We start from the raw sequence: 57,671 nt of genomic DNA, 5'->3' as shown, positions 1-57,671 counted from the left end.
TGGTATTGATTTCTTTATTAATGTATACCATGGTTTTAACGCTTTCCCGCTCTGGTATTCTTGCGTTGGGCATTATCGCTCTCGGGATTTGGATCAAAAGCAGCCGAAAGTTGTTATTATTGGTATTAGGGGGGCTGGTAGTAATCTTTGTCTTCATGAATCTTAGTGAAATTCAAAAGGACCGTTATTTATCGATAGTTAGTGATGATGCACGACAGTCTGCAAGTGCTACAGGACGCATTCAGGGGTGGTTTGATGATTTTGAAGTTGCAATGAACCGCCCAATTATAGGGCATGGTTTGGGCACTTCAATGGAGGCGAATTGGAATGTCCGTGGTGTCAACCAGGTCTCGCATATTCTATGGGCGGAAATTTGGCAAGAGATCGGGCTAATCGGTTTATTATTTTTTGTTTTATATCTAATGGCTATGATAAAAAATTTTATAGGTGCGGGGAGATTGGCTCGAAGATATCTATCAAAAGATGACTTTGTGTTTAGATGTGTGGAGGCAATGCAAGTCTGGCTGTTAATGAATTTTTTATTTAGCTTTGCAAGTTATGGATTAAAAAGTTATGAATGGTATTTTTTTGGGGGCCTGTCTGTTACTGTTTTATCGTTAGTTAAATTGAAACTTGATGAGAGTGAACAATTAACCAACGCCGAACGCAGCCAGTTTGAAAGATTTCCATTGGCTCGTAAGTTAAGTGAGCGCAACCGGTAGAATAACACTTTAAGTATTCTGTGATTCAACTTAGCTTCAAATAATTTTCTTTGATTAGGGTACATCCCAGGTTGCTGTGTTCGTTATCTGAAATCACTTGTTTTTTTAAGTTATGTGATCAATGACACGGCTTGTGTACTAAGATAGTTTAAAAAAGTAGTCGACCAAATTAATCGAGGTGTAAATGAAGGAAATAATCAGGGAACGCATGTTTAGAAATAATAACAGTCGGAAAGTTTATATGAACTTAGTGGCTCTAAAAGCCAGGTTCGTCAATAACAGATATAGTAAAGCTAGAAGATTTCGGAAGAAATTCATAGAGCATAATAAATATATTCCGAATTTCGAAAACCCGAAAACCTACAATGAAAAAATAAATTATCGAAAACGCTATCCTCTCAACCCTCTTTTTTCCAGGTGTGCTTGTAAAATAGAGGCCAAGGAATATGTTGCTGAATTGATTTCAAAGGATGTCGTCATTGAAAATTTATTTGTGGGGATGTCGATCACTCCTGAAAAATTGAATGAGATTGTAAGGGAGCATGGTAATTGCGTTTTGAAGGCAAATCATAACTCTGGTCGGATTTATATGTTGTCGGATAGAGATGAGTTAAGTCGTTTTTCTGAGGTTTGTTATGAAGTAAGTAAACAGCTACAGGTAGATTTTGGGAAACTTGCCGATGAAGCTTGGTACAGCGATATATCGCCAAGATTGTTAGTTGAAAAGAAACTAACACCTTCTGATGAGGATGGAAGTTTAAGAGATTATAAGTTCCATGTTTTTAAACAGAACGATGGATCGATGAAAGTTTTGTTACATATCGACTTCGGACGGGGAGTTAACCATAGTAGGTCATATTTCGATGAGGATTTAAATTGGCTCCCATTTGCCGTCGAGTTTCCTTCTTTGATTACTAAAATCCAAAAACCTAAAAATTACGACTTTATGTTACAAATTGCAAAAAAACTAGCTGATCCTTTTAGTTATGTTCGGGTGGATCTTTATAATATCGATGGGGAAATATTTTTTGGGGAAATGACGTTCGCGCCAGGTAGCGGAATCTCCAGGTTCAGTACATATATTTACGATTATTGGATGGGTGGTTTGTGGCAGAGAGATCCAAGGTATTAAAATTTGACACGTCTTAGGAATATCAAAAGCGAATTGTTCACAAAAATCAGCGAAATATGTAAAAAGGTTTTCCTAGGGTTCGAATGATAGGGCGTAGACTTTTATAAGTATAGGATCACATAATCTTTTATAGGGTGCGTGAAGTTGTAGTGGGCTGTATTGAGTTGTTAAATGTTAATCAATTTATCCCAGCAGCGTTTTACGAAGTGTTCCATTTTGCTTTTGGAGGTATAAACTGGGCGAAATTTGTATCTTATCAGACTTAGTTTCGGTAACCTGAACCTCATGTCTGCCGAAATAACAGATTTACACGGATTGCAAATACCACACGGCTTGCCCTTGATCGGTCGATGACAAAACCAAGTTTTGTATACGGTTTTCTCGAATCCTAATCGTTTGTACTCCGTTAACATCTCTGTTTTTGTCATATTGAACAGAGGGTTTGGATAATGAAAATTACCAAGTACTTTATATAAATCTGGGTCTGATTTTTCCTCGCTTAGTATGTAGTAAGAAATTGCTCCATCATTAACTAGCGTCATATGGCCGAGTTGTCTTATGCAAGCGAGCACCACACTTGTATCTGATTTTTCGATACCCAGCTCCAGTCCTTCTATGTTTTTCTCTTTAGCAAATCTGGCCAACCAGTCGTATTGTGACCCTAAAGGCGCTGTATTCTGTAATCGATGGTACGCTTGAGTAATTTCATCATCCACCTTGACCTCTGAGCTGATGTAGGTCTTCAAAGGTTTTAAAGTGCATTTGGTTCCCGGGCTTGTTTTAATATCCCTAGTTATGTCAGCAATAGCCCTTAATTCATTTGGTTCGCTTTTCCTGTTGTCTGACAAGTAAAATGGTTGAATCGTGACGTTCAGCTTCGAAAGTTGGACAATTCTAAATGTAGAATCATATCCACCCGTCCATAACACGTTTATAGTTGGCTGTTTAGTGCTCATTTAATTCTCCTATGGCGGAGGTTTCATCTTACAGGATGGTTATTATAAAGCTTTATTCGGTCATGATTTTCATGTTTGATTTCAGATCGATGTGATAAGATCAATGGCTCAGCGTTGACCTTCAATTTGGTTTGCCACTTTAATGTTAAAAGTGTCAAGCTGGCCGACGGCGACTTAATAAACTCGGCCAATTAAATAATAACATATATTTTTTTGGCACGATCGTTTCTAGTAGGGTTCTTTCTTGTTGGCCCACCAGGAAAGGAACACTTATTAAGGAGAAAATGGTATATAAAACAACGCAAAGTATAAATGCAAGTGCGGATTGAACTTCCTGGATCATCACCGTATAAGCCGAGCTCAGCATGGCCCATCCCATAAAAGAAAGTAAAAGAGGGCGTAACCAAGGTTTTATTATATCGTTGAAGGGTAAACTCAACTCTCGACTAATCAGGAAAGGGATGACGATTAGGCGCGTTGGCGTGTACGAAAACAACACGGCGAGAGAAGCACCGACGATCCCTAAGTTGGTCGATGTCGCGAAATAGAGCAATAGTATAGTGAGGATTCCGGTTTCCGCCACGCTGACCAAAGACATAATACGTGGTTTTTGCATTGCTAAAAACGCGCTGTTGATAGGTAATGTGATGAATAGAAACATTTTACCTAACAATAATATAGCGCCCACTTTGTACGCTATTAGATAACTGAAGTCGCTACCCATCCATAGTCTTATTAGAGGGGTACCTAAAGCGAAAAAACCAGCAACAGCGAAACACGCGAGAATAACATTGAGCTTTGTGAATATCATTAACTTGTTAGTGAATCCAGTCATATTTCTTTGGGTAAAGTCCTTCGTAAGTATTGGGGTGTACATACTCACTGCGCGATATAGCAGGCCGAATGTGTACTCGGCCAAGCGCTGACCAACATAAAAAACGGTTAGTAATTGGGGGTTGAAAAAATACCTATTGACCAGACTGGTGCGCGCTCTTGGAGGAGACGAGAGATATCGATAAGAAATGCCCAAGCGCTGAAGCTGTACAGGGCTTTGAGTTGAGAACGGCTAAAAGAACTCAGTTTGATTTTGACTTGGGGTTCCATGTGTGAGGATATAACACGGAATACAATATCTGAGACAAAGGATGAGACCAATCCAATTATTGCAACTGCTATTATTCCTTTCCCAGTAAGTATTGCAATTACGGTTGCAATTGTAGATGCAAGCACAAAAAAGAGTCTCGTTGCCGCCATAAGATCAAATCTTATATGGTACGAAATTATTCCGGCGAAAGACTTAAACGGGAAGCCAATTGCTATCCGTAGCCCAGTTATGATTATCAGGAGCTGAATCAGTCGGTCATTTTCACTATTAGAGGTCACATTGGGCGTTAGTAACGCCAAGGCGCACGTAGCAACTATTATCAAGACTCCTAATCCGCAATATAGAATAAATGCAGTAGAGCAAACCTGTTGCGCTTCAATTTTATCCTTTCGGGTGAGGGCTGCCGCTATAAAACGCGTAACTGCAGAAGCGAATCCTAAGTCGAATAAATAGAATGATGCAGTAATACTTCCAACTAAAACCCATATTCCATAAATATCTTCACCCAAATGGTTGAGCAGAAAGGGTAACATGAAAAAACCGATTGCAATGCTAACAATCGTGTTTAAAGTACGAAAGGCGGAGCCTCTTATCAACCTTTTCAGCAGTGTCATGGGCTTGCATGACCTGCATTGTTACGTGTCGGGTATTGATAGACCGACCTGCTGTAGTTTTCGTTGCTCCAGTGTCGAACGATTTGGGGAACAGAACCTTCCAAAACGGCGTCAAAGACTGCTAGTGCAGCTTGCCGAGAGAATATGCCTGAAATAACTCCCGGCCAATGGTCTACATCCTCTCGGTTGATCACTTGTACAATTCTTACCGGTATTGTGTCGCTTCCAAGTGCGCTGAGTACAGCAGCGCGATGAATTCCGCCAGATACTCGCCAGCACCACTGGTTGTTTTCGGTACGAAGCATAATACCTAGAATATCGCCATCACGACCATCGTGGCGACGATATCCATGTGTTTTGATTGATCTTATTAATCTATAGATTCTGTGGGCTTCTATTTCGAGTTTTTTATTATCGACCGGACCCCAAAAATGCCAACCGTGTTCTATTGAAAGATCAAGTCCAACGTTTTTACTTTCTTCTTTGGCCCAGCTTTCGCGGGCTCTCCGGCACTCATCTGGCGTCCGCGTTGCCCATGGCATGGAGGTCGCTAGTGGTGATTCGTGATGAAGAACTGTTACTAGGTCTTTACTTAAGCCAATCCATTCGGCGGCGGTAGTTGGTTGTACCATGGCATAATATCGCTTGAGAATATTATAGACCTCGTCCACACCTCCGTTATCCTGAGCGCCTGCCCGCGCGGCCAATACAAAAGGGTGCTTCGCGGGGGCGGAAAGAGGCATGCTTTGCGGTCCCCTGCCTCGGGAAACAGGGACATCCACTAAAACGGGCTTTGGTGTGCTGTGGTACAGAAGTAGTGCAGGGTGGTTGCCAAGCGACCGCACGTCAATCGGCGCTGGGTCCTCGCAAGGTACTAGCTGGTACCCCATTCGCGCCAGTGTTTTTTTCAGGAGTATTTTCGTCCACCCGGGAGGGTTTAACAAGATGCGCCGCATGGTAACGCTCCATACTGACATAAGGTCGGAAATGGGAAACTACACGCATTATCGGTGCCTCGCGCGCGTGAGGGTCGAACCAAGGTGTTCAGCGCATTGAAGCCAGCGATGATCCGGCCAGCACTAAAAACAAAATACAGCGTTTCTGATACTGATTTAGCGAGCGCCATCCGTGCCCTCGACAGATTACTTGTATGAGTGAAAGTATAGTATAGCGCCATACTAGCACTGAAAAACCGATTCGACGGCAAAAAACAGGTTGGTTGACCGTATTTTTTTCGTTTGCAATTAATGTGAGTAGAGGTTCGCGAAGATTTCCAAAAACCAAACGGTTTCATGATATTGGTGTATGTTGATTAGATAATTCTGCAGTTATCAGACGTTGAATATGCGGTGGCAGATTATCGAAGGGTTAAGCCAATTATGCCAGGGACGAGCAATCAATGACCATTTTCCAAACCAATGCATGGCAGCAAGCCTGGTGGGCTTACTGGGGCGATACTCAGGGGTTCAGGCGAATCAGTAACCGATCGGGCCTTGCAGGGTTGTATGTCGACCGTTATCGGTTTCGCGGGATTTTGCCCATCCATTGCCTGCAGTTTGTGGGCACCAATTACCGCCGGCTCGCCACCCCGCGTACCGAATACAACCGGCTGACCTCCGGGGCAGCCGGTGCCGAGTGCCTGGCAGAGGTGCGGCGGCGTCTGGGCGCTGGCCGGTGGTCCGAGGCCGTGTTTCGTGACGTGCCGGCGAGTGCCCCGGATCTGCAGGCGTTGCAGGATTACGCAGCTCAGACCCGGTGTATGTTGCGGACCGTTGCGGAAGACACCAGTTACTTTGTAGATACGACGCAGTCGTTTGAAGCCTATCTCAAGAACCTGGGCAGTGGCACCCGTTTGCGTCTGTATAACCGGCGTTCGGTGTTACAGACCCAGGGTGAGATTACCTTTGCAAATGCGTGGCCGGATAAGGTGGATGGCTTTTTTGAGGCACTGAACGGTTTTCATGAATCCCGTTGGGGCGGCCCCTGTTTTGGCACCACCAGTCTGGCGTTTCATCGCACGTTCCTTGACACCATCGGCGAGGAGGGCGGTGAGCCCCGGTTGTCGGTCTTATATTGCAACGACCAAATCGTGTCGGTACTTTATAACGTGCTCTATCGCGGTTGTATTTATAATCTACAGGCAGGCTTTGTCGAGAATTTTCATCGCAAACTGGCGTTGGGCAGTCTGCACCTTGGCTACGACATTGAAGGGGCATTTGCGGACAAAGATATTCACAAATTCGACTTTCTTGCAGGGAGCGGCAAGAATGAAAATTACAAGTCGCGGATCGCCACCGGCCATGAGAAGCTTGTCTCGGTTATGCTGGTCAGACATCCTGTCTTGAAGTTGTTATACGCGCTTAAAGACTGACGGACGCCAATCAGGTAAGTGATCATAATGAACATGGAGCGTTTCATCACCAGAACAACGTTGCGGTTATTCGTCCCTCTTGGCTTGCTGGCTGTGTTGATGGTGGCCGTCTGGCCCACCCTGGACGGGCTGGTGCAGCGATGGTTGAAGTTTGACGAAGCCTATTCCCACGGGCTGTTGATACTGGCGGTGTGCCTTTACCTGACGGTGTCCAAGTGGCGCCAGTTGCGCCCCGCGTTGGGGTTCAATGCAGGTTGGGTGCTGGCCTTCCTGGCCGCCGCAGTGCTGTATTTTACCGGGACGGTATTGCTGATCGAGGCCTTTCAGCAAGTCGCCCTCGTGCCCTTGCTCCTTGCCGGGCTGCTGGTAATCTGGGGCTGGCGCCAGACCTTGCCGTTTTTCATACCGATCGGTTTGTTGGTGTTTGCCCTGCCATTTTGGGACTATCTGTCCTGGCCACTTCAGATCATCACCGTCACCATCAACCAGTTCTGGTTGTCTTTCCTGAACATCGAGTTTTTCGTTGAGGGCGTGTTTGTCTATTTCCCGGGGGTAGGTGCGTTTGAGATCGCCCACGGATGTTCAGGGTTGAGGTACTTTTTAGTGGGGTTAACCCTGGCGGTGCTCTATGGGGAGCTGAACCTGCACCGTCTGCGCAACCGTATCATTCTGGCCCTTGTAGCGGTTGCTCTGGCGTTGTTTGCGAACTGGATCCGCGTATTTGTCATTATTTATGTGGGTTACGAGTCCAACATGACTTCATCCCTGATTCCCGAGCATGACTATTTTGGCTGGTGGGTTTTCGCGGCCACGTTGGTGCCCTTGTTTTTCTTCGCCCGCTGGCTGGAGAACAAAGACCGGCCAGTGTCCGCACCACCGTCTGTTCACGAAACTTCCTCCACCGCTGCTGCGGTGGGCGCCATGGTGACCTTGACCGTGGGTACGGTGCTGGCTGCTGCTTCGTGGAGCAGCTATGCAAACTCATCCATGAGCGTGGCGGTAAAGAATCGGCCCCATGATATTGCGGTCGTGGATACAGCGGAATGGCTCCCTTTGTTCCGCAAACATCTGGCCGGCTGGCAGCCGGGCATCCGCAAGCCTGACCGGGCATTGGCGGAGTCCTTTGCGTTGAGAGCCTCCATTGACGCGGACGGGGAGCGTCCGCCAGAGGAATTATTTGTCGGTCTGTACAGCTATGACTTTCAGCGGCCGGGGGGAGAAGTGGTGCAGTATGGCAACCGGTTGTACGACTCACGGGAGTTGTTGCTGCAGCAAACGATCATTCTGCCCACCGGGGACGGGGATACTCTGGCGGGATTGACCCTTAAGCAACGGGGCGGCGACGAGAACCTGTACCTCGTGTACGGCTATTACGTGGAAGGACGTTGGGAAACCAACGAATTGCAGGCGAAGTTCGCTCAATTGCACGGCATTTTCAATGCCCGCTCGGACGCCTCTGTACTGGTTGTTGGCTTGCGCTGTGAGGACTGTAACGGTCAGGCTGCGCTGGCGACTTATGCGCCGGCCATTAAAAAGTCGGTGGAAATTTATCTGGACCGACTTTATGCACACCCTGAACCCTTATTGGCTCACTGAATTCTTTTCGATACAACGTCCGACGGAGGACTGGCACGGCCTTCTCGATCGAACACCGTCACGGTGAAGTACCAGATCCCCGGTGACAGGTTGCGCACGACGTAGGAGGTTTCAGTGCCGCTTACTGTGACGGTGTTGTTCATGCTACGCCGGTCCTGGCCGTAGTGAATCTTGTAATGCTCTATCTCTCTCACCGAGATGGCCGTGCCGTCCAGCCGGTGTTCCGGTCTTGCCCACGACAGTGACGCTGAGCCCGTATTGGCCGGGTTCTCCGAACCGTCCGGAGGTGCCGGCCTGCTCTCTGGGTCTGACGGGATGTCAGGAGCGCTGGTGGCATCATTGCTGTTGGTGCCCGCCAGATACTCTTCCAGGCTGGAATAACCATCCCCGTCCATATCCCGGGCAGCATCCGAACGGTCGAGTGGATTGAGGTCCACGGCAACTTCGACACCGTCAGGTATGCGGTCGCCATCGGTGTCCGGGTTGTTTTCATGGGTACCGATGAAAAACTCGTCGGCCGCCGACAGCAGGTCCCCGTCGGGATCTGTGCGGGCATCGTATAGATCCGCGGGGTCGAGTCCGTGGAGCGTTTCCCAGGTGTCGTACAGGCCGTCCCGGTCCTGATCGAGGGGTGGATACGAAGCGTCAAACGGAAAATCTTCGCTGCCATCCACAAAGCCGATGCGATAGCCCTGAGCGTAGGCTGCCCGGTCGAGATCCTGACGAGAGTATGTGGCGTTAAACGGGAAGCCTTCGCTGCCGTCCACAAAGCCGGCGTTGTAGCCGATGGGATATGCTTCAGGGGTGAGTTCACTGGTGGAATCGCCTGACACCGCCGGTGACCAGCTTGCTATCGCGCTGCGTCCTACCACCGTTCGTGCATAACCGGCACCTTCCCAGGCAACGCTGAAGTGGCTCATGCCGGTGCTTTCTTTATGACGCACCTCAAAGTAATAGCGGTTGTTGGCGTCGAGGCTCTGGTAAGGCGAGGTTTGGGAGCTGTACTTGTCGTATTGATAGGGCTCGGTGAAGCCTGGGGCAGTGGCAATCAGTGTGACGTCTGCCGGTTGAGCCGAGGGGCTGAGCCAAAGTTCCACCTGGTCGTCACCACTCACGTAGAAACGGTAGCGACCGGTGGCGGGCGGCTGTATGAACCCCCGTGCCAGGGCCCCGTAATGGTCGAGTTGAGTGTCGCGCGTCTCCAGAGATGTCAGGACCACAATGCGACTGGGGTTGTCGGGGAATCTCGCGCTGCGGGTCAGGTTACTGACGGAAGAGCCCGCAATGTTGTCAAAAAAACGCAACTCGACCGTGCCGGGCTCACTGACGGTCGGCACCACCGCCGAGGGGGGTAGGGTGTTCGGATCGAATGCTCCAAAACTTTGGCAGCCGCTGATGATGATAAGCGCGCCGGAGAGGCTGAACGTTTTACCCAATAATCCAAGCTTCATAAAACTCCATTGTCTTGCGCTGGTGTGGTGAGAGTCCACCAGCGCAGCGAGGGCAAGTGGAGCGCAAACCAGCTCGGTGTCAAGATGGAAAAGCGGAGCAAGAATAGCATGGGGCGAGTTGGTCGCCGCAACCTTACCCTTGGAACTTTTCGGAGTAAGGCTGCGGTGTTTTAAGCATGGATGAAAGCTTGTTACAGTTTTTCAAGTACCTGACGTGCCTCAGCTTCCTGGCCGTTGGCTTTATAGGCTTCAGCCAGGTGGTTGGCAATGTCCTTCGCGTCCGGTTGCAGTTGCAGGGCTTGCTCGAGTATCTCCACACTTTTCTGAACATGGCCCGAGGCAAGCAGTATCCAGCCATAGGTATCGGTGACCGCAGCGGATTTCGGGCTCAGTTGATAAGCTCTTTCTGCCAGCTTCAGGGCCCGGTCGTCTTTGTTCTCGTGGCGCAGCCAGGCCAGATTGTTCAACGCCACAACGTTGTTGGGTGCTGCCTCAATGATGCGCTCGTAGACGTCGGATGCTTTTTCCGGCTGATTGTTGCTTTGATAAAGAAGGGCCAGTGGCAAGGCCACTTCAGGGCGTTCCGGGAAGCGGGTGGCTGCGTCCTCGAGTACCGATATGGCTTTGTCGGATTGATCGGAATTTTGCAGGGCCCGGGAGTAGGCCAGTACCGTGGCTACCGAATCCTGCTTGCCCAGCGCCTGCCGGAAGAGCTCGGCGGCGTCTTCGTGTCTGCCCTGGCTGGTGCGATAACTCGCTTCAGTAATATAGGGGCGAGCGGATGCAGGGTGCATTTGTTTGGCTTCCTGAATGATTTCCCGGGCGGCGTGTTCGTCATTCTTGTGGAAACTGATCAGTGCGGATTGCAGGGCAATATCTTCATTCTCTGGAAACAATACCCGGCCACGGTTTAACAGCGCCGCGGCCTTGTCCAGTTCACCGGCTTTCAGGAAATTCTCAGCAACCCCTTTGTATAACGACTCGACAACCGGGGCCGCTTGAGCCGGCGCACTCTCACTGCGGCGCTCAAGCAGATCAGCGCTGAGCTGATCGGCCTGAGGGGTGTCACCGGCTTCCAGAGCCGCTTCCAGTAACACCAGTTTTGGCCCAATCGCATCGGGCTGTTTGGCCAGCACTTCGCGCATGAACACCAGCGATTCTTCGCGCTCCTGAGACGTTGCGAGATTTTGCAGGGCTTGTCGGTTATTGGGTTCGAGGGTCACGGCTTGCCGGAACAGTTTTAACGCCTCTTCCTGGTTGCCCTGGCTGCGGGCGAGGGCGCCCAGCGCAATCTTGGGGCCGGCGCTGTCGGGCGATTGGGTGGCAGCCTGGTTAAAGTATTGCCGCGCCTCATCCAGGTTGCCGGTTTGCGCGGCAAGTTGGCCGCGAATCAGCAGGGCAGAGGCGTTGTCAGGTTGTTCTTTTATCCAGGCATTGGCGGTCTCCGCCGCGGCAGCGGTATTGCCCGCCGCCATATGGGAGCGAATGATCAGCAATCGGGCCTGATTGGCCGTCGGATTTGCGTTCATCACTTGTTCGGCTAAGGCGATGGCCCGGTCATGATCGCCCTGGCGTGCGAAGTAATTTGCGTACCGTAACCGTAGGCTCTGGTTGTCCGGGTTGAGCTCTAACGCACGCTCAATAAAGGTTTCGCCCACGTGGGTATCCCCACTGGCGAGGGCGGCGATGCCCGTAAGCGCAAGAATTTCCGGATCGGATTGCTTTTCATCCAGGTTTTCCAGTAGCTCACGAGCACCTTCGGGGTCTTGCATCTGTATTTTGGTTGCCGCCAGCAGTTTGCTGGCTTGCAGCGCATCGCTGCCCTGGTTAACCACGTAAGAAAGGAGCCGCTCGGCCTCTTCGACGCGGCCCTGGCGGAAACGAACCAGACCAAGCAGCAGGGCGCTTTTTTCATGGCTCGGTGCTTGTCTCAACACACCTTCGAGATAATGCCCTGCGGCGTCCATATCCCCTTTATTGAAGGCCTCCTGGGCCGCTTCGAGATTGCTTTTGATGTTGCCAGGTGCGGATTTGGCGAGGATCTCTTCGTAGACGAAGGCTTCACCGGATTTGTTCTGAGCCCGCAATACGTTAATCAGGGCCGAGATGGTTTCATATTTCTGGAAGGTCATTACGTCATACTGACCGATATCTTCCAGCGCCCGGATATAGGCGCTTTCTGCGGTCGCCCAGTCTTGAGTCGCCTGGGCGAACTGCGCTTTCCACAGCCACAGGGCCGGGGTTTGGCCGTCCAGTTCTTCTGCTTTCTTGATGTACTCCCGGGTAAGTGCCAGATCGTTGTCCGCGAAGGCGGTTCGGGACAAACCGATCAGCGGCAGAACCGCATCCGGAGCCAGCCCATGGGCCTGTTCAAACGCCTTGCGGGCGTCAGCAATCCGGTTGGTCTCCAGCAAAACCCGGCCTTTCAGCAATTCCGCGTCGAGGGCCTGAGTGGAAGAGGGTTCGTCCAGATCGGTCAGGGTCGCCAGGACCCGGTCATACTCCCGTTGAATGCGCAGGGCTTCGGCACGCAGGAGAACAATCCGGTTCAGGGAATCTCTGCTGGGGTCTGCCGATTCCAGCAGTGTTGCGAGTTCATCGAGTTGATGCTCGGCGTTAATCCCGTCTCCCGCAGTGATGAGGTTTTCTACGAGGATGAAATAAGGCGCGGGTTCACCGGCCTGCAATTCGATGGCACTCCGGGCCTCTACCGTGCTGGCTCGGAGTTCGCCCTGACGCTGGAAAAAACGTGACTGATCCAGATGGCTCAGGTACTGCACATCTTCCTGATTCTGGGTGCTTTCTTCGCCGCAGCCGACCGTAGCCATCGTAATCGCAATGGATAACAGACTGGCACGGGCTAAAGGGAACCGTTTGGTGAAGGCTTTTCTTGTTTTCATGTCGTACCTATTCCTGCTCATGGGTCGGGCTTCCTGCCAGACGCTGTCGGTGCAGTTCAGGCTTCTGCAGACGCGTCTATCTTGTATTTGTCCGTCAGGTTGTAGAGCGTGGGGCGGGTAATCCCCAGTCTTCGGGCGGTCTGCGCCATGTTGAAATCGCTCGCTTGAAGTGCCTGGATAATGGCGTGTTTTTCTGCATTTTCCCGCACTTGCCGAAGGTTCAGATGATTGTCGGTCGCGTCACCGTCGCAGGCCAGCTCCAGGTCGGCTGCGGTGACCCGCTTGCCGTCGGCCATGATGGTCGCGCGCTTTATTTTATTGATCATTTCGCGGACGTTACCGGGCCAGTTGTAACGGTTGATGGCTCGTACGGCGTCTTCGGAAAATGCCAGCTGGTGGCGATCCAGCTGTTTGCCGAGAGTTTTCAGCAGGGATTGGGCAATGACCAGGCAATCGCCGTCCCGCTCCCGCAACGGTGGCACGTCCAGGGTGATTTCGCTGATCCGGTAGTAAAGATCTTCGCGGAAGTCGCCGCGCTCAATCAGTTGGTGCACGTCCCGATGGGTTGCGCACACCACGCGCACATCCACTGGGACAGGTTCGACGCTGCCCACGCGATCGATCACCCGCTCCTGTAAAAAACGCAGCAACTTGGCCTGCAAGGCCATGGGCATATCGCCGATTTCGTCCAGAAACAGCGTGCCGCCATTCGCGCTTTCGATCTTGCCTTTTTTGCTTTGCGTCGCTCCGGTGAACGCCCCTTTCTCATACCCGAAGAGTTCGCTTTCCAGCAGGTTTTCGGGGATTGCGGCGCAGTTGATGGCAGCAAAGGTTCGGTCAGCACGGGGGCTCAGATCATGCAATGCTCTGGCGAGCAATTCTTTACCGGTGCCGGTCTCACCGGCGATCAAGGTGGTGACGTCGGTGGGTGCGACTTTTTCCAGAGTGCGGCAAATACCGAGCATCTGGGGACTGGCTGCAATGATGCCTTTGATGGTGGTGCCGTTGCGGTGACGGGAGAGCTCCCGGTTTTCACGTTCCAGTTCCGCCAGGCGGAAGCCCCGGTTAACCACGAAGGTGAGGATGTCGGCATCCAGTGGCTTCTGGTAAAAGTCGCTGGCCCCCATACCAATTGCTTTGACGGCGTTTTCTTTGTCTTCACGCCCGGTGACCACGATGACCTTGGTGCTGGGGGCCAGTCGGAGAATGTCTTCAAGCAGGGCGAACCCTTCACTGGAGCCACCCGGGTCGGGCGGGAGTCCCAGATCAAGGGTTACCACGTCGGGTTCCAACCGGCGCAAAGCGGTAAGCGCGCTGTCCCTGTCGCTCGCCACCGACACTTCCAGCTCGTCGCTGAAACACCAGCGAATCTGGCTCTGGAGTCCCGGGTCATCTTCAACGATGAGAAGTCGTTTAGCTGCAATCACTACAAATCCTTTTTATCGTGAAGCCTACATGGATAATCTTTAACCGAAAACGGGGATATTGCAATCCCGTAAGCGGGCCACGACGCGGTGGGGGCCGCGTATCTGCTCAGTTCTGGCTGTTGGAATAAGCAACGTTTGCCGGTTCGGTGGCGGGCGTCTGCCGGGTCGCCAGGGGCAACCTCACGGAGAAACAAGACCCCACTTCCGGCTTGCTGGTGACATCGATATTCCCTCCCAGCCGGCGCACGTACTCTCGGGCCTGATACGCACCGATCCCCATGCCGGTGAGCCCCTTGGTGCTCTGGAAAGGTTGAAATAGTGACTGCTTGATAAACTCTTCGGTCATTCCGGAACCCGTGTCCTGTATGAAGAGTACAACATACCCGGCCGACATTTTCATGCTCAGACTGACCTCACCATCGGGCGGGGTGGCGTCCTGGGCATTCTGCACCAAGTGACCCAGCACACTTTTCAGTTGGTCCGGGTCGGCCCGGATGAGGATGGGCTCAGCCGTTTCGATCAGGCGGGGGGCGGGCTTTTTCCACGCGTAATGCTCCACCAGATTGCGGGCAATGACATTGATGTCCACTGTTTCGGTGTTCGGGGGGTCGTCCACCGGATTGCGGATGTGATCGATCAGATTCGACATTTTGCGTACCGCATGATCGGTGGTCTCGATCATGTCATCGATAAACGCAGGGTTGTGGCGGTGTTTGGCTGCGTTTCGGGTGAGCAGTGAGAGCTGGGCGATCAGCGTCTTCAGGTCATGCACCATGAAGGCGCTGGCCCGACTGACGGCTTCAAACTGCATGGCCCGGGAAAGCATGGATTGCGAATCGGCGTGCGCCAGCAGATTGCAGATTTGGCGGGCCACCACCCGGATAAGGTCAAAGTTTTCCCAATTGAGTTCCACCTTGGCATAGGGGTTGCCGATGAGCGCCAGGCCGTACAGGGAGTTATCAAGGTAAAGCGGGATGATGAGCCAACCGTCCGGGGTGTGGAGAATGGCATCGGGAATTTCCATCAGGTTGTACCGGGTCGGATCGCGCCGGTATTCGTGCAGATCAACAACCCATTCCCGTTCGAGAAAAAATTGAATCAGTTCAGACTGACAATCTATGCCGGTGTGCTTGGGGAGCGAGAGGTTGATGGCGGACTGCAACTGGTAATGACCGGTTTCATCTTTGACCCAGAGAGCGCCGGCATTGCCCTCAACGAGGCCGGACAGAATGCTGATCACCCGCTCGGGCAATGGGGGGGCGTCGCCCAGATCGGCAAGTTCGCGGGTAAGCTTGAGCCACTCTTCCCGGTAGTCGTACTTGTAGTCAAAAAAATGCCGGCTGATGAACACCATCAAACGGGAACGCACCCGTCTGGAGGTGATCAGGGTGATAAAAAACGCCATGGAGATGGTAATGAGCAGGACCTGCAGGGCTTCCCCCCACTCGCCCCCCATAACGCGCACGTAATAGCTGCCTGCAGCAAGAAACAGCAGGTAAATGCCGGCGAATATGAGGGTACCTGCGTGGAAAATGGCGTTGCGTGACAGCTGGAAATGCACCGGCTGTTTACGGGTGTTGATCATGTTCACCGCAAACAGCGGGACAATCAGGGCATTCACAAACCCGCGCGCGCCCCAGAACGCATCGGACACCTGACCAAAAAGCAGGGCATCGGTGTACATGAAAAAGTCATACGCCATCAGCGTGGCAATACCGATGCACAGATAGCGCAGGCTGGAACGATTGAAGTTGATGGAGTTACGCCAGATTTGCTCGACCAGCGACAGTCCCAGCAGTGCCAGCGCAATTTGCCCCGCCACTTTGACTTTGCCGTTCAGCACCGAAAACTCGAATGCGTATTCCAGCAGGGCAAAGGAGAGCAGGCAGATAGCCACTGTGGCGGCGATGATTTTAAGCACAGGTGGTGTGCGGTCCGAGGAATGGACCGTACGCTCGCCGTCGATCAGGAGGACCAGGAGCACGCCAATCCAGGCCGCATCCCGCAGCAGTTCCAGTAAATAGCGCGGGAAAAATCCCGGCTGCCCCCAGACGACCTGGGTCACCACCGAGCCCGCCCAGACCAAAGAAATGACCGTGGCCAGCAAAATGGCGCGGTCAACCTTGCGTCGCAGGTATTTGCTGACGATCAGCACGGCCAGGAGCAAAAATGACAGCACCGCCGTGATATGGCTGATAACACCTAAGCTGGTAATCATGACGTACCACATCCTGTGATAGCACCAACAGCGGGTTGGGGCAGGCTGCCGGTGAAATTAAACCGGGATCTCGCTGCTCTGAGCATAGCGGAAAACCGCCCCCGGCGTCGCCAATTCGTCCCCCGTCATGGCGCAGTGACGCTGTAATGCGCCGGAAAACCGGTAATTGTCTGATGTTTAAAGTGGAAGTTGCTGTTTATCGAGGAATAGGGATTGAAGCCGGCGCCGTCTCTTGCTAACATGCGCGCCGCATCTGGACGAGCGTGTCCGGATTGTTATGGTGGCTCCGCTGGTGCCTCCGCAACGATAAACCGTGAACCCGGTCAGGCCCGGAAGGGAGCAGCCGCAGCGGTGGACTCGTGTGCCGGAGTGTTGCTAGTGGGGCCACCCCCATCTCTTCCCCTGCTCGCACCGGGCAATCGTATTTCACACCCGTAAATGGGTTTTCAGCCGCTTGCTTCTGTCGCCCCCGATCCGAGCCGGGCCGCCATGGGTTGCTTCTTATAACGCCCTGAGCATGCTAAGGTTAGCCTCATTTATAATCGCAGTTGATGGAACATGAGCTACCAGGTATTAGCCCGCAAATGGCGGCCGCAAACATTCGAGGATATGGTCGGGCAGGAGCACGTACTCAAGGCGCTGATACACGCCCTTGAGAGCCAGCGCCTGCATCACGCCTATCTGTTTACCGGTACCCGGGGCGTGGGAAAGACCACCATTGGGCGATTGCTGGCACGGTGCCTCAATTGTGAAACCGGAATCACTCCGACTCCCTGCGGTGAGTGTTCGAGTTGTCTTGAAATTCAGGAAGGCCGCTTTGCTGATCTGATTGAAATTGATGCGGCATCCCGGACCGGTGTGGACGACATGCGGGAGTTGACGGATAACGTCCAGTACACACCGACCCGGGGGCGCTTCAAGGTGTATCTGATTGATGAGGTGCACATGCTCACCAATCAATCGTTCAATGCATTTCTGAAAACCCTTGAAGAGCCACCAGAGCACGTCAAATTCTTGCTGGCAACCACCGATCCGCAAAAGCTCCCGGTGACCGTGTTATCCCGTTGTCTGCAGTTCAATCTGAAGCGGATGACGCCGGAGCATATTGCCAATCATTTGAACCATGTGCTCACCCAGGAGCAGGTGCCCTTTGAGGAAGCCGCGTTGTGGCTGCTGGCCCGCGCTGCCGATGGCAGTATGCGCGACGCGCTCAGTCTGACCGATCAGGCCATCTCCTACAGCAACCGGCAACTGGCGGCCAGCGATGTCAGCAGCATGCTGGGCACCCTCGATCAGAGCGACATCGCCAGGCTGGTAGAGGCGCTGGTGACCAACGATGGTCCCGGTATGCTGGCGGAGGTTCGGCGGATCGCCGATTTCGCACCGGACTACAGCGTGATCCTGGCGGATCTGCTGTCTTTGTTCCACCGCGTGACCATGGAGCAGGTGGTTCCCGGTAGTGTTGATAACGCCCTGGGCGACGCCGAACAGATTCAGTCCCTGGCACGGCAGCTGAGTGCGGAAGACGCCCAGCTGTTTTATCAGGCGGCGCTGATCGGGCGCAAAGATCTGGCCATCACTCCGGACGCCCGCATGGGCTTTGAAATGGCGCTGTTGAGAATGCTCGCATTCCGTCCCGGAGCGGCCCGCCGACAACCACCGAGCCTGGCCTCCAGCACCGCGGCGGCGAGCGAGCCTGCGGAGGACCCCGACCGTGCCCGGCCGCCAAGCGAGGAGGCCGCGCCGGTAACGGCGCCGACCACGGCACCGGTTCCACTCGCCCCGAGCGGGTCGGAAGCGGCTGCGGTTGCGGCGCCCCGGCTGGATGGCGACCGCCCCGGCGGTTCCGGACCAGACGCACCGGTTCAATCCGAACCGGTCGTGCCTGCGTATGTAGAGGAGCAGATCGCCGCCCCCCAAGACCAGCCTCCCTGGGAAGACGAAGCAGCGGAGCCGGTGGCCGCCCCGCAGGCCGAGCCGGTGCCAGCGGTCGCCGCCTTGCCGGACCAGCCCGGGGGCACCGGTGATGGTTTTGACTGGCCACGGGAGTTCCGCAGCCTCGGCATTGTCGGTATGCCCGGCAACCTTGCCAGTCATGGCGCCATGCACCGTGAGGGGGATGCCTGGGTGCTGACGCTGGAAGACGGCCACGCCCGGTTATTGAATGACCGTCACCAGAGCCGAATCCTTGACGCACTGAAGCAGCGCTTCGGTGGTGCCACCACACTCCGGATCGAAGTGGGTGACACCCAGGGGCTGACCCCCGCGGTTTGGGAAGAACAGCAGCGCCAGGCTCGCCAGGCGTCGGCCGAAGAAGCCATTCGCAACGACCCGCTCGTCAATGAGATCGTCGAACGATTCGACGCGCGGGTTGTCGAAGAAAGTATCAGGCCGGTGGTCACCAAGGGGTAGGGAGCAATAGCGCCCGCGGCGCCTCCTTGGGTTAAAATGCATCCGGTATCAGCAAACAGTGTTCACAACAGATTGATTGAGAGGTTAGCCAGATGATGAATGGCATGGGTGATCTGATGAAAAAAGCGCAACAGATGCAGGAAGACATGCAAAAGGCGCAGGAAGAAATTGCCAAAGCAGAGGTGATTGGAGAGTCAGGCGCGGGCATGGTGAAGATCACCATGAACGGTCGTCATGACGTGCGCAAGGTCGAGATTGAACCGTCGCTGATGAGCGAAGACAAGGAAATTCTGGAAGATTTGCTGGCGGCAGCGGTCAACGACGCAGTGCGTCGGGTTGAAGCGCATCAGAAAGAGAAAATGTCCGGAATGATGTCCGGTATGGGCATGCCTCCCGGGTTCAAAATGCCGTTCTGAGGCCCGCTAACCCAACGGTCATTGTCGAGTAAGGGGTGAGGATGTCGTTCAGTCCGTTAGTGGATGAGCTGGTTGATGCATTGCGCTGTCTGCCCGGGGTCGGGCAAAAAACCGCGCAGCGGATGGCGTTCCATTTGCTGGAAAAAGGCCGCACCGGAGGCACCCGACTGGCGGATGCCTTGGGCAGCGCAATGATAGGCGTGCAACGTTGTGAACGGTGCCAGAACTTTGCTGACGCCAGTGAGTGCGGCATCTGCCAGGACAGGGCGCGCAATACCGGCACCATCTGCGTGGTTGAGAGTCCTTCGGATTTGCTGGCGATCGAGCAGGCGGGGGATTACCGTGGCGGGTATTTTGTATTGATGGGGCACTTATCCCCCATCGATGGCGTTGGCCCGGCGGATATCGGTATAGAGCGTCTGATAGAGCGCATCGACGCCGAGCACACCAGGGAATTGATTTTGGCCACCAATCCCACCGTGGAGGGCGAAGCGACCGCGCATTACATCGCTGACCGGCTGGATGGCCGGAACGTATTGATCACCCGCCTGGCGCATGGCATTCCCGTAGGGGGTGAGCTGGGCTACGTTGACGGGTTTACCCTTACCCATGCATTCCGCGGGCGCAAGCCTTTGCTGGATTAATCTTCCAACCGAGTTTTTTATGTCGTTACCCACCACCGAAAGCCGCGCCGATTACTGGATCATCGAGCCGGCCGCGCTCGACCAATGGCTGGAATCTGCTCCAGGACTGCCGCTGGCGCTGGATACAGAGTTTGAGCGTGTGTCTACCTTTTACCCCATCCCCGGGCTGGTCCAGCTGGGCTTGGGTGACCGTTATTGTCTTGTCGATCCGGCCGTGGCGGAAGCCTCGCCCGTATTTGTCCGGATGCTGCAGGCCCCGGAAGTACCTAAAATACTCTATGCCATGAGTGAAGATCTGGAGTTGTTCCGTCATTGGCTCAATATCGAACCCCGGGGGTTGCTGGATCTCCAGGTGGGGGCGGCTCTGGCGGGCGCCGGTTTCTCGGTCGGTTACGCCCGGCTGGTTGAAACCCTGTTCGGGGAGTCGCTCGATAAATCCGCTACCCGGTCCGACTGGGTTGCCAGGCCGTTGACTGCAGAGCAGGAACGCTACGCGCTGGATGACATCCGTTTTTTGCAGCCGCTGTACGAGTGGGTATTCAATAACCTGGAGGTGCGCGGGTTAACCGACGCGCTGGCCCAGGAAACCGAGCGCTTTGCTGAAGACCTCAAGCGGGATGACCCGTCGGGCTATTACCTGCGCGTACGGGGGGGCTGGACGTTGAGCGCGCCGGAGCAGTGGGTGCTGCAAGGCATTACCGAGTGGCGGGAGCAGGAATGCCGTATGCTGGACAAGCCAAGAAACCGGGTGTTGTCGGATGCGCTCATTTTGGCAATTATCAGTGCTGCGCCCCAAACCACGGCCGAGTTGCACAACGTGCAAGGCTTGCCCCGCGTTGTCGTCAAGCGCTACGGCGAGGTGTTGCTGGAATGGCTGAACACCATGCCGGCGACTGTACCGGCCGATTTTGAACTGATCCGCTGTCCGTTGACCCGGGACGAACAGGCGCTCTACAAACAGGTCAAACGGCAATTTGTGGCAGTGGCGGAGCGCCGTGATATCCCGGTGGAACTGCTGGCGCCCCGGCGTCGCCTGGAGGCGGTGGTGCAGAGCCGGGACCTGAACGGGGTATTCACCGAAGGCTGGCGGGCGCCGTTGATTGAGCCCATTCGTCAACCTGTGGAGGCGTTACTGACATCATGACCGAGAAAACTTTTGTATCCGTATTCCGAAGCAGGAAGAAGGCGGACACCTACATCTACGTGCGCCGTGGGCAGGTATGGGAGGAGTTGCCGGAGGCCCTGCGGGCCATCTTTGGCCAGCCGGTGCACGCCATGGATCTGGTGCTCACGCCGGAAAGAAAGCTGGCTCGCACCACTGCCAAAGCCGTGTTGGAGGCCATTGCCGATCAGGGCTTTTATATGCAGATGCCGGAAGAGCACGACAGCTACGTGATCAATTTCAAACAACCCCCGGTCAAGCGTGCGGAATGATTGCAGCCATCCCTTTCTGGCAGCGTAAGCGCCTGGACGAAATGACCCGGCAGGAGTGGGAATCACTCTGTGATGGTTGTGGTAAATGCTGTCTGGTCAAACTGGAAGATGAGGATACCAGCGAGGTGTATTACACCGAGCTGGCCTGTCGCTACATGGATCAGGACAGCTGCACTTGCACCGTATACGACACCCGGCTGGCAAAGGTCCCGGAGTGCACGGTCCTCACTCCGGACACCATCGCTGATTTTCACTGGCTGCCATTTACCTGTGCATATCGGACCCTCGCCGAAAGCCGGCCACTGGCCGACTGGCACCCGCTTCGTTCGGGTGACCCGAACACGGTTCATGAAGCCGGTGTTTCGGTCGCCAACCGGGTAGTGTCCGAGGCAGAGGTACCCCCTGACGATTGGCAAGAACACATCATTCACTGGATAGTGTAATCATGATCGCTGACGCACAAACGGCCTACGGTATTTTCTGGGCCATCTACATTGTCGGTTTTTTGCTGTTTTTTATTATGATGACCCGACTGTTCCGGCTGGTGCCGGTCTACGGTCTGAAAACCCTGCTGCAGGCCGCCCTGGTGGTGATCGTAATCACCCCGGTAACGTCACCGGCGGTGGCGGACTGGTGGGTGCCGGCCTGGCTCTATGGTGGCTATGAGATGCTGCTCGGGGGCACGGAAGAGGCGGCCCGGGCACTGTTCAACCTTGGCGTTGCCAGCCTGGTCATGTTGTTGGTGTGGATTCTGGATCTGGTAAGGTATCGCCTCAGGTCGAAATAAACGGGTGCGCTGCCCGGTGTCTCAACGATTGGTCGGTAAGGCCGGTGAGCGGGGCAATGGCTATGGATTTACGATGAATTTGGAACAGGAACAGACATCATGAAGTTTACCGGTACTGAGAAGTATGTAGCGACCAGCGATCTGCAGATGGCCGTCAACGCGGCAATTACGCTGCAGCGCCCCCTGTTGATCAAGGGCGAGCCGGGTACCGGAAAGACCCTGTTGGCGGAGGAAATGGCCGCTGCGTTGGGGATGAAGTTGATTTCCTGGCACATCAAATCCACCACCAAGGCGCAGCAGGGGTTGTACGAATACGACGCGGTCTCACGCTTGCGGGATTCCCAGTTGGGGGATGAAAAAGTCAAAGACATCCGCAATTACATTGTAAAAGGCAAGCTGTGGGAAGCCTTCGAGTCGGACGAACGGGTGGTGCTGCTGATCGATGAGGTCGACAAGGCCGATATCGAATTTCCCAACGACTTGCTGCAGGAACTCGACCGGATGGAGTTCTTTGTGTACGAAACCCAGCAGTTCATCCAGGCCAGGCATCGTCCGATCGTGGTGATCACCAGTAATAACGAGAAAGAATTGCCCGACGCCTTTCTGCGTCGCTGTTTTTTCCATTACATCAACTTCCCGGATCACGCCACCATGCAGAGCATCGTCGATGTGCATTTCCCCAATCTGCAGCAGGAAGTGGTCCGCGATGCGATGGAAGTGTTTTTCGATATCCGCAAGGTGCCCGGCCTGAAGAAAAAGCCTTCCACTTCGGAGCTGATTGACTGGCTGAAACTGCTCATGGCGGACGAGCTCAGCGCCAGGATGTTGCACGACAAAGACAGCAGTACCGCCTTGCCACCGTTGTACGGGGCGCTGGTAAAGAATGAACAGGACGTTCATCTGTTGCAGAAATTAGCGTTTATGGCGCGTCGCCGAGGTTAACATGCTGATTGATTTCTTCCTTGAGGTGCGCCGGGCGAAGGTGCCCGCAAGCTTGCGGGAGTTTCTTGATTTATTGGACGCACTCAAAAACCGGCTCGCGTTTGCCGACATGGAGGAGTTTTATTACCTGGCCCGGCTGTGTCTGGTCAAAGATGAACGCCATTTTGACAAGTTTGACCGGGCGTTTGACGTCTACTTCAAGGGCATCGAAGACCTCGATGCGCTGATGAAGGAGCTCATTCCCGACGACTGGCTGCGCGCTGAACTGGAAAAACATCTGACCGACGAAGAGAAGGCGAACATCGATTCTCTGGGTGGGCTGGAAGAGCTGATCGAAACCTTCAAGAAGCGCATGGAAGAGCAGCAAAAACGGCATCAGGGGGGCAACAAGTGGATCGGCACCGGCGGTACCTCGCCCTTCGGGGCTTACGGTTATAACCCCGAAGGTTTCCGCATCGGCCAGAAGGAAGGTCGCCACGGGCGGGCGGTAAAAGTTTGGGAAAAGCGGGAATTCCGCGACCTGGACGACAGCGTCACCCTGGGCATCCGCAACATGAAAATGGCCATGCGTCGGTTGCGCAAGTTCGCCCGGCAAGGGGCCGCGGACCAGCTGGATCTGGACGACACCATCCGTTCGACCGCGCGCAATGCCGGTTATCTGGATCTGAAGATGGTGCCCGAGCGGCACAACGCCGTGAAAGTGCTCATCTTTTTTGATGTTGGCGGATCGATGGATCCTCATATTCAGGTCTGTGAAGAGCTGTTTTCCGCGGCACGCCTCGAATTCAAGCACATGGAGTACTTCTACTTTCATAACTTTGTGTATGAAAGCGTCTGGAAGAACAACCTCCGGCGGATGAACGAAACCACCGATGTGTGGGACATCCTGCACAAATATACACCGGATTATAAGGTGATATTTGTCGGCGATGCCTCCATGGCACCCTACGAAATATCCCATCCCGGCGGTTCTATCGAACACTGGAACGAAGAGTCCGGCGCCACCTGGTTTGGCCGCATCACCGATCATTTCCGCAAGGTAGTGTGGCTGAATCCCATGCCTGAGAGCTTCTGGAACCCGGGGGGCTCCCTGGCCATGACCCGTCAGTTGGTGGGGGGGCATATGTACCCGCTGACCCTGGACGGCCTGGAGTCCGCCATGGGCTATTTGAGCAAATAAAAGCCCGGCGCTACCTCCTTGATCTTAAAACTGCTATTCTCTCGTCTCGATTCGAGACTGATACTTTAGTCTGGTTGTTTTCTGGCCTGAATAGATGTTCGGGTTGGCGCGCGGCGTTACCCGCCAAGTGCTGAAACTGGCTAATGCATCAATAAAATCAATAGCTCAGGCAGGTTAGACTGTGCACCGGTTGTCATGAGCTATAGGACGCTGTCGAAAATTATAAAAGCATAAGCGACACACAGGAGATGCTAGTGATGGATTTTGAGCAGTTCTATCAGGACAGATACCCGGCCAACGTTCCACGTACTATCGATCTGGATAGATTCAGGAGCATGGTTGACGTATTCGAGCAGTCGTGCGAGCAATTCGCAGATCTGCCGGCGTTCAGCGCTGTTGGCGTAACCCTGACTTACCGCGAACTGGATGCTCAGAGCCGGAATTTCGCTGCTTGGTTGCAAAACCGGACCAATCTGAAACCTGGTGACCGAATTGCTGTGCAAATGCCCAACCTGACTCAATATCCGGTGGTGGTGTTTGGCGCCATGCGGGCAGGGCTGGTTGTTGTTAACACCAACCCCCTGTACACCCCCCATGAAATGGAGCACCAGTTCAACGATTCCGGTGCCAGGGCGTTGGTGGTGCTGGCCAATATGGCCGATAACGCTGAACATGTGCTGCCCCGGACCAGCATCGAATACGTCATCGTCACCGAAGTCGCCGATATGCACCCCCCGCTGAAGCGGACCCTGATGAACGCGGCGGTAAAGTATCTTAAAAAAATGGTGCCCAAGTTCGAGTTGCCCCAGGCGCACAAACTGCCTGCAGTGTTGAATGCCGGCAGCAAGGAAACTTTCACCCCGTACGAGTGCAACAAAGACGATATTGCCGTGCTGCAATACACCGGCGGCACCACCGGTGTCGCCAAAGGGGCCATGCTGACGCACGCCAATCTGGTGGCCAACCTGTTGCAGACGCTGGCCATGCTGGAAGGCAATGCGGCCGAAGGCGAAGAAGTGGTTATTGCGCCGCTGCCGCTGTACCACATCTACTCGTTTACCCTGAACTGCGGTGCCATGCTGGCGAAGGGCAGCCATAACGTGCTGATTCCCAACCCGAGGGACATTCCCGGCTTCGTTAAGGAGCTGAAAAAGCATCGGTTCACGGTTTTCATGGGGTTGAATACCTTGTTCGTGGCCCTGTGCAACAATGACGAGTTCAAACAGCTGGATTTCAGCACATTGAAAATGACCACCTCCGGTGGCATGGCGCTGGCGGGGGATACCGCCAGAATGTGGCAGCAGATAACAGGGGTGGCCGTCTGCGAAGGTTATGGTATGACCGAAACCTCGCCAGTGGTTACTTTCAACCCGTTGAGCGCCATCCAGTTGGGTACCATCGGATTGCCCCTCAGTAACACGGTGGTGAAGACCCTGGATGAGGATGGCAACGAAACGCCCCGGGGGGAGCCCGGTGAGTTATGCGTCAAGGGCCCGCAAGTGATGCGCGGGTACTGGCAGCGACCGGAGGATACCCAAAAGACGTTCACCGAAGACGGATTCCTGCGCACCGGTGACATCGCCATCATACAGGACGATGGCTATATCCGGATTGTGGATCGGAAGAAGGATATGATCATCGTGTCCGGGTTTAACGTCTATCCAAATGAGATCGAAGATGTGGTGATGGGTCACCCGGAGGTGATTGAGTGCGCCGCCGTCGGCGTGCCGGATGCAAAGAGCGGTGAAGCGGTGAAGGTGTTTCTGGTATCCTCTTCACCTGAGCTGACCGCGGGGGAACTCAAAGAATTCTGCCGCGAGCGGCTGACGGCGTATAAGGTACCCAAGCAGTTTGAATTCCGGAGCGAGCTGCCGAAGACAAACGTTGGCAAGATACTGCGCCGTGAACTGCGGGATGAAAGCACCGTGTAATCACCTCGGCGACCACCCGCCCGGCGGGCCGGATCCTGATATAAACCCTGCTCGCGCAGGGTTTTTTATTGAATACCTAGTTGCAAGTGTGGACTGTACAAGACCTTTATGACTCAGCGGCCTGTAAACCCCAAATCAAATACCCCCACCGACCCGATGCTCCAGTCTGTGCTGGCGCAGTTGCCCGATTGCAATCAGCGCGAGGCGGCCCGCATTCGTGCCCTGGTGGCCCGCAACCGGGGTCGGCTCAACGCCGCAGAGCAGGCCAGAGTGCAGGCCTGGCTGGAACGGGGGCAGGCCATAGTGGCGCGCCGGATGGGGCGCCACCAGCCGGCTTCATTTCCTGCCGAATTGCCGGTATCCGAGCGGGTCGAAGACATCAGTGAAGCCTTGGCGGCGCATCAGGTGGTGATCGTTGCCGGGGAGACCGGCTCCGGTAAAACCACCCAGATACCCAAAATCTGTCTGAACCTCGGGCGGGGTCGGCGCGGCCTGATCGGACACACCCAGCCCCGCCGGATTGCCGCCCGCAGCGTCGCAACCCGGATAGCCGAAGAGCTGGGGTCGGCACCCGGAGACCTGGTCGGGTACCAGATACGCTTTACCGACACCACCTCGGAAGACTCCCGCATCAAGGTGATGACCGACGGCATCCTGCTCGCGGAAATACAAAACGACCGGCTGTTGAACCGCTATGACACCCTGATCATCGATGAGGCCCATGAGCGCAGTCTGAATATCGACTTCATTCTCGGTTACCTCCGGCAGCTGTTGCCCAAGCGGCCAGACCTCAAGGTCATCATTACCTCCGCGACCATCGAAGTGGAGCGTTTCAGCCGCTTTTTCAACAACGCCCCGGTAATCGAGGTCAGTGGGCGTACTTACCCGGTCGAGGTGCGTTACCACCCGCTGACCGGCGACGAAGACGACCGCGACCAGGGGTGGGCCGAGGGCGTGCTTGGCGCGCTCGCAGAAATTGAGCAGCATGAGCGCAGGCACCGGCAGCCGCCGGGGGATGTACTGGTGTTTCTGCCCGGTGAGCGGGAAATCCGTCACCTCAGCAATCAGTTACGCCATGCAGAACTGCGGCACACCGAGATCCTGCCGCTGTACTCCCGCCTGAGCAGCCAGGAACAGAACCGCGTATTTCAGGCCCATCGGGGGCGCCGTATTGTGCTGGCCACCAACGTGGCGGAAACCTCGCTCACCGTACCCGGCATTCGTTACGTGGTGGACACCGGAGTGGCCCGGCTGAGCCGCTACAGCGTGCGCTCGAAAATCCAGCGGTTGCCCATAGAGCCCGTTTCCCAGGCCAGTGCCAATCAGCGCGCGGGGCGTTGTGGGCGGGTGGCACCCGGAATCTGCTTCCGGTTGTACGACGAGGACGACTTCCTCAACCGTCCGGAATACACAGACCCTGAAATCCTGCGCACCAATCTGGCGTCGGTTATATTGCAGATGATGTCCTCAGGTCTGGGCGACATCCGGCAGTTTCCGTTTCTGGAAGCACCGGATCGTCGCATGATTAACGACGGCTACAAATTGCTGGAGGAATTAAACGCGGTAGACGCCAAACGGCGCATTACGGCGACTGGTCGGCAGATGGCGAAACTGCCTGTGGACCCGCGGCTGGCACGAATGCTGGTGACCGCGGGCGACAATGGCAGTCTTCACGAAGCGCTGATCATCATCGCCGGGCTGAGTGTGCAGGATCCAAGAGACCGACCCCAGGACAAACAGCAGGCGGCCGATCAGGCCCATGCGCGTTTTGTTGACAAAGAGTCTGACTTCCTGAGTCTGCTCAATCTGTGGGTTTTTTACGAAGAGCAACGTCAGCAACTGTCACAGAACCAGCTCAAGCGGGAGTGTAAACGTCATTTTCTTTCCTGGATGCGTATGCGGGAATGGCGGGACATTCACCGGCAGTTAACTCTGGCCTGCCGGGAGTTGAAACTGCCGTTCAATACAGAGCCGGCCGATTACCGTGCGTTGCACAGCGCCATACTTGCAGGCTTGTTGGGGCAGGTGGCCACCAAACACGAACAGCGCGAGTACCTGGCGACCCGCAATCGCAAGGTGCTGATTTTTCCCGGTTCCCGAGTGGCAAAAACTGCGCCCAAATGGATAGTCGCAGCCGAGATAGTGGAGACCAGCCGGGTGTACGCCCGCATGGTCGCCAAAATAGAGCCGGACTGGCTCGAACCGCTGGCCGGCCATATCGTCAAGCGCCACTATTCAGAGCCCCACTGGGAACGTCGGCGGGCGCAGGTGATGGGTTTCGAACGGGTCAGTCTGTATGGATTGGACATCATTTCGCGACGGCGCATTGCTTACAGCCAGGTGGATCCGGCGGAATGTCGTTCCCTGTTTATCATGCGTGCCATGGTGGAAGGGGATTATCAGACCCGTGCGCCATTTTTCAAAAACAATCAGCAGTTGCTTGAAGATGTTGAAGGTCTAGAGCGTAAAACCCGGCGGCGGGATCTGCTGGTGGACGATCACACGCTGGCCTCGTTTTACGACGCCCGGCTGCCCGACGACATTGTCAGCGGTCGCCATTTCGAACGTTGGTGGAAGTCGCTGCCGCCGGAAGAGCTCAAATCCCTTGAGCTGACCGAGGCCGATGTATTGCAGCGTCCGCTGGATGACAGCGCCGAGGCGCTTTATCCCGACCATCTGGAGTGGGAGGGCGCGCGCTACCCGCTCAGTTATCAGTTTGAGCCCACCGGGGAGGACGACGGGGTCTCGCTGAAGGTCCCGCTGATGGCTCTGACCCAGTTGCCGAACCAGCGGCTGGAATGGTTGGTGCCCGGTCTGGTGCGCGAAAAGTGCATCGCTCTGGTCCGGGGATTGCCCAAATCGCTGCGCCGCCACTTCGTTCCCGTACCTGATTTTGTCGATTCTGCGCTGGAAAAAATGACCCCCACCAACGCACCGCTAACCGAAGTGCTGGGTGAGCAGCTGCGGCGCATGACCGGCGTTACCATTGCTCCCGATGCCTGGTCTGACGAGGCCTTGCCCAGGCACTTGCGCATGAACCTCAAGGTGGTCGATGAGGCCGGCAAGGTGATTGCGGAGGGCCGGGAGACGGAATCGCTGCAGGAACGTCTCAAAGCCCAGGCGGAGGCGGCGCTGTCGGCCGCAGCGCCGGGTCCGGACAATAAGGACGCGGACATTCAGGCGACCGACTGGCAGTTTGGTGCGCTGCCACCTTCGATGCTGACCGACAGGTCCGGCATGTCGGTGACGGTGTTCCCTGCACTGGAAGATCTGGGAAAGCAGGTCCGGGTTACCCGGTATCTGGATCCACTCAAAGCCGAGGTGACGACCCGCAGGGCCGTGGCGCGACTGATTCTCAACCGTCTGGGGAATGCCCTCGACGGGATCGACAAGCGGCTGGCGCACTTTCAGGCTTCGGCTTTGTTGTACGCGCCGGTCGGTCGGGCGTCGGCGTTGCTGGATGACTTCCTGCTCGCCACCGCCATGGCCCATTTCGTGCCCGGAGATCTGCCGCGATCCGCCGCCGGGTTCGATGCGGTGTATGAGGCGGGACGAGGTGACTTTCATCCGGCCCTCGAGGCCGCCGACGCCCACTTGCACGCCGCGCTGAAAGGCTATCACGGGGTCATGAAACAGCTGAAAGGCAGGATCAACCTGGCCCTCGCAAACAGCATGGCGGATCTCAAGTTTCAGCTGGAGCACCTTGTTTATCCAGGCTTTCTGGTCGCCACCCCAGCGGAGTGGCTGGTCCATTTCGGACGCTACTTTGACGCGGCTGAAGTGCGGCTGGAGAAAATGTCCCGTGAACAGGGCCGGGAACGGGAGTTCCTGCATCTCATTGAGCCCCTGTGGGCCCGCTACGCCAAAAAGTACGCGCAGCACCAGACGCAGGGCGTACGCGATCCGGCACTGATTCAATACCGGTGGCTGCTGGAGGAGTTCCGGGTGTCATTTTTTGCCCAGCAACTGGGTACGGCCGTACCTGTGTCGGTTAAACGTCTGGATCGGCAGTGGGCTGAGGTGAGCAGCTGATGCCCGACCAGCGACAGTTATAGCGGGTAATAATAAAACCGTGTGCTAGTATTCCACCGGGGATATGTATTCGGTTCATACTGCCAGTCAACACCAGTGCGAGAGGTTACGTGTGATGAAAGCCGTTATTAGCGGAACAGGGTTGTACACACCACCAGCGACGATCGATAACGACGAATTGGTAGAGGCGTTCAACGCCTATGTGACACTTCATAACGAGCGGTATGCCGAGGCGATCGACCGGGGTGAGCGCGACGCATTGCAACCATCTTCATCGGCGTTTATCGAAAAAGCCTCCGGGATTAAACGGCGGCACGTCATTGACCGGGAAGGAATCCTGGATCCGGAGCGAATGGCACCTTTTATCCCTGAACGCAGCAACGACGAGCCTTCCGTGCAGTGTGACATGGCGGTGGCGGCGTGTACGGAGGCACTGGAGCGGGCAGGTAAGAGCGTCGCGGATGTGGACGCGGTCATCGTGGCCTGTTCCAACATGCAGCGGCCTTACCCGGCCATTTCCGTGGAGGTGCAGCAGGCGCTGGGGGTGGAGGGGTTTGCCTACGACATGAACGTGGCTTGCAGTTCGGCCACTTTTGGTTTGCAGGCGGCGGTCAACGCCGTGGAAAACGGAGCTGCCCGCGGGGTGTTGGTGGTGAGTCCGGAAATCTGCTCCGGTCACCTGAATTACCGGGATCGGGACAGTCACTTTATATTTGGTGACGCCTGCACCGCCATCCTGGTCGAACGTGACAGCAGCGTTGCCGGGGGTAAGGGCTTTGAAATTTTGGGTACCCGGCTCAAGACGCAGTTTTCCAACAACATCCGTAATAACTTCGGCTTTCTGAACCGTGCCGACGAGCGCGGGGTGGGCGCCGCCGACAAGCTGTTTGTGCAGCAGGGCCGCAAAGTGTTCAAGGAAGTGTCGCCCCTCGTCGCCCAGACCATACAGGAGCATCTGGACGGGTTGTCGTTGCAACCGGATGATCTGCGCAGAATGTGGCTGCACCAGGCCAATCTGAGCATGAATCAGCTGATCGCGCGCAGGGTGCTGGGGCGTGAGGCCACCACCGACGAAGCCCCGGTTATTCTGGATGAGTACGCCAACACCAGCTCCGCCGGCTCGATCATCGCCTTTCACCTGCACCAGCAGGACCTGTGCAGTGGCGATGTCGGGGTCATCTGTTCGTTCGGGGCAGGGTACTCGATCGGCAGCGTTGTGGTGCGCCGCCGCTGAGTCTCAGGGGTTATTCGGTTGCCAGATTGCGCAGCACGTCTGGCAACCGGGTCGATCTCATGGTGGTACGGTCTACCCACACGATCTTGGCCGCTCCTTCGCAGTATGTGTCACCGGTGTCCGCGTCGGTGATCACGTAAAAAGTCTCCAGGCTGGAATTTCCTGCTTTCCCCAGATAGGTGTGCACGCAAACGGTCGCCGGGTGCTTCAACTCTTTCAGAAACGTCGCCGACGCGTTGATGATCACCGGCCCGGTGTGGGCGTCTGCTTCGCTGAGTTCAACGCTGTTCAGCCAGCTAATCCTCGCTTCCTCGAAAAAACGAAAGTAAACTGTGTTGTTGGTGTGGCCGTATGCGTCCATGTCCCCCCAGCGTACGGGCATGTTCAGGGTACTTACGAGACGTCCGTTGATAGACATTGCTACTCCTCTGGAACCTGTGGGTTATGCGGGCAGTGCGCGGATAATGCACCGGTATTCTCAACAAATTCGTTTGAATTGCAAAACCTCAGGCAAAATCATGATCAGCTATTCTTATCGGCGCACAGTTTCCTGGTTGCTCCTGTGCATGGTGTCCGTGTTCGCCAGTGTGGCTGGCGCCCAGCCCGGGCCGGTTGAGACCTCGGGCTATACCGCACCGACCATCCACGAGGCCGATCCCTATGAAAACTGGAACCGTAAAGTGTTCGGTTTCAATGAATTCGTGGATCGCTGGTTTTTGCGGCCCGTGGCGCGGACGTACCGGACCCTGACGCCTAATTTAATTGACCGGGCGATCACCAATTTTTTCGATAATCTGACCGAAGTGCGCAATTTTTCCAACAGCCTGCTTCAGCTCAAGGGGGAGTCCGCGGTGGTTGCCGCAGGTCGCTTCACCTACAACACGGTGTTCGGGCTGGGTGGGCTGATCGACGTGGCCACTGCCTTTGACCTGCCCGAACGACCGGAAGATTTTGGCCAGACGCTGGGCTACTGGGGCGTTGGTTCCGGGCCCTATCTGGTGTTGCCGTTATGGGGACCGTCCAATCCACGGGATCTCAGTGGGTTGCTGGCGGATTTCGCGGTTGTTCCATCCTTGTGGGATTACGCGGAAAGCCCCGACAAATACTACCTGAGAGCCGTTCAGGTCATTGATAAACGAGCCGGGTTGATTCCCGCGGAACGGCTAGTATCCGGTGATCGCTATACGTTCTTCAGGAGTGCGTACCTGCAGCGCCGCGAGTTTCTGATCAACGACGGGCGCCCGGCACACGACCCGTTTGCGGACGATGACGAGGATCTGATGCTGGACGACTTCTGATTCCGGGCGCTCGTGGATTCTGTGAAGGTGACAGTGTCAGGATACGGACGGTATGATGCTGTCTTGGGCGACTCCCTGCAGCACGTGACTGGACTTCCATGTATTACGATTTCTTTGGTTTTCGTGAACCGCCGTTCTCGATTGCACCAGACCCCCGCTACCTGTACCTGAGCGAGCGCCACAAAGAAGCGCTTGCCCACCTGATGTACGGGGTCCGGGGACAGGGCGGCTTTATCGTGATCACCGGTGAGGTGGGCACGGGGAAAACCACCATCAGTCGCTGTTTTATTGACAGCGTCCCCGACAACGTTGACATTGCGATCGTCCTGAACCCCAGGCTTTCGGTGCGGGAACTGCTGTCCAGCATCTGCGACGAGTTGCGGATTGCCCATCCGCCGGGTGCGCGGATCAAACCCCTGGTGGATTTGATCAACGCCGACTTGCTGGAGGCCTACGCCGCGGGCCGGCACAAAGTGCTGTTGATCGATGAGGCGCAGAATCTGTCAGCCGAGGTGCTCGAACAGCTCAGATTGCTGACCAATCTCGAGACCGCCGAGAAAAAGTTGTTGCAGATCATTCTGCTGGGTCAGCCTGAATTACAGGACATGCTGGCGCGTCCCGAGCTCAGACAGCTGAACCAGCGGGTAACCGCCCGCTACCATCTGGGCGCGCTTGCACGGCATGAAGTGCCGCACTATCTTCGGTACCGGTTGAGCGTTGCCGGCCAACGTGCGGAGTTGTTCAGTCCGGCAGCGATCAGGGTGCTGTTTGCCCGCACCGGGGGCATTCCGCGACTCATTAACCTGATCAGTGACCGCGCCTTGCTGGGCGCCTACGCCGAAGGTGAGCACCAGATCAGCGGGCGACACATCAAGCACGCCGCCCGGGAAATATTGGGTACGATCCCCGGGCGTCGATCGGACGCCCCGTCGGGCAGTGTGCGACGATTAACCACCACGGTACTGGCGGTGACCGTCATCACTCTGGCGGGATGGGGGGTGAAAGAACGTTACCAGCCGGTGGCCGCATGGGGCGACGATGCAACCGCCGCCCAGACCGGACAGGTGGAGCGCGACCGTGAGCCCGCCGCCAACCCTATAACTGCAGCGGTCGACGCGCCATTGCCGGAATTTACCCTCGCGGAGTTGACCGGTTCGCGGGCCCGCGCGTTTGCGGGTCTGTATTCTGCGTGGGGTGAGGCGGGCTACAATCCGCAATCCGGTGCGGAGGCTTGCCGCACCGCTGCGGAGGTCGGGCTGGCCTGTCTGGCACGGCAGGGAACCCGGCGCAGTCTGGAGATGATCAACCGTCCGGCGGTGCTCACGCTGCGCCCCGATGCTGGTGAGGCGGTGTATGTTACGGTTTTGCAACTGGCCGGAGATACCGCGGTGGTGGCGACTGAGCGCGGGCCGGTACCGGTGAGCTTTGCCCGGCTGGAACAGCATTGGTTTGGTGAGTTTGTCGTCTTCTGGCGTCTGCCGCCCTACAGGCGCAGCGACCTGCCGGATGCGGGTAAACCCGGCGAGGAGTTATGGTTGAGTACCAGGTTGATGCAGTTGGCGGATTTGTACGGTCGCGACGACCACGACCGGGCCCGCCTCAAGGCAATGGGCTATCTGGATCAGGTGCGATGGTATCAGGGGCTCAAGGGGCTGGAGGTGGACGGTATCGCCGGTGGCATGACGCTGGTACAGATCAACTCGGACCTGGATCCTGAGGTGCCGAAGTTGCTGACAGTGACGGGGCAGAACTGATATGTCCTATATTCTGGAAGCGCTCCGCAAATCGGAGCGGGAACGCCATCAGGGCCGGGTGCCGGACTTCCACCAGCAGGTGCAGATGATTCATCAACCCCGGCGTAAATCCGTGCCAGCGGTGGTTTGGCTGGCGCTGGCGCTGGTGTTCAATGGGGTGGTTATGGCAGTGGTGTTCCGGCCAGCCCCCGTGGCTGATGGTGCGGTTTCAGCGCCGGAGCGCATGGCCACCGTCGTGGCGCCGGCCCCGCAGACCCAGGCTGCGCCCGCGCCGGAGACGGTGGCACCGGCGCGGCCAACAAAAAACATTGAGGATTCACCGGCCGCTGTCGCACCGCCACCACGCAGCGAGCGGCCCACGGTGATCGTACCCTCGGCCCGCGCCCGCGCGTCCGCCGCTCAAGGTGGTGAACCGCCGGCCAGCCCACAACGGGTACCCCACCTGGTGGAGTTGCCCCTGTCGTTTCAACGCAGCGTGCCGGATCTTGTCTTCAACAGCCACGTCTATGCGTCTGACCCGCTGGCCCGGCGGGTGATGATCAACGATCACTATTTACGGGCAGGTGACGCCTTTTCCGGCATTCGCGTTGACCGGATTACCGAAGAAGGCGTTGAACTCAGCAAGAATGGCAAACGCTTTCGGGTGGGTGTGGTTCGTGATTGGATAGCTCCGCGTTAATGGCCCTCAACGATCAGGTTAAACAGGAAATACAGCAGGCTTACCGTACCGTACTCGAAGGCAAGGGCATTCGGGCGCGCTATGGCCAACGGCTGATGATTGCGGAAATTGCCCGCTATTTGGGGGCGATTACCGAAAACGATGGGGTGCGTACCTCCCCGCACGGCGTGTGCGTGGTGGAGGCAGGCACCGGTACTGGCAAAACCCTGGGCTATCTGATCGCCGCTATTCCCATCGCCCGAGCCTTGGGGAAAACCCTGGTGATCTCCACCGCTACCGTGGCTCTGCAGGATCAGATCGTGAATAAAGATCTGCCGGATTTGCACCACCACAGCAAGCTGAAGTTCAACTGGACCCTCGCCAAGGGGCGGGGACGTTACCTGTGCATGTCGCGGCTCGAAGCGCGCCTGCACGAAGAGGGCGTCGGTGACAGTGACACTATGCCCCTGTTTCTGCTGGACGAGGAGCAGGACGAAGAGCCGGGCAGCCGGGCTTTTTTTGAGGACATGCTGGCCCGCTACGGTTCGCGGGAGTGGGATGGCGACCGGGATCACTGGCCCACCCAAATTCCGGATGAAACCTGGAAACAGGTCACCACGGACCATCGCCAGTGCACCAACCGCCACTGCAGCTACTTTGACAGCTGCGCGTTTTTCGAGGCCCGCCGCGGACTGGAAGATGCGGAGGTGGTGGTGGCCAACCACGATCTGGTGCTGGCCGATCTGGCGCTGGGGGGCGGTGCCATTTTGCCAGAGCCGGAAAACGCCATCTTCATCTTCGATGAAGCCCACCACCTTCCTGGTAAAGCGCTGAACCATTTTGCCGCTTCGGTGCCCCTGGGCAGTACCCGGCAGTGGTTGAAACAAATGAGTCAGGCACTGGTCAAGATGCCCCCCTTCCTGACCCCGGGAAGCGTGGCCGCCAAAACCGTCGACAAGGTCAGTGACTCGTCGCGGCAGGTGGATGTGGTGTTGGCTCAGGTGTACGAGCACATCAGAACCAACACCGAATGGGATCTCACCGACGAACGTCGCCCCGCGCAATGGCGTTACCCCGATGCGGTATTGCCGGACAGTCTGCTGCCTTTGGTCGCGGAAGCGCAACTGGCGACGGCCGGTTTGGCCCGGCAACTGGGGGTGCTGGCGGACGAGCTGCAAAAAGCTTTTGACGACCGCAAGGAACATGATGTCGACCGCACTACGGCGGAGTCCTGGTTCCCGGTGATCGGTGCTTTTCACAGTCGCGCGGAAGACCAGTGCCGGTTGTGGGCGGCCTGGTCGGAAAAGCCAGCGGAGGGCGAGCACAAGCGGTCGGGGCCGCCCCCTGCCCGGTGGGTGGTGCTGCAGCGTTGGGAGCACGTGGAAGACATAACCCTGTACAGCAGTCCGGTCCTGGCCGACAACCTGCTCTATTCCCGGCTGTGGTCGCGGGCCTACGGGGCTGTCTTGACCAGTGCAACCTTGACTGCGCTGGGGCGTTTCGATCGACTGCAGACCCGGGCCGGATTGCCGGACAAAAGTAAATTTCTGGTGGTGCCCAGCTCGTTTCGGTACGCCGAAATGGCGACCGTGGAAGTGCCGGCGATGACGGTGATGCCGACCGAGGACGCGTTTACCGACGCGCTCGCCAAAAAACTCCCGGATTTATGGGCGGGCGAACGCGCCACGCTGGTGTTGTTTACCTCGCGGCGGCAGATGCAGGCGGTACGCGATCAGCTGGCGCCCGACTATCCGGGACTGATCATCACCCAGGACGACATGGCGAAGGGGGAAGTGTTGCGCGCCCATTGTGAGCGTGTCGACGCCAGACACAGCAGTGTGTTGTTCGGGGTCGCCAGTTTCGCTGAGGGGATAGATCTGCCGGGCAGCTATCTGAGTCACGTGGTCATTACCCGTCTGCCGTTTTCAGTGCCGGATGATCCCATTGAAGCCAGTCTGGCGGAATGGGTGACGGAGCGCGGCGGCAATCCGTTTATGGAAATCACCGTTCCGGATGCGTCGGTGAAACTGGTGCAGGCGGTAGGGCGCTTGCTGCGGACCGAATCGGATCGGGGCCGGGTGACCATTCTGGACCGCAGGATAGTGGCCCGCCGTTACGGGCAGCTGTTGCTGGATGCGTTACCACCGTTTCGCCGGATGATCGAATATTGAACCAGTGCCCCGCCGGTCATGGCTGAACCGGAATAAAACAGGCTACGCTTTTACTCAGTTGGTCTAAGCTGACTGGGTAAACCGTGCAAATTTAATATATGCAAAAAAGAATGAAAAAAATGTTCTTTATGCGTATTCTTTGTTTTTTGCACAGTGTACGGGCCAGCCGTTGGTGATGACGAACCTGGTACGCGTCAAGGGGAGTGACCGAGTCGATGAAATTACAGCAATTGCGGTATATCTGGGAAGTGTCCCACCATGATCTGAACGTCTCTGCAACGGCACAGAGCCTGTTTACCTCCCAGCCGGGTATATCCAAACAAATACGCTTGCTGGAAGACGAACTGGGTCTGGAGATTTTCGCCCGCAGTGGTAAACACCTGACCCGAGTGACTCCGGGCGGTGAGATCATACTCCGGGAAGCGGGTGAGATTCTGCGCCGGGTAGAAGGCATCAAAAAGATCGCCCAGGAGTTCAGCAACCAGCGTAAAGGCGATTTGAGTATCGCCACTACCCATACCCAGGCCCGCTACGCATTGCCCAAAGTCATCCAGGGCTTCATCGAGGCCTTCCCGGAGGTGTCTCTGCACATGCATCAGGGCACACCGGTACAGATTTCTGAGATGGCGGCCAATGGCGCCGTCGATTTCGCCATTGCTACCGAAGGTATGGAGCTTTTTTCCGATTTGATCATGATGCCCTGCTATCGCTGGAATCGCAGCATCATTGTGCCCAGGGACCATCCACTGGCCACTAAGCAGAACCTGACCCTGACGGAGCTGGCCGAATACCCACTGGTCACCTACGTGTTTGGATTTACCGGACGCTCCAAGCTGGACGAGGCGTTCCAGGCCCAGGGGCTCACCCCCAAGGTGGTGTTCACCGCCGCGGATGCCGATGTCATCAAAACCTACGTCCGTCTGGGGCTGGGGGTTGGCATCATCGCCAGCATGGCGTTTGATGAACAGGTGGACAAGGATCTGGTTGCCCTGGACGGGCGGGACTTGTTCAGTTCCAGTATTACCCGTATCGGGTTTCGCAAAGGGACCTTTCTACGGGGTTACATGTACGACTTCATTCAGCGGTTCGCCCCTCATCTGGACAAGGAGCAAGTGGATAAGGCGGTTGCGCATCAGGGCAGCCGCAAATCCATACTCAACCTGTTTGATGACATCGAGCTGCCCACTTACTAGTAAGTGCCACACTTGCGCGGTCAGTTGCGGGCGATCAAGTTGCCAGCGTGCAGCCCGCATTCCTTCTGGGTGTCTTGCTCCCACCACCAGCGTCCTTCCCGTTCGTGCTGGCCCGGCAGTACCGGACGGGTGCAGGGTTGGCAGCCAATGCTGATAAAGCCCCGTTCGTGCAAGGTGTTATAGGGCACTTCGGACACACGGATGTAGTCCCATACCTCTTTTGAGGTCCAGTTGGCCAGCGGGTTGAACTTGACCAGCGTATGGCTGTCGGTGGAAAACGCCGTGTCTTTTTGCACCACCGGCACGTCATTACGCGTGCCCGGGCTCTGATCTTTGCGCTGGCCGGTAATCCAGGCGTCCACCGTGGCCAGTTTGCGGCGCAGCGGGTTGACCTTGCGAATGCCACAGCACTCGCCGTGGCCGTCCTCATAAAAACTGAACAGGCCCTTGCGGTTGACCAGTTGCTGCACCTCTTTTGCATCCGGAAACAGCACCTCAATATCCAGGTTGTAGTGCTTGCGGACCCGCTCGATAAATTCATAGGTTTCCGGGTGCAGGCGCCCGGTATCCAGGGTGAACACCCGCAGGTTGTCCGTCAGCTTGTGGCAGAGTTCGATCAGCGCCACATCTTCAGCGCCACTGAAGGAGACTGCGATATTGTCGAAGTGTTGGAAAGCGCTCTTCAGGATCGTGCGGGGGCTTTGGTCTGCAAGTTCCAGCTGCAGCTGGTTAATGTCCGTCATATTGGCTCGTGTTCTGTGCTAAGAAGCTGTAAGTATTAGGCAAAGTTACCATTGTCCGGTCCCGGTCTGAAGGATCGAGGCGCTATATCGATATAGCGGTGCAATCCCTGCCGGTTTTTTCTATCATAGTGCCCGCGGTGACTCACCGCTTGATCTATCCCCCTCGTTAACTTAGGAGAATGCTGTGGAACTTGCTTGCCTTGATCTGGAAGGAGTACTGATCCCGGAAATCTGGATCGCGTTTGCAGAAAAAACCGGTATTGAAGAACTCAAGGCAACCACCCGGGATATTCCTGACTATGACGTGCTCATGCAGCAGCGTCTGCGCATTCTTGACGAACATGGCTTCGGTCTGCCGCAAATCCAGGAGGTGATCAGCGAGCTGGACCCGCTGGACGGGGCACGGGAATTTCTGGATTGGTTGCGGGAGCGCTTCCAGGTGGTGATCCTGTCAGACACTTTTTATGAGTTCGCCATGCCACTGATGGCTAAACTGGGTTACCCGGCCCTGTTGTGCCATAAGCTGGAAGTGAACGACCAAGGCCGGATCACCGACTACCTGCTGCGTCAGCGGGACCCCAAGCGCCAATCCGTACGGGCTTTTCAGTTGCTGAATTACCGTGTAATTGCGGCGGGTGATTCGTATAACGACACCACCATGCTCACTCAGGCGGAGGCCGGTATCCTGTTTCACGCACCGCAAAACGTCATCGACGAGTTCCCCCAATTCCCCGCCGTGCATACCTTTGCCGACCTGAAGCAGAAATTTCTTGAAAGTTCGGTAATTCACTCCGCCTGAATGGGCCGGGAGGTTATGGAGCAGGGCGATCAGGCCTGCTCCAGGGCCTCCATGATCGCCCGCACTTTGGTTATGGACTCGTCGTACTCCGCTTCCGGCTCACTGTCCGCGACAATACCGCCACCTCCCCAGCAAGTCAGGCGACCCTCTGAGGCCAGGACCGAGCGGATCGCGATGCTGCTGTCCAGGTGACCGTCTGCGGTCAGATAAAAGACCGAGCCACAGTAGGGACCGCGGCTGGTTGTCTCCAGTTCGGCAATGACTTCCATAGCCCGAATCTTGGGCGCGCCGGTTATCGAGCCTCCGGGGAAAGTACCGATTAACAAGGCCATCGGGCTCACGTCGGGGCGTAGCTTCCCCGTCACGGTGCTCACCAGATGGTGCACATTGGCGAAGCTTTCCAGTTTGAACAGTTCCGGTACCCGGATCGAACCGGTGACGCAAAACCGCCCCAAGTCGTTGCGCAACAAGTCGACAATCATCAGGTTTTCGGCCTGATCCTTGCGACTGTCGCAAAGTTCCCGGGCCAGTCGCTGATCTTCTGCCGGTGTTGTGCCCCGCGCCCGGGTGCCTTTGATCGGGCGGGTTTCCACCTCGCCCTGGTGGGTTTGCAGGAAGCGCTCCGGGGAAAATGACAGGACGGCCCCCCGGTCGAGCTGAAAGAACGCCGAAAAGGGAGCCTGCAAGCGCCGGCAGACGCTGCGGTAGGCCTGCCAGAGGGGGCCTTCGTAGCGGGCATGGAAGGGCTGGGAGATGTTCACCTGATAACAGTCGCCTGCGGCAATATATTCCCGCACCCGGCTGACACGATCCAGGCACTCCTGTTTGCCGAGGGCCGGTTCGAAGGGCGTCAGCATGCGCAGCGCCGGCGGCTCAGGCTGAGGTACGGACAGGTGCTGGTAGAGGCGCCGTTTGAGAGCCTCCGGGGTTGCTGTCTGGACCACCAGTTGCGCCCGGTGCTGGGTGGTGTCCATCACCACCACCCAGCTGTAGAGGCCGGCGTGCACATCCGGAATGCCGGCGGTGCCGGTCAGGTGATGCAGCGGTTTTTCCTGCGTGGCGCCGAATTCGTAGGCAATGCAGCCGATAATGCCACCGGTGAAGGGGTGATCCGGGTGGCTTTCGAACCCCAGAGTGGTCAGTTTGTTCTCCAGCGCCAGCAGCGGTGCGGCCGCCGCGGCTCCGGTCTTGCCGGTATATTTTACGGTCTCGAGGGGGTAGGCGGTGAACGCCTGGGGAAAGCCCGCATGCTCGGGTGATTCTTGCGGCGTCGAGACAGGGCCGAGGGATACAAAGCCGGTGTCCGGAGTGTCAGCCAGGTAATGCATCAGGTTGAGGGCCTGATCGAAGGCGAGATCGGTTATTTCCATAGCGAAGCTTTCAGTCTTCCAGCGCATTTCGGGCGGCCATCATACCACTTTTTAGGCTGAGGTCTGCGCTGGCAAACGTCCCCTTTTGCCGACCGGTGACCGCAATTGGCGGCACAGACCAGACTCAACGAAAAGGAATGGTGGTACAGTGTGCGGTTATCGCTGTGCGCGTAAACTATGGGTATGGACTATTCAGGGGGGCAGTCGTGTATAGCAGGGCCAGAGTGACCTGGAAACGCTGGGCGAACCGGCGTATTCCACGGTCAGACACACAACGTTTGCAGCAGAAAAATATTTTCATTGTGCCTACCGGGGCGGGTGTGATGTTCATGTTGCTGCTGTTGCTGATGTTGCTCACGGCCATCAATTATCAAAACAGCCTCATCTATTTGTTGACGTTTGTACTGGGTGCGGTGTTTGTCGCGGCCATGTATCAAACCCATAGAAACCTCTCCGGAGTGGCGTTTACGCTGGTCAACTGTGGAGAGGGGTTTGCCGGCGACACCATCGCGTTTACCTTCAGAGCAGATGCCGGTCGCACCGATGCCATCGGCATGCGACTCAGCCACGGCAAAGCCGTCCTTGCGCAGCAGCACCTGCTCGCCGGAGAAAGTTGCGACATGACCCTGATGGCACCCGCCAGCAGACGAGGGTACCTGGCGCTGGACCGGGTCCGGGTGGAAACGCGGTTTCCGTTCGGTCTGCTGAAAGCCTGGTCCTGGCTTCGACCTGTGTCCGCGGCAACGGTTTATCCGCGGCCGGTTCCCGCCCCCGACGTATCCGGAGGGGGCGGGGAGCCCGACAATTGTGAAGACGCCTTACCGGATAGCGGCCAGGATCACGCCGAACTCAGGCCCTGGCGGGAGGGGGACCTGAGCCAGCGGGTGCAATGGAAACGCTACGCACGCAGCGGCGATATGGTGATCGCCGACTGGATGGCGGAGGGCGGCAGTCCCCATTGGCTGGATTTTGCCGCATTCACCGGGGCCGATACCGAGTTGCGATTGAGTTATCTGGCCGACCTGGTCATCCAGCGTTCCGGGCAACATCCGCCATTCGGCCTGCGGCTCCCCGGGCTGACCATTGACCCCGACCAGAGCGGCGAGCATACCCGACGATGCCTGGCGGCACTGGCGACCTACGGACTGGAATCCCCACGATGACACAGACCGTAACTCCCCCCAGAGCCCCGGTGCAACTGCCCGGATTGGCGTTGTTGTGGCTGGTGGCAGCGTTTTTCCTGTTGCTCACTCCGCAGGTCGATCGCCTGCCGGCCTGGTTGCTGGTGGTGTGCGCCGCGCTCGCCGGATGGCGCTGGCTGGTGCAGGCCGGGCGGGTACGCTTGCCCGGTAAATGGGTGCGCATTGCCCTCACCGTGGGTTTGGTGGGGGTTTATCTGGCTACGGTCAGTGCCCAGTTTACGGTCGACACGGCCGCCTCGTTTTTCGTCATGGCGGTGGGGCTCAAGTGGCTGGAAACCCGCAGTGCCCGCGATTTTTATGTGTTGTTTTTTATTCTGGTCTATCTGGCCAGTGTGAATTTCCTGTTTGAGCAAGGGCCACTGTGGGCGGTGGTCAACCTGTTTGCGGTGCTGTGTCTGTTGATTGGACTGCAAATCCTGAATGCTCCGGATCTGCCCGGCGCACTGTCCGCAGGCTGGCGGCGTATGGCGGTGATGCTGGTCAAGACCTTGCCGGTTGTTATTGTGTTGTTTGTCTTTTTCCCGCGCATAGCGCCCCTGTGGAGTGTCCCGCTGGTGTCCTCCGAGGCACGTACGGGTATCAGCGAGCGCATGACGCCGGGAGATATATCCACTTTGGCCCAAAGCAGTGAGCGGGCTTTCAGGGTGTCGTTTGGCGGGGCCATCCCCCCCCACAGGGACCGCTATTGGCGGGGCCTCATTCTCGACACCCTGGAGGGAGAAACCTGGCTGCAGGGTCGTCCAAAGACCACCACCAAGGCCGGCCGGGTCGCCGTCGAGGGGCAGGTGGGGTCGTTGGCCGACGACGAATATGAAGTGTTGCTGGAACCGACCTATCAGAGTTGGGTGTATACGCTGGACGATTCCATTGCGGTGTCCGACAATATTTACCGGGCTGACAATGGCGTGTTCCGCCTGCACCGGCCGGCGGATACCGCGCTCAGTTACCGGCTGCAGCGTACAGCCTACACACCAAAGGCAGCCAGACTGTCCACGGTGGAGCGGCAGCGCTATCTGCAGTTACCCACCACCGGCAACCCCCAGGCCAGGGCCCTGGCGCAAACGCTGAGGCAGACGTACCCCGACCCCTGGGATCTGGTATCGGCCATTCTGGAGCGTTTCCGTAACCAACCTTATTTTTACACTCTCCGGCCACCGGGCATGCCCGCAAACGGCGTGGATGCGCTCTTGTTTGACGCAAAGCGGGGGTTTTGCGCGCACTATGCCGGAGCAACTGCGTTTTTACTGCGGGCGGCGGGGGTGCCCGCGAGGGTGGTGATCGGGTATCAACGGGGGGGAGCCGGGGGCCAATGACGCCTACCTGATCGTCAGACAATACGACGCCCATGCCTGGGTGGAGGCCTGGCTGCCGGGCGGTGGCTGGGTGCGTGTCGATCCGACGGCGGCCATATCACCGGCGCGGATCGAATCCGGGCTGCGGGACGCGGTCGCAGAGGAAGGGTCATTTCTGGAAAACAGCTGGGCGGCAGCGCGCCTCCATGGCAATCTCAAGGCGCTGCGCTGGGTGACCCAGCAGCTGGACAGAATGAATTATCAATGGCAGCGGTGGGTGGTGGGGTATCAGGGGCAGTCTCAGCTGGAGCTGATGTCCCGGTTACCGGGCAACTTCGGCTTGCGGGAGCTGGGCTACGTGACCGCAGGGGTGATCGGGGTCGCACTGCTGCTGGCCGGTCTGGCGGCAGCGCTGGGGCAGAAATCGGCCAGCCAGCGGGATCCCTGGCGCCGACTCATGCAGCGCTGGCAGCATTGGCTGAGCCTGCAAGGGGTCACCCCCCGCGCCGGCGACACTCCCGGACAACTGGCCAAACGGCAGGCGCAGCGACTGCCAGACACCGCCGAACAGGCCCGGGCCTTTGCCCGCCAGATCAACAATCATTACTATGGGGGCGACTGTACCGGCGAAGATATTGCACGCATGAAGCGTCTGTTACGCACCATGCGCAAGATTGCCCAGCAGTCCGGCAAACAGTCTACTTGAGGAAAAGTTTTTGCAGTCATCCATTGAAACCATGCCCTGGCTCGTATCGGCGTGGCGTTATGTTGAAGATCGGTTAGCGGCCGGGCAGCTACCCCATGGTCTTTTGGTGAGTGGCGCATACGGTGTGGGCAAGAGCCGTTTTGCGCACCAGGTGGCGGGGTTGCTGGTGTGTGAAGCGGCGGTCCGCACAGGCCGGTCTGCCAGGTTGGTGGCATGCGGCCAATGCAAACAATGTGAGCTGGTGGCGGCGTCGACCCATCCCGATATCCGCAGTTACGCACCGGAAAAGTCGAAAATGATCAGGGTGGATCAGGTCCGCCAGCTGTCCGAATTTGCGGTGGGCTCCCCGCGGGTGGCGCAGCGCAAGGTGATCATTGTCGACCGTGCAGACCAGCTCAACATAAACGCCGGCAACGCCCTGTTGAAGACGCTCGAAGAACCATCCGCCGACGTAGTGCTGCTGCTGTTACAGGAAACCGGCCGGCCGGTATTGCCAACGTTGCGGTCCCGCTGCCAGAACCTTGCGCTCCCGTTGCCCGATTTTGAGCAGGCGCGGCAGTGGCTTGCGGCTGAGCTGGCGGCGCTGCCTGACCAGGAACAGCCGGCAGAGGCCGAGCGCAAGAGAGCCCTCAGGCTGGCGGGGTGTGCACCGCGCCGGGCCCACGAGTACCTGACCAACGGGTTTCTTGAGCAGCGCCGTGAGGCACTGGATGGTTTTCGCCGGTTTATGAAGAACGAGTTGACGGTGGCGGAAGCCGCGCGGCCGTTCAGAACCATGGGGCTGGAGCCGACGCTGGCATTGATGGAGAGCTGGGCGGCGGATCTCGCGCGTCTGGGGGCGGGCGGGGAGGCCGTCGATGAAGATGCGGCCGAGATGTTGCGTTATCTGGCAAGGACCAACCCGCCGTGGCGTAGCCATCAGTTGCTGGATGCGTTCCGGGAGTCGCGGGAGGCGGCTGTCTATAATGCCAGCCCCGAGCTGGAGGCTGAACGCCTGCTGATTCTGTGGCAGGGCCTGATGCCGTCACGGCGCCGTCGCGGGGCGGCCGGATCGGGCTGAGGATTTAGGTTGAGCTTTGCCAGATTCCCCCTGCTATCATGGTGTTCTGGCAGAGTTAATGGCTAAATCGGTGTAACTTTATACGTTGATAGGGGTGTTCACTATGAACCCAGGTTTTGGTGCACGAAGTGGTATTCTGACCCTGACGATCAAGGACAAAGCAGTGCTGTACGCAGCCTATATGCCGTACATACGGCAGGGCGGCATGTTTATCCCGACGCAGAAGCAGTACAAGCTCGGTGACGAGGTGTTTCTGTTGCTGAACCTGATGGATGAGCCGGACAAATTGCCGATTGCCGGCAAGGTGATCTGGATAACCCCCAAAGGCGCCCAAGGCAACCGGGCCGCCGGCATAGGGGTACAGTTTACCGGCGACGATGAGTCTGCCCGCACCAAAATTGAGTCGTATCTGGCGGGTTCACTCAACTCGGACCGCCCGACACACACCATGTAATCAGGTGCATCGCCAACAGGCGATGCCTTGCAGGCTGTTTCTCATGAATGGAAATACCGTTTCAGCGTCTGTGGCCGATCAGGCCTCGGCAACCCGACAGGTCAGCTGGGCCGCCAACCACCTGACCCTCGCCGGCATGCATTGGCCCGGTCCGGCCGGTACCCGACAGGAGCCTCCTGTGGTGCTGCTGCATGGCTGGCTCGATAACTGTCTGTCGTTTGTCCGTCTTGCCCCGGAACTGGCGCGTACCGCCGACGTTTACGCGGTCGATATGGCGGGACACGGGCTGTCGGATCACAGGGCTGCGGCACAGTCGTATGCGCTGGTCGACTACGTGACAGATCTGGCCAGCCTGCTGGATCAACACTTTGCCGGTCCGGTGCGGCTGGTGGGGCACTCGTTGGGTGGCATAGTAGCGGCCCTGTATGCGGCGGCCTTTCCTGAGAAGGTGCATCGACTGGTGCTGATTGACAGTCTGGGTCCGCTGACCCGCGCCCCCGAGCAGTATGTTGAACAATTGCGCCGAGGCATAAACAAGCGTCTGGCGGGTTCCGGCGCGGCCGCCGTTTACCCCAGTGTCGAGGCCGCGGCGAAGGTACGCATGGGCGGGTTGAGTCCATTGTCACGGGATGCGGCCATGGCATTGGTGCCGCGTAATCTGCGGGCGGTACCCGGTGGCTACCAGTGGCGTACCGACGCCAAATTGCGGCACCCGTCGCTGATGATGATGAGTGATTCACAGGTGTTGGCAAGCCTGCGTGCGCTGCGCATGGATACCCTGCTGGTCCGCGCCCAGGGTGGCATGCTGGCCGACCGGGAGGGGTTCAGGGAGCGGCTGGCGGCCGTGGCCGGGCTGCAGGAAGTGATCGTTGCAGGCTCCCATCACTGCCATCTGGATGGTGACACCGAGCCGGTGACCGAAGCAATCAGGGAGTTTCTGTTTAGTGCATAACACATTGTTTGTTCATGGCGTATTGTTGAGTGTGCTGCTGATGACCACCTCGGTGCTGGCCCAGGGTGTGGCTGACCGGAGTCTGGTACAGCCGTTTCCCCAGTCGGATCTCGAAGTGGAAACGTCGATAGTGTCACCGGCTCACCGGGTGCTGTTAAGTCCGGTGCGTGAAGTCAATAACCAGATACGCTCGGAGTCCATGGTGCGGGTACCGGTGGACGGCCGGGGGCAGCTGTATCAGATCAGGCCCGATTCCAGTCGCGGCGAAGCGCGGGACCACTACCTTCGTCAGATCCAGGCGTTGGGCGGGCGTGTGCTGTTTGAGTGTACGGCGCGCAGTTGTGGCCGAAGCAACGCGTGGGCCAACCGGATTTTTGGTCAGGCAACCCTGTACGGACGTGACAACACGCAGGATTATTTAGTTGCTGCGATCGAGGTTGCCGACGGGGAGCGCCACTTGCTGCTGGTGTATACCGTCACCCGTGGAAACCGACGCGAGTATGTCTGGGTGGAACAGCTCAAGCTGGGCGAGGGCGCGGTAGTGCCCGGATTCGCAACCACAAGTGCACGGGTCAAAGGGCCGGTAAGTGTCTCCTGGAAAGGGGGAGTAACCTACCGCTTTGACTGGACCGCCAATGACCGTCGCGAGATCAGGAACTGGGCGAGTCAGCCCGGTGCACGGGTGATTCTGTTGGGATATTCAGGTCTGAACGATACCGAAACCATGGAGGCCTCGATGGCCCGGGCCAGCGAAGCGCTGGAGGCTATGTCCGCCATTCTGCAGAAAAGTGGCGTCGGCGCCCAGCAGCAAAGCCGCCTCGTGATTGGTCCGGCGCTGGTGGGGCGCACCCCTGAATTGCCTGCGGACCGGATTGAGGTGGTGGTGATCACAGCGCCCGGTGAAATGCAGTAACGCAGCAAGGTTTAAAGGTCAATTATGAGTTCACCAGGGGATAGCAATCCAACTGAGCGATCGGGCACCGGTCGTGCGGACCCGGTCTCGGCGGTGGAGGCCCCCCTTGCGGTGCGGGGTGGCGAGCCCAAAGCCACCGTGGCATTGACCCTCGGCAGCGGCGGCGCCCGGGGTTACGCCCATATCGGCGCGATCGAAGTGCTTGAAGAGCGGGGGTATGACATTATTGCCGTGTCCGGTTGCTCCATGGGCGCGCTGGTGGGCGGAATCTACGCCGCCGGCAAACTTCAGGAATACAAAGACTGGGTGACCGGGCTCGGACAGTTCGACGTCATCCGGTTGCTGGATCTGACTTTTAATTCCAGCGGCGCCATTCGTGGCGACAAGGTGTTTTCGATTGTCCGGGACATCCTCGGCAAGACCCGCATTGAGGATCTGCCCATTGCGTACACGGCCGTGGCCACCGATTTGCTGGGCCATAAAGAGGTCTGGTTTCAGGAGGGATTGCTGGAACAGGCCATACGTGCCTCGGTGGCCATCCCGGGCCTGGTCAAACCGCTGGTGCTGAACAACCGGGTGCTGGTGGACGGGGCGCTGTTGAATCCCTTGCCGATTATTCCGACCATCTCCGCCCACGCCGACCTGGCCATTGCGGTTAACCTGAGCGGCGAGAACGAGCGCTTCAATGACCTGCAGGACGCTGCGTTTGAACGACCGGCGCCGGACGAGGGCGATGCCCGGATGGACTCGATCATCGACAAGGCGTCCCGTTGGTTTGACTGGGATGTGCTGCGAACGTTTGGCAGCCGTCGCGACAGTAACCGGGAGGGTGCTTCGGACGACCCGGCAGACAAAATCAGCCGGGCGGTGGAAGACGGCGCGGCTAACAATAAAGGCCCGGTTGATGCCGTTGACGAGGCCACAACAATCAATTGGGATCAGCTGGGGATCGGGCGGTTCGATGTCATGAACCTGGCCATCGACACCATGCAAAGTGCCCTGGTGCAATACAAAATAGCCGGTTACCCTCCGGACCTTCTGGTGAATCTGCCCAAAAACGCCTGCCGGACCTACGATTATCACAAGGCCCCGGAGTTGGTTCAGTTGGGCCGCGAACGCATGTCGGCTGCCCTGGACCGCTTTGAACATGACCGTGGGAGTCACGACCCCGTAGCAGGATAAGGCCGAGCCTCGTATACTTTACCGTCTGTTTGCGCACTTACTGAAAAGGAACCCCTTGCTTGTGAATCACCCTGTTGATGAACTGATCACCATTCGTGACTGTCTGCGATACATTTCTTCCCGGTTTGCCGCATCGCCGCTATTTTTCGGACATGGGACCGATAATGTTTGGGATGAAACCGTGCAACTGGTGATGCGCAGCCTGCATTTGCCTATGGACAACAACACGGTGTTTCTGGACGCGCGACTCACCCGGGAGGAACGCCAGCAGTTGCTTGAGCGAGCCCAGCGCCGCATCGATGAGCGCATACCGCTGGCGTACATTCTGGGGGAAGCCTGGTTCATGGGGATGCCGTTCAAAGTGGATGAACGGGTGCTGGTGCCACGCTCGCCGATAGGTGAGCTGCTGGAAGCGGGTTTGCAACCCTGGCTGGGGGATCTGGACGTTGAACGGGTGCTGGATTTGTGCACCGGCAGTGGTTGTATTGGCATCGGGGCCGCGAGCGTGTTTCACGGGGCGGAAGTGGATCTGGCGGACATCTCCCCGGATGCGCTTGAGGTGGCTGCCGCCAATATTGACTACCACGAAGTCGGCGACCGGGTGCGCACAGTCCGCTCTGATGTCTTCAGTGAGATTCGGGGGCGCTATGACGTGATTTTGAGCAATCCCCCTTATGTTGATGCCCAGGATCTGGCGTCAATGCCGGATGAATTCCGTCACGAACCCGAGTTGGGGTTGGCCGCCGGTGAAGACGGTCTGGACATCGCTCACCGCATACTGGCGACGGCGGCGGATCACCTGAATCCCGGCGGTCTGCTGGTTGTTGAGGTCGGCAACAGTTGGGTGGCGCTGGATGCGGCCTACCCGGAGTTACCGCTCACCTGGCTGGATTTCACCAACGGCGGCGATGGCGTGTTTGTGCTGACCGCGGAAGAGCTGCTGACCTGGCGCCAAAAGAATTCCTGAAACCATCTTAAATAAACCTTATAAGTTGCTGAATTATGTCTGGAAACACATTTGGTAAGCTGTTCACCGTAACCACCTTCGGTGAAAGTCACGGAGTCGCGCTGGGGGCGATCGTAGACGGTTGCCCGCCGGGGCTGGAGCTGTGTGAGGCCGACCTGCAGCGGGACCTGGATCTGCGCAAGCCGGGTACATCGCGCCATACCACACAGCGCCGTGAGCCAGATGAGGTGCGCATCCTGTCGGGCGTGTTTGAGGGAAAAACCACCGGCACTCCCATTGGGTTGCTGATTGAGAACAAGGATCAGCGCTCCAAGGACTACTCTAAAATTGCCCAGCAATTCCGCCCGGCACACGCCGATTACACCTACACCCACAAGTATGGGGTGCGTGATTACCGCGGCGGCGGCCGTTCTTCCGCCCGGGAGACAGCCATGCGGGTGGCGGCTGGCGGTATCGCCCGCAAGTATCTGGAGCAGCGGTTGGGCATCCGGATTCGGGGGTATCTGGCACAACTGGGCCCCGTGGTGGTCGACAAGCTGGATTGGGATCAGGTCCATCAGAACCCGTTTTTCTGTCCCGACAAGGACAAGGTGGCGGAGCTTGAGGCTTACATGGACGCCCTGCGCAAGGAGGGGGATTCCATCGGCGCCCGCATCAACGTTGTGGCGGAAGGTCTGCCCCCGGGGCTGGGCGAGCCGGTGTTCGACCGTTTGGATGCGGATCTGGCGCACGCACTGATGAGTATCAACGCGGTGAAGGGCGTGGAAATCGGGGCAGGTTTTGGCAGTGTCACCCAAAAGGGCACCGAGCATCGGGACGAACTGACCCCGCAGGGGTTCTTGTCGAACCACGCCGGCGGTGTGCTGGGAGGGATTTCCACCGGGCAGCCGCTGCTGGCGAGCATCGCGCTCAAGCCCACGTCCAGTCTGCGGTTACCCGGCAAAAGCATTGACGTCGAGGGCAACCCGGTTGAGGTGATCACCACCGGGCGCCACGACCCCTGTGTCGGTATCCGGGCGACACCGATTGCAGAAGCCATGACCGCGCTGGTGGTTATGGATCATTACCTGCGTCACCGTGGCCAGAACGGGGATGTCACGGTCTCCACCCCGGACATCGAAGGAAATCAGCAGCCGTCCTGAGTTTTTCCGGCCAATGCCAGCAATGCCTGAGCCGCCGGGCTCAGGCTCCTTCCGCGCAAGCCAATGGCGCCCAGAACCCGGCTCAAGGGGGTAGCCAGCGGCAGGATGCTCAAGGTGTCATCCACCATGTGGCGAGGCAGTACGCTCCAGCCAAGACCGACGCTGGTCATCACTTTGATGGTTTCCAGATAGTTGGTGGGCATCTGCGGTTTCAGAATCAGATTGGCTTCCAGGAACAAGCGGCTGATGGTGCGATAGGTGGCGGTGCCCGCTGCAGGCAGCAGGGCGTCGTAGCCGGCCAGATCGTTCAGGCCGGGTGCGCGCAACCGGGCAAGCGGGTGCTCGGGGCTGCACACGAACACCATTGGATCCTGCCAGCTCAGGTGCACATTGAAGCTGTGGCTGATGGCTTCGTTCAGGGTAACAAACGCCAGTTCGGCAGTGCGCTTGAGCATCTGGTCGTAGGCGCTTTCTGAGTCCATGAACTGTAATTCCAGGCTTACCTCGGGGTAATCCCGGTTGAACGGGTGTAACCAGGCGGGCAGGTGGTGCAGGCCAATGTGGTGACTGGCGATCAGCGATAAACGCCCGGTAACGCCAGTGCTACTGACCACTGCCAGGCGCGCATTGTAAACCTCATCGAGGATACGGTGCGCGTGGGGCAGCAAGCGTGAACCGGCGTCGGTCAGTTGCAGGGGGCGTTGCCCCCGATCAATCAGCGTAACCCCCAGTTGCTGTTCCAGTGTCGCCAGGCGTTTGCTGATGGCCGGCTGGGTAAGGTGCAGCTGGTCAGCGGCTTCCGAGAAGGAGCCTTGATCGATGATGGCTATAAACGCTCTCAGGTATTGTGGGTCCATTCCTGTCAGGAATCCGAAGCATAAGGAACATGAATTGAGGTTATGATGGTAAAGCGTATACCATTAGGGCAATCACGAACAGTGTCAGATTCAGCCAGTGGAGGCTTACATGGCAGGTAAAACGTTATACGACAAATTATGGGATGATCACCTGGTCACGCAGCGTGATGACGGTTCTGCACTGATCTACATCGATCGGCACCTGCTGCACGAAGTGACGTCGCCCCAGGCGTTTGAAGGTCTTCGGCTGGCGAATCGCAAGCCCTGGCGGTTGGATGCAAACCTGGCGACCCCGGACCACAACGTACCGACCACCGATCGGGACAAAGGCATCGACGGCATTGAGGATCCGGTGTCCCGGATTCAGGTGGAAACCCTCGGCGAGAACTGCGAAGAATTCGGAATTCTGGAATTCGAACTGATGGACCAGCGCCAGGGGATTGTGCACGTGATTGGCCCCGAACAGGGCGCCATCCTGCCGGGCATGACAGTGGTGTGTGGTGATTCCCACACTTCGACCCACGGTGCCTTCGGTATCCTGGCGCACGGCATCGGTACGTCCGAAGTCGAACATGTGCTGGCAACCCAGTGTCTGGTGCAGAAAAAAATGAAGAACATGCTGGTGCGGATCAACGGCAACCCCGGTCCCGGGGTCACAGCCAAAGATCTGGTGCTGGCCGTCATCGGCGAGATAGGCACGGCCGGTGGCAGTGGCTACGCCATAGAATTTGGTGGTGACGCGATCCGTGGTTTGTCCATGGAAGGGCGGATGACGGTATGCAACATGGCGATCGAGGCCGGTGCCCGGGTCGGCATGGTGGCGGTGGACGATACCACCATCGACTATGTGAAAGGCCGTCCCTTTGCGCCGACCGCGGCGCAGTGGGAGCAGGCAGTGGCCTACTGGCGAACCCTGCACAGCGATGCGGATGCGGTGTTTGACAAGGTCGTTGATATCGACGCGACCGCCATCAAACCTCAGGTAACCTGGGGGACCTCGCCGGAAATGGTTGCCGGGGTCGACGGCCTGGTACCGGATCCGGCGGATGAAAGCGATCCCATCAAGCGGGAAGGCATCGAGCGTGCCCTGAAATACATGGGCCTCACCGCCAATATGCCCATCACCGATATCAAACTGGACCGCGTGTTTATCGGTTCCTGCACCAACTCGCGCATTGAAGACCTGCGGGAAGCGGCCGCCGTCGTGAAGGGCCGCAAGGTGGCGGCTACGGTCAAGCAGGCGATGGTCGTGCCCGGTTCAGGATTGGTCAAAGCCCAGGCCGAGAGTGAAGGCCTGGATAAAATCTTTGTAGAAGCGGGACTGGAATGGCGGGATCCCGGCTGCTCCATGTGTCTGGCCATGAACGCGGACAAGTTGGGGCAGGGGGAGCATTGTGCGTCCACCTCGAACCGCAATTTTGAAGGCCGGCAGGGCTTTGGCGGGCGCACCCATCTGGTCAGCCCGGCCATGGCGGCCGCTGCCGCCGTTACCGGCCATTTTGTTGATGTCCGTGAACTGACCCATTAATCCAGCTGGAGAGTACCATGCGCGCATTTACGCAACATACAGGAATCGTGGCACCCATGGACCGTTCCAACGTGGATACGGACATGATCATTCCCAAGCAGTTTTTAAAATCCATCAAACGCACCGGCTTTGGTCCCAATTTGTTCGACGAGCTGCGATATCTTGACGAGGGCAAGCCGGACCAGGATGCGTCCCAGCGTCCGCTGAACCCCGATTTCGTGCTCAACCAGGAACGTTATCGGACCGCCAGTGTGCTGCTGGCCCGCAGCAATTTCGGCTGCGGTTCCAGTCGTGAGCACGCCCCCTGGGCGCTGGATGATTTCGGGTTCCGGGTGATCATCGCCCCCAGCTTTGCGGATATTTTCTACAATAACTGCTTTAAGAATGGGTTGTTACCCATTGTTCTTGCGGAAAATATTGTTGATCAGCTGTTCCAGGAGGTTGAGGCGGAAGACGGTTATCAACTGACCGTCGACTTGCTGGCACAAACGGTCACTACGCCCTCCGGGGCGGTGTTCAGTTTTGAGGTTGACGGTTTCCGACGCCATTGCCTGCTCAATGGCCTGGATGATATCGGCGTCACTCTCGAAGACGCAGACCGGATACGGGCCTATGAAGAGCAGCGTCGACAGACCGCGCCCTGGCTGTTCAACACCCTCAGCTGAGTGGCTCACTCCCCCAAACAGAGAGCAAGGATATAATCATGTCGAAAACCGTATTGTTGTTGCCAGGCGATGGAATTGGCCCGGAAATTATTAACGAAGCAGAGAAGGTGTTGCGGCGGGTCAATGAGACATTCAATCTGGGGCTGACTTTTGACACGGCCTTGGTGGGCGGTGCGGCCATCGACGCCGCCGGCGTTCCGCTGCCGGACGAGACCTTGAACAAGGCGCGCCACGCCAGTGCCATTCTGCTGGGCGCGGTGGGCGGGCCCCAGTGGGACGGGCTGGAAATGGCCCGGCGCCCCGAGAAAGGGCTGTTGGGTCTGCGTTCCAATCTGGAGTTGTTCGCCAATTTCCGTCCGGCGATCCTGTATCCGCAGCTGGCTTCCGCGTCGTCGCTCAAGCCCGAGGTGATTTCCGGGCTGGACATCATGATCGTGCGTGAGCTCACCGGCGGCATTTACTTCAGCGAGCCCCGGGGCGTCCGTGAGCTGGACAACGGCGAGCGCCAGGGTTACAACACCTATGCCTACACCGAATCGGAGATTCGCCGTATCGGCCGGGTGGCGTTTGAAGCGGCCCAGCAGCGCAACAAAAAGCTGTGCTCGGTGGATAAGGCAAACGTCCTCGAGGTCACCGTATTGTGGCGGGAGATCATGAACGAGCTCGCCAGGGAATACCCGGATGTCGAGTTGAGCCACATGTACGTAGACAATGCCGCGATGCAGTTGGTGCGCGCGCCGAAACAGTTCGATGTGATTGTGACCGGCAACATGTTTGGTGATATTCTGTCGGACGAGGCCGCCATGCTGACGGGTTCGATTGGCATGTTGCCCTCGGCGTCACTCAATGCCAACAAGCAGGGCATGTACGAACCCTGTCACGGTTCGGCGCCCGATATTGCCGGTCAGGGCGTTGCCAACCCGCTGGCGACCATACTGTCCGGCGCGATGATGCTGCGCTACAGTCTGCAGGAAGAGGAAGCCGCCCGGGCGATTGAGGCCGCTGTTCACACCGTGCTCGATCAGGGGCTGCGGACCGCCGATATTATGTCGGACGATTGCACCAGAGCAACCACCCGGGAGATGGGTGAGGCGGTTCTGGCCGCGCTTTGACCGGCGCAGTAACATACACACATACCCGATGGCCACGGCATGCAGTGGCCGCGGGTTTATTCATCCTGTCCTTGCCAGCGATACCGGCATCGGGCGGGCACTAGATGAGGTTCAAGGGTCGCACATGAAGCGAGTTGGACTTGTAGGATGGCGTGGCATGGTGGGTTCAGTCCTCATGCAGCGCATGCGTGAAGAGAATGATTTTGCCAGCATCGAGCCGGTCTTTTTTACCACCTCCCAGGCTGGGCAGGCGGCACCGGATGTCGGCAAGGAAGGTGTGCCGGCCTTACAGGACGCGTTTGATATCGATGCACTCAAAGCGCTCGATGTTGTTATTACCTGTCAGGGCGGCGACTACACTTCAAAAGTTTACCCCAAATTGCGGGAAGCCGGCTGGCAAGGCTATTGGATTGACGCGGCGTCGACGCTGCGCATGGCCGACCATTCGGTGATCGTGCTGGACCCGGTAAACCGCAAGGTTATCGATGCCGCGCTGGATAAGGGGGTCAAAGATTTTGTCGGCGGTAACTGCACGGTCAGCCTGATGATGCTGGCGCTGGGGGGGTTGCTGGAGCAAGACCTGGTGGAATGGGTATCGCCCATGACCTATCAGGCGGCGTCCGGCGCCGGCGCAAAAAAACATGCGTGAACTGCTGGAACAGATGGGGGCATTACGCGACAGCGTCGCCGATCTGCTGGCGGATCCGTCCTCCGCGATTCTGGATATTGATCGCAGGGTCACCGAGACCATGCGTTCCGACGGGTTTCCGGACGAGCAATTCGGCGTGCCGCTGGGAGGCAGCCTGATTCCCTTTATCGACACTCAGACAGACAGTGGACAAAGTCGCGAAGAGTGGAAAGCCCAGAGTGAGACCAACAAGGTTCTGGGTCGCACCGATAACCCGATTCCGATTGACGGTGTCTGTGTGCGCATCGGTGCCATGCGCTCGCACAGTCAGGCGCTCACCATCAAGTTACGCAAGGATCTGCCGATAGCTGAAATCGAGTCGATTCTGGCCAAGGGGAACGATTGGGTCAAAGTCATTCCCAATGACCGCGATGCCAGTATGCAGGAACTGACCCCGGCGAAAGTAACCGGCACCCTGGATATCCCGATTGGCCGCATCCGGAAGCTGGCCATGGGACCGGAGTACATTTCGGCTTTTACCGTGGGTGACCAGTTGTTGTGGGGCGCGGCTGAGCCGCTGCGGCGCATGCTGAATATCCTCCAGCAACGCTAATCCCCGGAGAGCGGAGCGTTGTTTATGCCAACTGCGTCCGGTTTCCGAGAGCCAGTCAGGGGTGGAGGCTGAAATCAGTCTCCACCCCTGTTATTTTCAAGGGGTGCAGGCAGGTCGGTGCATAGCGCGCTTGTCTGCAGGTGACAAGCCGTTTTGATGCGGCCTTACAGTGAGTTCCGCTGGATAGTTGATAAACCGGTACAACGGTTGACGCTGATTGATTGATAAAGAGCATGTTATCAACAATACTGGCCCAATAGCTGTATCGCGTATTACAAAACAGTTAGACATATTTGAGACGATAGTCATCCAGCCTCGTCCGATGTTGTTTCCAAGAGCAGTAGCGAATACGGAGGCCGGTAAGGAAAAAGCATGAAGGTACGCAAGCTTGCGGTTGCCCTGGCTCTGGTGGGAGGGCTTGGCTCTGGACTCGCACAGGCCCTGGGCCTGGGAGAAATTGAGCTTCAGTCCTATCTGAACGAGCCCCTCAATGCGGAGATTGCTCTTCGCAAAAGTAAAGGAGTACAGCCTGGGGAAGTGTTTGTCGGTCTGGCGTCAGAGGCAGACTATCGCCGCGTGGGCATCAGTCGTGACTATTTTCTGAGCAAGCTCAAGTTTGACGTCGGGACGACCTCAAGCGGCAATCTGGTCGTGAACGTAACCTCCCGAGAGGCTCTTCGCGAGCCTTATCTTAATTTTCTGCTGGAAGTGACCTGGCCGAGCGGGCGGTTAATGCGCGAGTACGCCGTGCTGGTTGATCCGCCGGTGTACGCCGAAGAATCCGGCGTGCGTGAATCCATACAGGCGCCGCAGGCGTCGTCGCCTGCAGCTACCGCCAGCAGCCCGAATCGTACTCAGGCCAGCGGTCGGTCACCGCGCCCTGCAGTCGGTTCCGGCGCGGCGCCCCG

The 57,671-nt window shown here is 57.2% G+C and carries 48 protein-coding genes, 1 other RNA gene and 1 pseudogene (2 of these 50 running past the window's edge); 38 read left to right on the top strand and 12 right to left on the bottom strand.

The features are described from left to right. Together BG841_RS15780 and BG841_RS15775 are read left to right on the top strand one after the other, a co-directional pair. On the top strand, positions 1-722 hold the 3' portion of the coding sequence (locus BG841_RS15780) for an O-antigen ligase family protein (RefSeq protein ID WP_083260290.1). The gene continues 649 nt to the left of window position 1, outside the view; the window shows 722 of its 1,371 coding nt (coding positions 650-1,371); its start codon lies beyond the left edge, outside the window; the stop codon is at positions 720-722. 241 nt (positions 723-963) lie between these two features. After that, the gene (locus BG841_RS15775; RefSeq protein ID WP_070058881.1) at positions 964-1,854 is read left to right on the top strand and encodes an ATP-grasp fold amidoligase family protein; all 891 of its coding nucleotides are present in this window, start codon (positions 964-966) and stop codon (positions 1,852-1,854) included. Between the two features lie 167 nt (positions 1,855-2,021). Here the strand turns inward: BG841_RS15775 and BG841_RS16655 are convergent, their stop codons facing one another. The 4 genes from BG841_RS16655 to BG841_RS16970 form a co-directional block, all read right to left on the bottom strand. Further along, the gene (locus BG841_RS16655) at positions 2,022-2,810 is read right to left on the bottom strand and encodes a 7-cyano-7-deazaguanine synthase (protein WP_074454384.1); all 789 of its coding nucleotides are present in this window, start codon (positions 2,808-2,810) and stop codon (positions 2,022-2,024) included. 154 nt (positions 2,811-2,964) lie between these two features. Then, entirely contained in the window at positions 2,965-3,534 is a 570-nt protein-coding gene (locus tag BG841_RS15770) for a hypothetical protein (RefSeq protein WP_141737118.1), read from the bottom strand. A gap of 218 nt (positions 3,535-3,752) precedes the next feature. Next, positions 3,753-4,529: a lipopolysaccharide biosynthesis protein gene (locus BG841_RS16650; RefSeq protein ID WP_074454383.1), complete on the bottom strand. Its 777-nt coding sequence runs from the start codon at positions 4,527-4,529 to the stop codon at positions 3,753-3,755. After that, positions 4,526-5,200, bottom strand: a complete 675-nt coding sequence (locus BG841_RS16970; protein ID WP_141737117.1) for a hypothetical protein — start codon at positions 5,198-5,200, stop codon at positions 4,526-4,528. The genes BG841_RS16650 and BG841_RS16970 overlap by 4 nt, the downstream gene beginning before the upstream one ends. Before the next feature lie 728 nt (positions 5,201-5,928). Between BG841_RS16970 and BG841_RS15765 the strand changes: the two genes are divergently transcribed. After that, positions 5,929-6,900 carry a GNAT family N-acetyltransferase gene (locus BG841_RS15765; RefSeq protein ID WP_070058515.1) on the top strand — a complete coding sequence of 324 codons (972 nt, stop codon included), beginning with the start codon at positions 5,929-5,931 and terminating at the stop codon, positions 6,898-6,900. Positions 6,901-6,927: 27 nt separating this feature from the next. Beyond that, positions 6,928-8,496: an exosortase gene (xrt, locus tag BG841_RS15760; protein ID WP_070058514.1), complete on the top strand. Its 1,569-nt coding sequence runs from the start codon at positions 6,928-6,930 to the stop codon at positions 8,494-8,496. On the opposite strand, the gene BG841_RS15755 is transcribed toward xrt, so the two are convergent. The 4 genes from BG841_RS15755 to prsK all read right to left on the bottom strand — a co-directional run bounded on the left by BG841_RS15755 (position 8,490) and on the right by prsK (position 16,492). Next, the gene (locus tag BG841_RS15755; protein WP_070058513.1) at positions 8,490-9,947 is read right to left on the bottom strand and encodes a PA14 domain-containing protein; all 1,458 of its coding nucleotides are present in this window, start codon (positions 9,945-9,947) and stop codon (positions 8,490-8,492) included. The two genes, xrt and BG841_RS15755, sit on opposite strands and share 7 nt — an antisense overlap. 191 nt (positions 9,948-10,138) lie before the next feature. Continuing rightward, the gene (locus BG841_RS15750) at positions 10,139-12,847 is read right to left on the bottom strand and encodes a tetratricopeptide repeat protein (RefSeq protein ID WP_070058512.1); all 2,709 of its coding nucleotides are present in this window, start codon (positions 12,845-12,847) and stop codon (positions 10,139-10,141) included. A 56-nt stretch (positions 12,848-12,903) separates the two neighbouring features. Continuing rightward, positions 12,904-14,274 (bottom strand): PEP-CTERM-box response regulator transcription factor, encoded by a 1,371-nt coding sequence (gene prsR / locus BG841_RS15745; protein ID WP_228141685.1) that lies wholly within the window; start codon positions 14,272-14,274, stop codon positions 12,904-12,906. 106 nt (positions 14,275-14,380) lie between these two features. After that, the gene (prsK, locus tag BG841_RS15740; protein WP_070058511.1) at positions 14,381-16,492 is read right to left on the bottom strand and encodes an XrtA/PEP-CTERM system histidine kinase PrsK; all 2,112 of its coding nucleotides are present in this window, start codon (positions 16,490-16,492) and stop codon (positions 14,381-14,383) included. Between the two features lie 287 nt (positions 16,493-16,779). Here prsK and ffs point away from each other — a divergent pair. The 13 genes from ffs (at position 16,780) to BG841_RS15675 (ending at position 31,504) form a co-directional block, all read left to right on the top strand. After that, positions 16,780-16,876, top strand: an RNA gene (gene ffs, locus BG841_RS15735) — signal recognition particle sRNA small type. A gap of 174 nt (positions 16,877-17,050) precedes the next feature. Next, positions 17,051-18,904 (top strand): DNA polymerase III subunit gamma/tau, encoded by a 1,854-nt coding sequence (gene dnaX / locus BG841_RS15730; protein ID WP_070058510.1) that lies wholly within the window; start codon positions 17,051-17,053, stop codon positions 18,902-18,904. A gap of 92 nt (positions 18,905-18,996) precedes the next feature. Next, positions 18,997-19,320, top strand: a complete 324-nt coding sequence (locus tag BG841_RS15725) for a YbaB/EbfC family nucleoid-associated protein (RefSeq protein WP_070058509.1) — start codon at positions 18,997-18,999, stop codon at positions 19,318-19,320. Between the two features lie 41 nt (positions 19,321-19,361). Then, positions 19,362-19,964 (top strand): recombination mediator RecR, encoded by a 603-nt coding sequence (recR, locus tag BG841_RS15720; RefSeq protein WP_070058508.1) that lies wholly within the window; start codon positions 19,362-19,364, stop codon positions 19,962-19,964. Positions 19,965-19,983: 19 nt separating this feature from the next. Next, positions 19,984-21,108, top strand: a complete 1,125-nt coding sequence (locus BG841_RS15715; protein WP_070058507.1) for a ribonuclease D — start codon at positions 19,984-19,986, stop codon at positions 21,106-21,108. Further along, positions 21,105-21,398, top strand: a complete 294-nt coding sequence (locus BG841_RS15710) for a YcgL domain-containing protein (RefSeq protein WP_070058506.1) — start codon at positions 21,105-21,107, stop codon at positions 21,396-21,398. The genes BG841_RS15715 and BG841_RS15710 overlap by 4 nt, the downstream gene beginning before the upstream one ends. After that, positions 21,395-21,841: a YcgN family cysteine cluster protein gene (locus BG841_RS15705; protein WP_070058505.1), complete on the top strand. Its 447-nt coding sequence runs from the start codon at positions 21,395-21,397 to the stop codon at positions 21,839-21,841. The genes BG841_RS15710 and BG841_RS15705 overlap by 4 nt, the downstream gene beginning before the upstream one ends. Continuing rightward, entirely contained in the window at positions 21,841-22,185 is a 345-nt protein-coding gene (locus BG841_RS15700) for a hypothetical protein (protein WP_070058879.1), read from the top strand. The genes BG841_RS15705 and BG841_RS15700 overlap by 1 nt, the downstream gene beginning before the upstream one ends. A 99-nt stretch (positions 22,186-22,284) precedes the next feature. Next, complete coding sequence (locus BG841_RS15695; protein ID WP_070058504.1) at positions 22,285-23,127, top strand: AAA family ATPase; 843 nt, start codon at positions 22,285-22,287, stop codon at positions 23,125-23,127. A gap of 1 nt (position 23,128) precedes the next feature. Continuing rightward, positions 23,129-24,307, top strand: a complete 1,179-nt coding sequence (locus BG841_RS15690) for a vWA domain-containing protein (RefSeq protein WP_070058503.1) — start codon at positions 23,129-23,131, stop codon at positions 24,305-24,307. A 257-nt stretch (positions 24,308-24,564) separates the two neighbouring features. Continuing rightward, positions 24,565-26,238 (top strand): AMP-binding protein, encoded by a 1,674-nt coding sequence (locus BG841_RS15685; RefSeq protein WP_070058502.1) that lies wholly within the window; start codon positions 24,565-24,567, stop codon positions 26,236-26,238. Between the two features lie 108 nt (positions 26,239-26,346). Next, entirely contained in the window at positions 26,347-30,270 is a 3,924-nt protein-coding gene (gene hrpA, locus BG841_RS15680) for an ATP-dependent RNA helicase HrpA (protein WP_198929199.1), read from the top strand. A 112-nt stretch (positions 30,271-30,382) separates the two neighbouring features. Further along, the gene (locus BG841_RS15675; RefSeq protein WP_070058501.1) at positions 30,383-31,504 is read left to right on the top strand and encodes a beta-ketoacyl-ACP synthase III; all 1,122 of its coding nucleotides are present in this window, start codon (positions 30,383-30,385) and stop codon (positions 31,502-31,504) included. Between the two features lie 10 nt (positions 31,505-31,514). Here the strand turns inward: BG841_RS15675 and BG841_RS15670 are convergent, their stop codons facing one another. Then, a complete protein-coding gene (locus tag BG841_RS15670; protein ID WP_070058500.1) occupies positions 31,515-31,922 on the bottom strand; it encodes an acyl-CoA thioesterase in 408 nt (135 codons plus the stop codon). Between the two features lie 100 nt (positions 31,923-32,022). Here BG841_RS15670 and BG841_RS15665 point away from each other — a divergent pair, with 100 nt between their 5' ends. The 5 genes from BG841_RS15665 to cysB all read left to right on the top strand — a co-directional run bounded on the left by BG841_RS15665 (position 32,023) and on the right by cysB (position 38,578). Continuing rightward, complete coding sequence (locus tag BG841_RS15665; RefSeq protein WP_070058877.1) at positions 32,023-32,802, top strand: VacJ family lipoprotein; 780 nt, start codon at positions 32,023-32,025, stop codon at positions 32,800-32,802. 98 nt (positions 32,803-32,900) lie between these two features. After that, a complete protein-coding gene (locus BG841_RS15660; RefSeq protein ID WP_070058499.1) occupies positions 32,901-34,556 on the top strand; it encodes an ExeA family protein in 1,656 nt (551 codons plus the stop codon). Between the two features lies 1 nt (position 34,557). Continuing rightward, a complete protein-coding gene (locus BG841_RS15655) occupies positions 34,558-35,235 on the top strand; it encodes a general secretion pathway protein GspB (protein WP_070058498.1) in 678 nt (225 codons plus the stop codon). Continuing rightward, positions 35,235-37,385: an ATP-dependent DNA helicase DinG gene (gene dinG, locus BG841_RS15650; RefSeq protein ID WP_070058497.1), complete on the top strand. Its 2,151-nt coding sequence runs from the start codon at positions 35,235-35,237 to the stop codon at positions 37,383-37,385. Before BG841_RS15655 ends, dinG begins: the two co-directional genes overlap by 1 nt. Positions 37,386-37,600: 215 nt before the next feature. After that, a complete protein-coding gene (cysB, locus tag BG841_RS15645; RefSeq protein ID WP_070058496.1) occupies positions 37,601-38,578 on the top strand; it encodes an HTH-type transcriptional regulator CysB in 978 nt (325 codons plus the stop codon). Positions 38,579-38,598: 20 nt separating this feature from the next. Here cysB and BG841_RS15640 read toward each other — a convergent pair whose 3' ends face one another. Further along, a complete protein-coding gene (locus BG841_RS15640) occupies positions 38,599-39,321 on the bottom strand; it encodes a phosphoadenylyl-sulfate reductase (RefSeq protein WP_070058495.1) in 723 nt (240 codons plus the stop codon). 184 nt (positions 39,322-39,505) lie between these two features. Here BG841_RS15640 and thrH point away from each other — a divergent pair, with 184 nt between their 5' ends. Beyond that, positions 39,506-40,120, top strand: a complete 615-nt coding sequence (thrH, locus tag BG841_RS15635; protein WP_070058494.1) for a bifunctional phosphoserine phosphatase/homoserine phosphotransferase ThrH — start codon at positions 39,506-39,508, stop codon at positions 40,118-40,120. 29 nt (positions 40,121-40,149) lie between these two features. Here the strand turns inward: thrH and pabB are convergent, their stop codons facing one another. Next, the gene (gene pabB, locus BG841_RS15630; protein WP_070058493.1) at positions 40,150-41,490 is read right to left on the bottom strand and encodes an aminodeoxychorismate synthase component I; all 1,341 of its coding nucleotides are present in this window, start codon (positions 41,488-41,490) and stop codon (positions 40,150-40,152) included. Positions 41,491-41,768: 278 nt separating this feature from the next. Between pabB and BG841_RS15625 the strand changes: the two genes are divergently transcribed. The 10 genes from BG841_RS15625 to aroC all read left to right on the top strand — a co-directional run bounded on the left by BG841_RS15625 (position 41,769) and on the right by aroC (position 51,360). Continuing rightward, the gene (locus tag BG841_RS15625) at positions 41,769-42,653 is read left to right on the top strand and encodes a DUF58 domain-containing protein (RefSeq protein ID WP_228141684.1); all 885 of its coding nucleotides are present in this window, start codon (positions 41,769-41,771) and stop codon (positions 42,651-42,653) included. Then, entirely contained in the window at positions 42,650-44,005 is a 1,356-nt protein-coding gene (locus BG841_RS15620; protein ID WP_322853380.1) for a DUF3488 and transglutaminase-like domain-containing protein, read from the top strand. The genes BG841_RS15625 and BG841_RS15620 overlap by 4 nt, the downstream gene beginning before the upstream one ends. Continuing rightward, positions 43,977-44,690: a transglutaminase domain-containing protein gene (locus BG841_RS17655; protein WP_322853387.1), complete on the top strand. Its 714-nt coding sequence runs from the start codon at positions 43,977-43,979 to the stop codon at positions 44,688-44,690. The genes BG841_RS15620 and BG841_RS17655 overlap by 29 nt, the downstream gene beginning before the upstream one ends. A 31-nt stretch (positions 44,691-44,721) precedes the next feature. Further along, positions 44,722-45,750 carry a hypothetical protein gene (locus BG841_RS15615; RefSeq protein WP_070058876.1) on the top strand — a complete coding sequence of 343 codons (1,029 nt, stop codon included), beginning with the start codon at positions 44,722-44,724 and terminating at the stop codon, positions 45,748-45,750. Between the two features lie 103 nt (positions 45,751-45,853). Further along, on the top strand, positions 45,854-46,204 hold the full coding sequence (locus tag BG841_RS15610) for a PilZ domain-containing protein (RefSeq protein WP_070058491.1): 351 nt from the start codon (positions 45,854-45,856) through the stop codon (positions 46,202-46,204). 43 nt (positions 46,205-46,247) lie between these two features. Further along, positions 46,248-47,156 (top strand): alpha/beta fold hydrolase, encoded by a 909-nt coding sequence (locus BG841_RS15605; RefSeq protein ID WP_141737116.1) that lies wholly within the window; start codon positions 46,248-46,250, stop codon positions 47,154-47,156. Next, positions 47,149-48,069 (top strand): DUF4892 domain-containing protein, encoded by a 921-nt coding sequence (locus tag BG841_RS15600; RefSeq protein ID WP_228141683.1) that lies wholly within the window; start codon positions 47,149-47,151, stop codon positions 48,067-48,069. Before BG841_RS15605 ends, BG841_RS15600 begins: the two co-directional genes overlap by 8 nt. 24 nt (positions 48,070-48,093) lie before the next feature. Then, a complete protein-coding gene (locus BG841_RS15595; protein ID WP_083260286.1) occupies positions 48,094-49,251 on the top strand; it encodes a patatin-like phospholipase family protein in 1,158 nt (385 codons plus the stop codon). A 61-nt stretch (positions 49,252-49,312) separates the two neighbouring features. After that, on the top strand, positions 49,313-50,218 hold the full coding sequence (prmB, locus tag BG841_RS15590; RefSeq protein ID WP_070058489.1) for a 50S ribosomal protein L3 N(5)-glutamine methyltransferase: 906 nt from the start codon (positions 49,313-49,315) through the stop codon (positions 50,216-50,218). 35 nt (positions 50,219-50,253) lie between these two features. Continuing rightward, positions 50,254-51,360, top strand: coding sequence for a chorismate synthase (gene aroC, locus BG841_RS15585; protein WP_070058488.1), 1,107 nt, complete (start codon positions 50,254-50,256; stop codon positions 51,358-51,360). Here aroC and BG841_RS15580 read toward each other — a convergent pair. Further along, on the bottom strand, positions 51,345-52,217 hold the full coding sequence (locus BG841_RS15580) for a LysR family transcriptional regulator (RefSeq protein WP_070058487.1): 873 nt from the start codon (positions 52,215-52,217) through the stop codon (positions 51,345-51,347). The genes aroC and BG841_RS15580 overlap by 16 nt on opposite strands. A 109-nt stretch (positions 52,218-52,326) precedes the next feature. Between BG841_RS15580 and leuC the strand changes: the two genes are divergently transcribed. From leuC to BG841_RS15555, 5 genes and pseudogenes are all read left to right on the top strand, one after another. After that, positions 52,327-53,745, top strand: a complete 1,419-nt coding sequence (leuC, locus tag BG841_RS15575; protein ID WP_070058486.1) for a 3-isopropylmalate dehydratase large subunit — start codon at positions 52,327-52,329, stop codon at positions 53,743-53,745. 17 nt (positions 53,746-53,762) lie between these two features. Then, on the top strand, positions 53,763-54,410 hold the full coding sequence (gene leuD, locus BG841_RS15570) for a 3-isopropylmalate dehydratase small subunit (RefSeq protein ID WP_070058485.1): 648 nt from the start codon (positions 53,763-53,765) through the stop codon (positions 54,408-54,410). Positions 54,411-54,448: 38 nt separating this feature from the next. Beyond that, complete coding sequence (gene leuB / locus BG841_RS15565) at positions 54,449-55,522, top strand: 3-isopropylmalate dehydrogenase (RefSeq protein ID WP_070058484.1); 1,074 nt, start codon at positions 54,449-54,451, stop codon at positions 55,520-55,522. A 124-nt stretch (positions 55,523-55,646) separates the two neighbouring features. Continuing rightward, positions 55,647-56,763 (top strand): annotated as a pseudogene (gene asd / locus BG841_RS15560) (aspartate-semialdehyde dehydrogenase). Positions 56,764-57,135: 372 nt separating this feature from the next. Beyond that, a protein-coding gene (locus BG841_RS15555; protein ID WP_070058483.1) for a FimV/HubP family polar landmark protein crosses the window boundary here: on the top strand, positions 57,136-57,671 show its 5' end (the start). It continues 2,461 nt past the right edge of the window; only the first 536 of its 2,997 coding nucleotides appear in the window; the start codon lies at positions 57,136-57,138; its stop codon lies beyond the right edge, outside the window.

Source organism: Marinobacter sp. X15-166B, from assembly GCF_001752365.1.
Taxonomy (GTDB): Bacteria; Pseudomonadota; Gammaproteobacteria; order Pseudomonadales; family Oleiphilaceae; genus Marinobacter.
Note: the sequence above shows the minus strand (reverse complement) of the source record. Positions and strands in the feature narration are given on the sequence as shown.

Bases quoted from the DNA above. Each gene is read 5' to 3' on its own strand.
- BG841_RS15725 (WP_070058509.1), top strand. From the start codon at position 18,997: ATGATGAATGGCATGGGTGATCTGATGAAAAAAGCGCAACAGATGCAG.
- BG841_RS15670 (WP_070058500.1), bottom strand. From the start codon at position 31,922: ATGTCTATCAACGGACGTCTCGTAAGTACCCTGAACATGCCCGTACGC.
- dnaX (WP_070058510.1), top strand. From the start codon at position 17,051: ATGAGCTACCAGGTATTAGCCCGCAAATGGCGGCCGCAAACATTCGAG.
- BG841_RS15765 (WP_070058515.1), top strand. From the start codon at position 5,929: ATGACCATTTTCCAAACCAATGCATGGCAGCAAGCCTGGTGGGCTTAC.
- BG841_RS15715 (WP_070058507.1), top strand. From the start codon at position 19,984: ATGTCGTTACCCACCACCGAAAGCCGCGCCGATTACTGGATCATCGAG.
- BG841_RS15690 (WP_070058503.1), top strand. From the start codon at position 23,129: ATGCTGATTGATTTCTTCCTTGAGGTGCGCCGGGCGAAGGTGCCCGCA.
- BG841_RS15620 (WP_322853380.1), top strand. From the start codon at position 42,650: ATGACACAGACCGTAACTCCCCCCAGAGCCCCGGTGCAACTGCCCGGA.
- pabB (WP_070058493.1), bottom strand. From the start codon at position 41,490: ATGGAAATAACCGATCTCGCCTTCGATCAGGCCCTCAACCTGATGCAT.
- BG841_RS15685 (WP_070058502.1), top strand. From the start codon at position 24,565: ATGGATTTTGAGCAGTTCTATCAGGACAGATACCCGGCCAACGTTCCA.
- BG841_RS15665 (WP_070058877.1), top strand. From the start codon at position 32,023: ATGATCAGCTATTCTTATCGGCGCACAGTTTCCTGGTTGCTCCTGTGC.
- leuC (WP_070058486.1), top strand. From the start codon at position 52,327: ATGGCAGGTAAAACGTTATACGACAAATTATGGGATGATCACCTGGTC.
- prsK (WP_070058511.1), bottom strand. From the start codon at position 16,492: ATGATTACCAGCTTAGGTGTTATCAGCCATATCACGGCGGTGCTGTCA.
- BG841_RS15750 (WP_070058512.1), bottom strand. From the start codon at position 12,847: ATGAAAACAAGAAAAGCCTTCACCAAACGGTTCCCTTTAGCCCGTGCC.
- BG841_RS15605 (WP_141737116.1), top strand. From the start codon at position 46,248: ATGAATGGAAATACCGTTTCAGCGTCTGTGGCCGATCAGGCCTCGGCA.
- leuD (WP_070058485.1), top strand. From the start codon at position 53,763: ATGCGCGCATTTACGCAACATACAGGAATCGTGGCACCCATGGACCGT.
- BG841_RS15610 (WP_070058491.1), top strand. From the start codon at position 45,854: ATGAACCCAGGTTTTGGTGCACGAAGTGGTATTCTGACCCTGACGATC.
- BG841_RS15660 (WP_070058499.1), top strand. From the start codon at position 32,901: ATGTATTACGATTTCTTTGGTTTTCGTGAACCGCCGTTCTCGATTGCA.
- BG841_RS15710 (WP_070058506.1), top strand. From the start codon at position 21,105: ATGACCGAGAAAACTTTTGTATCCGTATTCCGAAGCAGGAAGAAGGCG.
- BG841_RS15755 (WP_070058513.1), bottom strand. From the start codon at position 9,947: ATGAAGCTTGGATTATTGGGTAAAACGTTCAGCCTCTCCGGCGCGCTT.
- BG841_RS15595 (WP_083260286.1), top strand. From the start codon at position 48,094: ATGAGTTCACCAGGGGATAGCAATCCAACTGAGCGATCGGGCACCGGT.
- BG841_RS15615 (WP_070058876.1), top strand. From the start codon at position 44,722: ATGCCCTGGCTCGTATCGGCGTGGCGTTATGTTGAAGATCGGTTAGCG.
- BG841_RS15580 (WP_070058487.1), bottom strand. From the start codon at position 52,217: ATGGACCCACAATACCTGAGAGCGTTTATAGCCATCATCGATCAAGGC.
- recR (WP_070058508.1), top strand. From the start codon at position 19,362: ATGTCGTTCAGTCCGTTAGTGGATGAGCTGGTTGATGCATTGCGCTGT.
- aroC (WP_070058488.1), top strand. From the start codon at position 50,254: ATGTCTGGAAACACATTTGGTAAGCTGTTCACCGTAACCACCTTCGGT.
- BG841_RS16650 (WP_074454383.1), bottom strand. From the start codon at position 4,529: ATGACACTGCTGAAAAGGTTGATAAGAGGCTCCGCCTTTCGTACTTTA.
- hrpA (WP_198929199.1), top strand. From the start codon at position 26,347: ATGACTCAGCGGCCTGTAAACCCCAAATCAAATACCCCCACCGACCCG.
- xrt (WP_070058514.1), top strand. From the start codon at position 6,928: ATGAACATGGAGCGTTTCATCACCAGAACAACGTTGCGGTTATTCGTC.
- dinG (WP_070058497.1), top strand. From the start codon at position 35,235: ATGGCCCTCAACGATCAGGTTAAACAGGAAATACAGCAGGCTTACCGT.
- leuB (WP_070058484.1), top strand. From the start codon at position 54,449: ATGTCGAAAACCGTATTGTTGTTGCCAGGCGATGGAATTGGCCCGGAA.
- BG841_RS15770 (WP_141737118.1), bottom strand. From the start codon at position 3,534: ATGGGTAGCGACTTCAGTTATCTAATAGCGTACAAAGTGGGCGCTATA.
- BG841_RS16655 (WP_074454384.1), bottom strand. From the start codon at position 2,810: ATGAGCACTAAACAGCCAACTATAAACGTGTTATGGACGGGTGGATAT.
- BG841_RS15695 (WP_070058504.1), top strand. From the start codon at position 22,285: ATGAAGTTTACCGGTACTGAGAAGTATGTAGCGACCAGCGATCTGCAG.
- BG841_RS15775 (WP_070058881.1), top strand. From the start codon at position 964: ATGAACTTAGTGGCTCTAAAAGCCAGGTTCGTCAATAACAGATATAGT.
- BG841_RS15705 (WP_070058505.1), top strand. From the start codon at position 21,395: ATGATTGCAGCCATCCCTTTCTGGCAGCGTAAGCGCCTGGACGAAATG.
- BG841_RS15655 (WP_070058498.1), top strand. From the start codon at position 34,558: ATGTCCTATATTCTGGAAGCGCTCCGCAAATCGGAGCGGGAACGCCAT.
- BG841_RS15640 (WP_070058495.1), bottom strand. From the start codon at position 39,321: ATGACGGACATTAACCAGCTGCAGCTGGAACTTGCAGACCAAAGCCCC.
- cysB (WP_070058496.1), top strand. From the start codon at position 37,601: ATGAAATTACAGCAATTGCGGTATATCTGGGAAGTGTCCCACCATGAT.